This is a genomic window from Kluyvera sp., assembly GCF_047971185.1.
Taxonomy (GTDB): Bacteria; Pseudomonadota; Gammaproteobacteria; order Enterobacterales; family Enterobacteriaceae; genus Kluyvera.
In genome coordinates this window covers 1-57,671 of sequence record NZ_JBKDZH010000030.1, presented here as the reverse complement: position 1 = coordinate 57,671, position 57,671 = coordinate 1, and the positions used below count along the sequence as shown (strand labels likewise).

The following is a 57,671-nucleotide window of genomic DNA, read 5'->3' as shown; positions in this document are numbered from 1 at the left end:
TGTTATCCGGGGCGAGAAACAGCACAGGGTTCTGCTCGGAGCGGCTATCGTCGCAGGACAGTTTTTGCGCTTCGCTCCACTGATGGCTTTGCGGCGGCAAACGCGATCCCCATACGGAGATATCGGCGATACCTTCCTGCGTACCGCCAAACCAGACGCACATCAGGGAACCGTCCGGCAGCGGAAGCAAATTAGCGGCATGATTTTGCGGGCAAGCTGAAGGCAGCATTGCCGTTTCAATTCGAATGTCCTGGCTATTCGGGCGAATAATGCCGTCACGAAGTAGGGTTACAGACATAATCAGACTCCATTTTTAAACGGGTTTTATTTGTTAATTTCCAGTGGTGCTAACGGATTGTGTTGATTTGAGGCGGTGATGGTTTTTTTATTGCGAATAATGTTGATAATCTCCACGGTTAACGAGAAGAAGATCGCAAAATAGAGATAGCCTTTGGCAATGTGAATTTCCATGCTGTCGGCCACCAGCAGTACGCCAACAAACAGCAGGAAAGTTAATGCCAGTATTTTTATTGATGGTGTAGCGTTAACAAAATCACCAATGGCTTTGGCCGCGAACATCATTACCCCAACGGCAATAATAACGGCGGTAATCATAATGAAAATATGCTGCGATAATCCGACCGCGGTAATAACCGAGTCGAGACTAAAGACAATATCTAACAGCATGATCTGGACAATTGCGCCCGCCAGCGATAGCTGCTTCCGTCCTTCGCTATGCGCTTCTTCCTCTTGTCGGATTTCGCAGAGGATTTCCTGGCACGATTTATAGATTAAAAACAGCCCCCCGCATAACAAAATCAGCGTTCTGAAAGAGACCGGGAAGTGCATAAACGTAAACAGCGGCACCGTCAGGTGTGCCAGCCACGCAATGGACACCAGCAGCAGAATGCGCATAATCATCGCGCCGCCAAGCCCCATTCGCCGGGCGAGGTTTTGCTGCGCCGCGGGTAGTTTGGCCACCACCAGTGAAAGAAAAATAATATTATCAACCCCGAGAATAATTTCTAAAAAGGTAAGCGTGACTAACGTCAACCAGATATCGGGGTCCAACAACCATATCAACATTGCTAAAATCCTTTAATAAAGACAAGGCTTGCAGATTTGAATTCGCTAATTCTCAGATGTACTGTTGTTTAATGCTGTATTAAATTTGTCGATCGAATTCACTGCGCCACAACACAGTGCGAAATTAAAATTATCGTGATTGTTAACCGCTGCCGGGAAAAATCCCGGCAGCGGTTAATGGCAATAATTAATGGTATTGCTGGCAGATCTGTTTAATTTGCTGTAATTGCTCCGCGCTGAACTGAACCGCATAACGGCTAGCGCCAACGTCATAGCCCATCACCTGTAGCGCTTTTTTCACTACCGCCGGGGAGAAGGCGATTTTATACAGCTCGGTACGCAGCTCGGTGACGCTCTCCTGCGCCTCGCGCGACCCGGCAATATCGCCAGCGTGAAAACGCGACCATATTTGGTTGATTTCCGCAGCGGCGACGTTGGCCAGCCCGGAAATACAGGCGGAGCAGCCGTCGACAAAACCCTGATGAATCAGCGAGTCGGGGCCATTGAGGACATTAAAATCAGCCACATCGCGCACGGCGTCGAGGAAACCTTTCCGGCTGTCATAGCTTCCGGCGCTGTCTTTAATACCAATGATATTGGGGTGAACGGCTAGCTGACGCGCGGTTTGCGGCTCAATGGTGTTGCCGGTACGCGCCGGAATGTTGTACAGGAACATCGGCACGCTCAGCGCGTCGGCAATGGCGGTATAGTGAACGATCAGCTCATCCTGCTTCAGCGGCACGAACCACGGCGTAATCACCGACACGGCATCAACGCCCAGCGCCGCGATACGCTGACCCAGGCGGATGGTTTCGCGGGTCGAAACCTCGCCGATATGCGCCACGACCGGCACGCGTCCCGCCGCTTCCTCGACGCAGGCGGCAGCCACGGCCACTTTTTCATCTTCATTAAGCACGAAGAACTCACCGTTGGTACCACCGCAGAAAATACCGTTGCCCGCCGCAATCTGGCGGTTCACCTGGCGCTTGAGTTCGGCGATATTCAGCGCGCCGTCCTCGGTAAAGGGCGTCACGATAGCCGTTAATACGCCGGAAATGGGATGACTCATAATGAACTCCTAATGGATTAGCGCACCGGAAACAGCGTGCGGTAGATAGCCTGAACATCGTCCTTGCTGACGCAACAGGGCGCGTTATTCAATAAACGTTTCACGTTCAGCGCGGCGTCGCATAGTGTATCGATACTGTCAGCCGGGACGCCGAGAGCGACAAGGTTGTCGGGCAGCTGCAGGCGTTTCACCAGCGCCGCCAGCCAGTCGACCAGCGCGTGCGATTTGGCTTCTTCGCTCAGCGAAGCGTCCGCGTCGGGGATTAAATCCCAGACCTGGGCAAATTTCTCCACCGCATAAGGACGGACAACGGCCATGCAGGGCGCAAGCAAAATGGCGTTCGCCACGCCGTGCGGCAGGTGATAGCGCCCGCCGAGCGGGTAGGAAAGGGCGTGCACCAGGTGGGTGCCCGCATGGTTAATGGCGACGCCGCCGTAATACGACGCCCACAGCATCTCGAGTTTCGCGGTCAGATTTCGAGGTTGTGTGACGGCGGCATCTATATTGGCCAGCAGTTTGCGCAGGCCAATCAGCGCAGCGTTATCGCTGACCGGGTTGGCGATCGTGGCGGTGAAGCATTCCAGCAGATGGCAGAGCGCATCAATCCCCGTTGACGAAGCAATGTGCGCCGGCATGCTGGTGGTGAGTTCGGGCAGCAGGGCGACATAATCCGGCAGCATAACAGGCGAAATAATGCCCACCTTGGTGTTCTGTTCCGGGATGGCAAGAATGGCGTTCGGGGTGGCTTCCGAACCGGTACCCGCGGTAGCTGGAATCAGTAAAGAAGGGATTCTGTGCGCCGGTTTGACGCCTTCAAGCAGTGCGACCAGGCCCGGTGACTGGGGATGCAGCAGCACCGAGAGAAGCTTGGCCGCATCCAGTACGCTGCCGCCGCCAACGCCGACGATCATCTCTGGCTGCCAGCCGTCGATGGCCTGCACTATGTGCATCATATCGTGCTGGCTGGGTTCGGCGGGCACAGTATCAATCACCCGCACTTCGCGCCCCTCGTCTCCGAGGATCGTGCGGATCGTCAGCGCGGCGTCTAGCCCGCCAACGTTAGCGTCGGTGACCAGCAGAATGCGTTGTTTTTCGGCCATCATCGGTGCCAGCGCGTCGAATGCTCCTGCACCGCTGATGACGGTGCTGTTTATCGTTGCCACTCTTTTCTCCTCGCAATGATTGAAAATAATCAATCAGGTCGTAGTACTCATCACATCATGGCGAGAATTTATAATTTATCCGCCCATTTAATAACTTGAGCTTGCTCACATTTAATCAAATGCGATTGAATATAATCATTAACGACATTTAATACAGCCAAAAGGAAAAACGATGCGCCACTGCGATAACAGTGTGCTGGTGCTGGCCGATGACTTTACCGGCGCCAACGATGCTGGCGTGTGTCTGGCCGAAGTGGGGATGCGGGTGGAGGTGGCTTTCGACGCCCGCCAGCAGAGCAGCGCTCAGGCGCTGATCCTCAACAGCGATAGCCGGGCCTTATCTGCCGCGAACGCTACCCTGCGCATTACGTCTTTGCTTCAGGACGTAATGACCGACCGCCATCCCTGCTGGATAGTTAAGAAGCTGGATTCAACGCTGCGTGGCAATGTCGGGAGCGAGCTGGAAGCCGCCATGCGTACGCTGGGCTGCCCGGTGGCGGTGCTGGCCCCGGCGTATCCGGCGGCCGGGCGGGTGACGGATGGAGGCAAGTGCTATGTCAACGGGTTGCTGTTGACCGATACCGAGTTTTCCAGCGATCCGAAAACCCCCGTGCAGCAGGCGGATATCGCCGCCCTTATCGGTCTACAAAGCACCATGAAATGCGAGAGCGTCACGGCTGAAACGTTGCCGCAGGCGCTCGCCGTGAAGGATGAAACCTTCCGCGTGCTGATTGTGGATGCGCAAGCGGATGACGATCTTGACGCCATTATTGCCGCCGTCGCGCAGAGCAAAACCCGGCTCCTGCTGGCGGGGTCGGCTGGAATTTGCGAAGCGCTTGCAAGACATGTGCAGCGTTGCCCGTCCGGGCCGCTGCTGGCGGTCGTGGGATCAATGAGTGAAATTGCTCAACGGCAGATTGCCGCGCTCAGCGCGCGCCCACGCATCCAGCACGTTGAAATTGACGTTAGTCATGCCTTTACCGGCGAAATCGCTATTGATGCCCAGGCCATTGCGACGGCGATACGTCAGGGCAATCACTGCGTGGTTTCTACCCCGTCGGACGCGCAAGCCCGCGTCGGTATAGACGCACAGTGTCAGCGCCATGGGGTACCACGCGCCCAATTGGGCGAGCAGATTTGCCGCCACCTCGCGCAGCTTGTTGAGCTGGCGCTTGAGCACTGCCATCCCGGCGCGCTGTACCTGTCCGGCGGTGACGTGGCCATCGCTGTTGCCACGCGCTTGCAGGCGACCGGTTTTCATATTACGGGCCGGGTGGCGCAGTGCGTGCCCTACGGCTTTTTTCTGGGCAGCCGCTGGCAACGCCCGGTAATGACCAAAGCAGGCGGTTTCGGCAGTGCGACAACGCTGCGCGAAGTTGTTGATTTTATCGAGGAGAAAATGAGTGACTAACATCATTGCAGTGACAATGGGCGACCCGGCGGGCATTGGCCCGGAAATTATTATTAAGTCGTTGATAGAGGGGGAGCTGAATGGCGCTCCGGTGGTGGTGATTGGCTGTGTACAAACGTTACGTCGTATTCTGGCGCTGAATATCACTCCGCATGCCGAGCTGCGGGTGATTGACCATCCTTCCCAGGCGCAGTTTAGCGCCGGGACAATCAATATTATTGACGAACCGCTGGCGGACCCCGAGGCGCTCCAGCCCGGGGTGGTCCAGGCGCAGGCCGGGGATTTAGCCTACCGCTGTATTCAACGGGCAACCGCACTGGCGCTGGCTGGAGAAGTTAAGGCAATTGCTACCGCGCCGCTGAATAAGGAAGCCCTGCATCTTGGCGGGCACAACTTCCCGGGGCATACGGAAATGCTGGCGCGTCTGACACAGACCAAAGACTACGCCATGGTGCTGTATACCGATCGTCTGAAGGTGATTCATATTACGACCCATATCTCCATGCGCCAGTTCCTTGATACCCTGAGCCAGCCGCGGGTGGAGACGGTGATCCGCGTGGCGGATCGCTTCCTGAAACGCGTCGGTATTCACCAGCCGCGCATTGCCGTCGCCGGCGTGAACCCGCATGCCGGGGAAAACGGTCTGTTTGGCGATGAGGAAATTCGCATCGTGGCCCCGGCGGTCGCGGCGATGAAAGCGGAGGACATTGACGTTACCGGGCCCTGTCCACCGGATACCGTGTTTATGCAGTGCCACGAGGGGCAGTACGATATGGTGGTCGCGATGTACCACGATCAGGGGCATATTCCGTTGAAGTTGTTAGGCTTTTATGACGGCGTTAATATTACCGCCGGGCTGCCATTTATCCGGACGTCTGCCGACCACGGCACGGCATTTGATATTGCCTGGACAGGTAAAGCGAAGTCTGAGAGCATGGCAACCTCCATTGCGCTCGCCATGCAAATATCACAGGAATAACATGAAGGGATATAACCGGTTAGAGCAGATTATGGACTTTTTAAAAAGCCATAATCTGGTGACTGTCGAACAGCTGGTGGCGGCAACCAATGCGTCGCCCGCCACGATCCGTCGAGACCTGATCAAACTCGATCAGGAAGGCGTCATCAGCCGCACCCACGGCGGCGTGACCCTCAACCGGTTTATTCCTTCTCAGCCGACAACGGTTGAAAAGTCGCAGCGTAGCCCGCAGGAAAAACAGGCTATTGCCAGCGCTGCGGCGGCGCTGGTGAAGGCCGGTGACGCCATCGTGCTGGATGCCGGTACCACCATGATTGAACTGGCGCGGCAAATTACCCATCTGCCGCTGCGGGTGATCACCAGCGATCTGCATATCGCGCTGTTTCTGGCCGAATTTAAGCAAATCGAGGTGACGATTATTGGCGGCCGTATTGATGACAGCAGCCAGTCATGCATTGGCGATCACGGGCGGCGGCTGTTGCAAAATGTGTGGCCGGATCTGGCTTTTGTCAGCTGTAACGGCTGGGATCTGGAAAAAGGCATCACCGCGCCGACGGAAGAAAAGGCGGCGCTGAAGCGAGATTTAATCGCTAATGCCCAGCGCCGCGTCTTGCTGGCGGACAGCTCAAAATACGGCGCATGGTCGTTGTTTAATATCGCGCATCTCGACTCGCTGACGCACATCATCACCGACGCGCATTTAAGCGACGATACGCGGCGGCTGCTGGAAAACGGCACGCCCCGGTTAATCATTGCCGATTAAGCGGGGCGGATTGTTACGGAAGCAGGGCAATATTCTCTTTAATCACCTCAACCGAGCGGGCGAACTTCTCGTGTTCGTCTGCTTCCAGCTGTAGTTCAATAACCTGCTGAACCCCGCTTTGCGCCAGCACGGCCGGCACGCCGATCGCTACGCCGTTTACGCCATATTCACCGTCGAGAATGCAGGAAATCGCCAGCGCGCGGTGGCTGCCGGTGAATACATTGCGGCAGATCTCGGCAATGGTGCCGGCAATGCCGTACTCGGTACAGCCTTTACCGGCATAGATCTCGAATCCCAGCGTGCGCACGCTATCGGCCATCGCCTGGCGATCCAGCGCGCGGCCGGTACGGCGCAGGTAAACCTGCTCGATCGGCGAGCCGTACACCGAAGAGTGCGACCAGACGGGGAACTGGCTGTCGCCGTGTTCACCGAGAATAAACGCGTCAATACTCTGCGCGCCGATATCCAGATCTTGCGCCAGCTTGCGGCGCAGGCGGGTGGTATCAAGCCACACGCCGGTGCCGATCACCTGACTGCGCGGCAGGCCGGACAGCTGCCACACCTGCCAGGTAATGATATCGCAGGGGTTGGTGGCAATCAGAAAGATACCGTTGAAGCCACCGGCCATCATCTGCGGCACGATGCTGTGGACGATTTTCGCGGTGCTTTTCAGCTCATCCAGCCGCGTCTGGGCTGGCTTCAGCGCGCCGCCGGAGACGGTAATCACGGCAATGTCGACGTCGGCGCAGTCGCTGGCGTCGCGACAGGAGATGGTCATCATGCCGGGCATATAGGCGGCGGCATCGCTCAGGTCCTGGGCGTGGGCCTCGGCGCGGGTTCTGTTGAGGTCGACGAGGATCAGTTCTTCGCAAATATTTTGATTCAGCAGCGCATAAGCGGCCGATGCGCCGACGTTACCGGCGCCAATGATCATGACTTTACGGGCTTTGGTGTTCATGGTTATTCCATTGCATGGACAAACAACAGTGGATAAAGCTACTCGTTAACAACGGGATAGCGCAAGACTGAGCCCACAATATAAGTTAAAGATCTGACGTGTTTATGACGAAGCCTGTGGTGGCGCAGGTTCATCAAGCAGCGCAATAAACGCCTCCAGCTGGCGGCTCATCGCGCCACGTCGCCACACCAGCCAGGTGGTGAGCCAGCGCCATTTCTCTGCCAGCGGCCACGCCGAAACCTGATGATGCCCCGGCATGCTTTCCAGCATACTGCGCGGTATTAACGCCAGCCCGGCACCGGCGATGACGCAGGCCAGCATGCCGTGGTAAGACTCCATCTCATGAATGCGCCCGGGCGTAGCCTGATCGGCGTGAAACCAGCTCTCAAAATGGCGTCGATAGGAGCAGTTGGCGCGAAACGCGTAGATGCTGCTGCCGTTGACCTCGCTGGCGCGGGTAATCGGCGGATGGCCGTGCGCGGCGACAATCATCATCTCTTCCGGATAGACCGGCATACCGTCAAGACCAGGGTGCATCACCGGGCCGTCAACGAAGGCCGCGCTCAGGGTGCCTTCCAGCACGCCGTCGGTCATGGTGCCGGACGGGCCGGTGGCCAGGTCGAATTGAATGCGCGGGTAGCGACGGTTGTAGCGCGCGAGCGTCTCCGGAATGCGCACAGCCGCGGTGCTCTCCAACGCGCCGAGGGCGAACAGCCCCTGCGGTTCATCGCCAGCGACCACCATTCTGGCTTCATCCACCAGCGCCAGAATTTGCTGACTGTAGCGTAGAAATCTGTGCCCGGCCGGCGACAGGCGCAGACGCTGATTCTCACGAATAAACAGCTCAACGCCGAGATCCGCTTCCAGCTGGCGAATGCGGGTGGTCAGGTTCGACGGCACGCGGTGGACCTTCTGCGCGGCCTGGGTAATGCTGCCGGTTTGGGCGACGGCGTTAAACATCTCCAGCTGGGTTAAATCCATTGCGTTCTCGTTTTGTGAATGGTCAGGTTAATATTATTCAGTTTTCATAAACGGAAGAGTAGGCGAGGATATCACCATGATGCAATCAATCAGAGAGAAAAAGATGACTTCACCTGCTACCCATGCCGTCTCCGTTAACCCGGCGAACGGCGAAACCATCGCCGCGCTGCCGTGGGCGTCCTCTACCGATGTCGACCTGGCGATTACGCTGGCCGACACAGGTTTTCGTCAGTGGCGCAAGGCATCCGTTGCCCAGCGCACCGACGCGCTGCGCGCGATTGGCCGCGTATTGCGTGAACGCGGTGAAGAGATGGCGCAGTGTATTACCCGCGAAATGGGCAAACCGATTAAACAAGCGCGCGGTGAAGTGGCGAAATCGGCCCACCTGTGCGACTGGTATGCCGAACACGGCCCGGCGATGCTGGCAACCGAGGCCACCCAGGTGGAAAACCAGCAGGCGGTAATTGAGTATCGCCCGCTAGGGCCGGTGCTGGCGGTCATGCCGTGGAACTTCCCGCTGTGGCAGGTTTTGCGCGGCGCTGTGCCAATTATGCTGGCGGGCAACAGCTACCTGCTTAAGCACGCCCCGAACGTGATGGGCTGCGCGGCGCTGATTGGCGACATCGTTGCCCAGGCGGGCGTACCGGCCGGCGTCTTTAACTGGGTGAATGCGACCAATGACGGCGTATCGCAGATTATCAACGACCCGCGTATCGCCGCGGTCACCGTGACCGGCAGCGTACGAGCGGGCAAGGCGATTGGCGCACAGGCCGGCGCGGCGCTGAAAAAATGCGTGCTGGAGCTGGGCGGTTCCGATCCGTTTATCGTGCTGAACGACGCGGATATCGACACCGCGGTGCAGGCGGCAGTGATTGGCCGTTATCAGAATACCGGGCAGGTCTGTGCGGCGGCGAAGCGCTTTATCGTTGAAGCGGGCATCGCCGGGCAGTTTACCGAAAAGTTCGTGGCGGCCGTATCGGCGCTGAAAATGGGCGATCCGCGCGATGAAGAGAATTATCTCGGCCCGATGGCGCGTTTCGACCTGCGCGATGAGCTGCATGGTCAGGTCATGGCCACGGTAAACGAAGGGGCGACGCTGCTGCTGGGCGGCGAGCTGCTGAGCGGCGAAGGCAACTATTACCCGGCAACCGTGCTGGCTGACGTTGCGCCAACGATGACCGCATTCCGCCAGGAAATGTTCGGACCGGTGGCGGCGATTACCGTCGCGCGCGATGCCGACCACGCGCTGGCGCTGGCAAATGACAGCGAGTTTGGCCTTTCGGCAACGGTGTTCACCGCCGATCCGGCACAGGCGCAGCGCTTTGCCGACGAGCTGGAGTGTGGCGGCGTGTTTATCAACGGCTACAGCGCCAGCGATGCGCGCGTGGCGTTCGGCGGCGTGAAAAAAAGCGGCTTTGGCCGCGAGCTGTCGCATTTCGGCCTGCGCGAGTTCTGTAACGTGCAAACGGTATGGAAAGATCGCCGATAAGCGAAACGACGTAGCCCTTACGCTCTGTTATACTCCCAGGCCGAAAATAGCCTGTGGGCAAGGAGTGGTAAGTGGCTACGGTTATCAATAATGCCATGCTGGCGTCGATCCTCGACGACGTCAGGCCGCTGGTTGGGCAGGGGAAAGTGGCGGACTATATTCCGGCGCTGGCCTGCGTCAGCGGCCAAAAACTGGGAATCGCCATCAGCACCATCGACGGCCAGCATTTTAGCGCCGGCGACGCCAGCGAGCGTTTCTCTATTCAATCGATTTCTAAAGTCCTGAGTCTGGTAGTGGCGATGAATCACTATCAGGCTGAGGAGATCTGGTCGCGCGTCGGCAAAGATCCGTCCGGTCAGCCGTTTAACTCGCTGTTACAGCTGGAGATTGAGCAGGGTATTCCGCGCAACCCGTTTATTAACGCCGGTGCGCTGGTGGTCTGTGACATGCTGCAAGGGCGACTGAGCGCGCCGCGTCAACGTATGCTGGAGATCGTGCGCAAGCTGAGCGGCGTGTCGAACATTGGCTATGACGCACAGGTCGCGCGCTCGGAGTTTGAACATTCGGCGCGTAATGCGGCCATCGCCTGGCTGATGAAATCGTTCGGTAACTTCCACCACGACGTGGCGACGGTACTGCAAAACTATTTCCATTACTGCGCGCTGGAGATGAACTGCGTGGAGCTGGCGCAGACCTTTCTGTTCCTCGCCAACCAGGGGCGGGCGCCGCACCTTGATGCGCCGGTGATCACCCCAATGCAGACGCGGCAGGTGAATGCGCTGATGGCGACCAGCGGCATGTACCAGAACGCCGGTGAATTTGCCTGGCGGGTGGGGTTACCGGCGAAATCCGGCGTCGGCGGCGGCGTGGTGGCGATTGTGCCCCATGAAATGGCGATTGCCGTCTGGAGCCCGGCGCTGGACGAGGCGGGTAACTCGCTGGCGGGCGTGGCGGCGCTGGAAAAACTCACGCAGCAGATAGGACGTTCGGTTTACTGATGGATACCCTCGACAGTTTGTTTGCGCGGCTGCAACGTTCAACGTTCCGCAGCCGTTTTCGCCTTGGCGTCAAAGAGCGGCAGTATTGTATCGATAAAGGCCCGGAGGTGATTGATAGTCACGCGGCCGATTTTATCGCCGGGCGTCTGGCCCCCGCACAGCCGAAAAATGACGGTAAACAGACGCCTATGCGCGGTCACCCGGTGTTTATTGCCCAGCACGCCACCGCCACCTGCTGCCGCGGCTGTCTGGAAAAGTGGCACCATATTCCTCAGGGGCAGGCGCTGAGCGCCGAGCAACAGCGTTATATTGTGGGCGTTATTCACCACTGGCTGGTCATCCAGATGAATCATCGCGCTCGCTAGCACGCCTAAGTTTATTCTGAAAAGCTATCTATTTTGATAGCTTGATTCGACATACCGCGCTCAATATGATAGCGCTGGCATCGTGTCGGAATAATTTACGCTATGAACAGTTTTGACAAACTTATTACGAATAATGGGGTGGCGGGAACCCGGTTTGTCAGACGGATGTATCTGATGCGGATGCTCGGCACCTTCCTCTGTTTTCTGCCTATCCTGTCGGTCCTCATTGAGCATCACCAGCCAAAATTTTTGCAGGTTCTGCTGGCGATGAATGCGTTCATCTGGCCAACGGTGGCCTATGTCCGCGCGATGCGCTCGCCGATCCCGCGCCAGGTGGAACAGCAAAATCTGCTGTGGGATGCGGGAGCGGGCGGCTTCTGGATAGCGATGATGGCCGTGAACCCGCTGCCGTCGGTGACGATCGCGACGATCCTGCTCACCGACCGACTTTCCGCTGGCGGAAAAGCGCTGATGCGCCGCGCCGCGGTAATGCTGCTGGCCTGCTTTGCCGTGAGCTGGGCGCTGAGCGGTATGCCATTTAACGGCTACGTCAGCCAGCGCACCATGCTGGCCACGCTGCCGCTGATCTCCCTCTACGTACTGGCGCTCAGCCTGCTGACCGACGGCATTGCCGTCAAGCTGCGCCTGAAAAGCCTGGAGCTGGAACGTATTGCGATGCTCGATCCGCTGCTGGACATCGCCAACCGTAGGCTGCTGGAGCAGCGCATCGCCTGGGAGCTGATTCGGCTGAAGCAAAACTGCGGCCATTCGCTGCTGATGTTTATCGATCTCGATAATTTCAAAGAGATTAACGATCGCTTCGGCCATAAGGTTGGCGACGTGATGCTCAAAACGGTGTCACAAATTTTGCAGATGGCGACGCGCGCAACCGATACCCCCGCGCGTTTAGGGGGCGATGAATTTGTGATCCTGCTTCCCGATACCAGCCTGGAGGAGGGGCGCTCGATTGCCCAGCGTATTATGGATGCCACCGCGGTGGTGACAGAGCGTCCGGACCATCGCCAGACGCTGACGCTAAGCATCGGTATTGCCGACGCGCTGCCGGAAATGCTGGAGGTGTCCGACTGGCTGCAGGCGGCGGATAGCGCGCTGTATGAGGCAAAACGTCGCGGTAAGAACCAGATCTTTGCGCATTAGCGCATGATAAGAAAATACGATGATCCTCTGTATTGTGTTATCAATAAGTTAACGCAATAGTGATAGTTTCATTTTCAGGAGACCATCATGACCGCATCGTTCACCCTGCATACCTTTTCTGACGCCGATATTCTCGCCCATCTTGCGCCGTTGTCTGACGTACTGGCCAACTGCGTTAACGGCGGTGCGTCTGTCAGTTTCATGCTGCCTTTTCATCACGAGACTGCGCTGGCGTTCTGGCAGCGTACGGCTGCCAGCGTGGCGCGGGGTGAACGCATTGTGCTGGTGGCCAAAGATGTCGACCAGACGATCGTCGGCACCGTGCAGCTGATTATCGATCAGCCGGAAAACCAGCCGCATCGCGCCGATGTCGCAAAATTGCTGGTGCACGAGCGCGCCCGTCGCAGCGGTATTGCGCGAGCGCTGATGCAGCGCCTGGAAGCGGTCGCGGCCGATGCGGGGAAAAACGTGCTGGTGCTGGATACCGCCACCGGCAGCGGGGCGGAGAACTTCTATCAGCGCTGTGGATGGCAGAAAGTGGGCGAAGTGCCGCGCTATGCCCTTATGCCAGACGGCGCGCTCACGGCGACCTCGATTTTTTACAAATTTTTATAGACTCACTATTTATTCTCGCAGTTTTGATCAAAACAGGGTTTCATAAGCGGAAAATCTGATAAGTTATTAGACCAATTGAGCAGGCTGTATGACTAATCCAGAAAGGAACCCATTGTGAAAACACTGAACCGCCATGATTTCCCCGGTGCCCAATACCCTGAACGTATTATCCAGTTTGGCGAAGGAAACTTCCTGCGCGCGTTTGTTGACTGGCAGATTGACCTGCTGAACGAAAAAACCGACCTGAATTCAGGCGTCGTGATCGTTCGTCCGATTGCCAGCGACTTCCCGCCTTCACTCAGTACTCAGGACGGCCTGTACACCACTATTATTCGTGGTCTGAATGAGAAGGGTGAAGCGGTGAGCGATGCGCGTCTGATCCGTTCCGTCAACCGTGAAATCAGCGCCTATAACGATTATGCCGAGTTCCTCAAGCTGGCTCATAACCCGGACATGCGTTTTGTGTTTTCCAACACCACCGAAGCGGGCATTAGCTACCACGCGGGCGACAAGTTCGACGACGCGCCGGCCGTTAGCTACCCGGCGAAACTGACGCGTCTGCTGTTCGAACGCTTCAGCCACTTCAACGGTGCGGCGGATAAAGGCTGGGTAATCATTCCTTGTGAACTGATTGATTATAACGGTGAAGCGCTGCATGAGCTGGTGGTTCGCTACGCGCAGGAGTGGGCGCTGCCGGCAGAATTCATGACCTGGCTGAACGAGTCTAACGCCTTCTGCTCAACCCTCGTTGACCGTATCGTGACCGGCTATCCGCGTGATGAAGCCGCTCAGCTGGAAGCGGAACTGGGTTATAAAGATGGCTTCCTCGATACCGCGGAACACTTCTACCTGTTCGTTATTCAGGGGCCAAAATCACTGGCTAGCGAGCTGCGTCTGGACAAGCTGGCGCTGAACGTGCTGATTGTCGACGACATCAAACCGTATAAAGAGCGTAAAGTCGCAATCCTTAACGGTGCGCACACCGCGCTGGTGCCGGTGGCCTTCCAGGCCGGTATTGATACCGTGGGCGAAGCGATGAACGATGCGGAAATCTGCGCATTCGTTGAAAAAGCGATTCACCAGGAGATTATCCCGGTGCTGGATCTGCCGAAAGACGAGCTGGAATCCTTTGCCAGCGCGGTAACCGGCCGTTTCCGTAACCCGTACATTAAACACCAGTTGCTGTCTATCGCGCTGAACGGTATGACCAAATTCCGTACCCGCATCCTGCCGCAGCTGCTGGCGGGGCAGAAGGCGAGCGGCAAGCTGCCGGCACGTTTAACCTTCGCATTGGCGGCGCTGATAGCTTTCTACCGCGCAGAACGCAACGGTGAAGCGTATCCGGTGCAGGATGATGCGCACTGGATCGACCGCTATCAGCAGCTGTGGGCGCAGCATCGCGACCAGCAGATTAGCACTACCGATCTGGTGAAAGCGGTACTGTCCGTCAGCGAACACTGGGAGCAAGATCTTACACAGGTTTCCGGATTGGTCGAACAGATCTCCGCCGACCTCGACGCGATTCTGACTCAGGGTATGCGTAAAGCGGTACAGCCGCTGTGCTAATCACACGCTAAGCACATTATCAAACCCGGCACTCGCCGGGTTTTTTATTGGCTAGTGCAGCAGAGCACATCAGCCATGAGAGTCTGCATCTTAATTAGTTACAACATACATATTTTACTAGCGCTTTATCCCCCTGAAACATCGAGCAAAAGGGGCCTGCCAGTAAAAATTTCGCGAGCAGATCATACCATTCCTGCCTGGCTATCGCTTGAATACATGATGAAGATCACGTTTAATACACAACTTATTAACCTGATTGATATAAATATGATCGTTCGTCCTCACCAGCACTGGCTGGCGCGCATTTTTGTGTGGCATGGGTCGGTACTACCGAAAATCTTCTCACGCTTACTGCTCAATTTTCTGCTGTCGATAGTGGTGATCCTCATTCTGCCGTGGTATTCATCGCTTGGCGTGAAGCTGACCGTCGCGCCGTTCAGTATTCTCGGCGTCGCCATTGCTATCTTTCTTGGCTTTCGCAATAACGCCTGCTATTCGCGCTACGTTGAAGCGCGACAGCTGTGGGGGCAGCTGATGATTGCATCGCGCTCTCTGCTGCGCGAGGTCAAAAATACCCTGCATAACGATCCCCATGTGAGTGAATTTGTCGGCCTGCAAATCGCCTTTGCCCACTGTCTTCGCCTGACCTTACGCCGCCAGCCCGCGCGCGCCGTGCTGGCAAAATATCTCAGCGAGCAGCACCTTAATCAGGTGATGGCCGCGCAGTCTCCGGCAAACCGCATTTTGCTGATTATGGGCGACTGGCTGGCGGAGCGGCGCCGGGCAGGCGAGCTGTCGGATATTCTGTTCCACAGCCTGAATATTCGTCTCAACGACATGTCTATCGTGCTGGCGGGCTGTGAACGTATTGCCAACACGCCGGTGCCGTTCGCCTATTCGCTGATTTTGCATCGTACCGTCTATCTGTTTTGCATCATGCTGCCGTTCGCGCTGGTCGTCGATTTGCACTACATGACGCCATTTGTTTCGGTGCTGATCTCATACACCTTTATTTCGCTGGATACGCTGGCGGAAGAGCTTGAAGAACCTTTCGGTCTGGAAAATAATGACTTACCGCTGGATGCTATCTGTAATGCCATCGAGATCGATCTGCTGCAAATGAACGATGCCACCCAGATACCCGCGCGCCTCACCGTCGATAAGTACTATCAACTCAGCTAAGGGGTAGCCCGTGACCGTTGTTAACCGTCCGATTCAGGCCGAAGATAAAGCCCAGTGGCTCATGCTATGGAAAGGTTATAACGATTTTTACGGCAGCACGCTGGCGGATGAGGTCACGGAACGGACCTGGCAGCGGGTGCTGGATCCCGAATCGTCAATTTTTGGCCGGGTCGCCGTCGTGGATGGGCAGGTGGTCGGCTTTGCGCTGTGCGTCTTGCACGAAGGCACCTGGGTGACGTCCCCCATTTGTTATCTGGAAGATTTATTCGTCGACCCGGCGTACCGCGGCCGGGGAATTGCCCGCCAGCTCATGCAATTCGTGCTAAATGAGGCCAAAGAGCAGGGGTGGTCACGTTTCTACTGGCATACGCGTATTCATAATCCTGCTCGTAAGCTTTATGATGAATTCATCGCTGCGGATGATTACGTACGATATTGTGTTAGACTTTAAACCGAACATGCAGAATAAATCATTAAGGTTTTCCATGTTTAATGGTTGCACCGACATAAGGAGAATCAAAATGGAAAAGCGAATCGAAACTGCCGTTAACCTCATTCTGTTCATTTCGCTGTTTGCGACCGCCTGGGACCTGTCGCTGGTTCGTTCCTTCAGCTGGTAAGCTGAAGCGGGCATAGCCTAAACCACCGATACGGGCGTGGGACCTGCTGCGCCCTTGTTCAATGCCTCAACATCCCAATAATCAACGGCTTTTAGGCTAATTACCCACAAGGTTGTGCACCGTTTCTGTGGATAACATTGGCCGCTTCACCCCTGGAACGTATTACGCCACTCGCCGGGGCTGACCCCCATTTTTTCACGAAAGGCCTGTCGAAACGTGATGGATGACTGAAATCCCGAACGTTCCGCGACCTGTTCAATAGAAAGCTGGGTGCTCTCCAGCAGCGATTGGCTACGCCGCAGGCGTTCGGTCATGATCCATTCGCCAATCGACATGCCGGTAGCCTTCTGGAAGTGGCGGGTCAGGGTGCGACGACTCATCGCCGCCCGCTCGGCAAGTGCATCAATACTGAGCGGTTGCTCCAGATTCTGCTGTAAAAATTCCAGTAACTCGTTGATGCGTCTGTCACTGGTATTTTGCGGCACCGCTTGCTCAATGTACTGCGCCTGGCCGCCTTCCCGGTGCGGCGGCGTCACCATACGCCGGGCGATCTGGTTGGCTACGCGGGTGCCAAAACGCTGGCGAATCACATACAGGCAGCAGTCCAGCGCCGCAGCGGTACCGGCGGAGGTGATCAGCCCGTCGTCGTCAGTATACAGAACATTAACGTCGAGACTGACGTGCGGAAAAAGCCGCACAAACGCTTTTTCATACTCCCAGTGGGTGGCCGCACGGTGGCGATCGAGCAACCCTGCATACGCCAATACAAAGGTGCCAAGGCACAGGCCGACCAGCGTGGCGCCGTTATTACGTGCGGTTGTTAATGCTTTCAGTAATGCAGGTGAAGGTATTTCATCCACATCATGCCAGAAGGGCACGATAACAATTTCACATTGGGCAAGGGTTGAGAAGTCTGCGTCGGCCATCACCGCCGTTCCTTCTTTTGACCAGACCATCCCCGGCGTTTCAGCACAGATATAGCGCGTGAAGCGTTTTTCACTGCTGGCGCTGTCGCCGAACAAAATTAGCGGCACAGAGAAATGGAAAGTACTGAAGCCTTCGCTGGCGACGATGGCAACCGAGGTGGTGGTCATAACATTATCTCATTTTAGTACGTGACAGTGTCACCATTAGCGGGGGCGCTTACAAAATCCGATATCTGATTATCACGCGCATATTCCAGCAATGCGCGACGCGTAACCAGGCAGTGATTGACCGCTTCCATATGCGTACCCACGATTTGCGCCTGAGGTAACAGGGCATGAACCCGCAGGAGATCTTCTTTACCAAAGATGATTGGCCCAAATCCCAGTATATGCGCCCAGCCGGTGTTCATGATAACGACCTCTGGCTGATAATGGCGCAGATTCTCCTCGATACCGGCTGTCCAGATTGAATCGCCGATCAGATAGAGCGTTTTTTCATCAGGATGCTGAAAAACCACACCGCTGGCTTCGCCCAGCCGTTCGGCCAGCTCAGGCACGGCATATGCAGCATCAGAGCCATGCTGCCCACTCGTTTTGATTAGCATAATATCGCCGAAATGGCTGCTCTGGGAAAGCAGACGCAGCTCGGTAAAGCCCTGAGCACGCAGCAGCGCTTCGTCACCGGAATTCTGGACGTAAATCAGCATCGATTTCGGAATTGCGGCAGCGGCGGCGTCATCCCAATGATCGAGATGGGTATGCGTTACGATGATGGCATCCACGTCCAGCAGGCTATCAATAGCGACCGGAAGCTCGACCATTGGGTTACGAATCTGCGCGCGCGCGGTGCCTTCAAAGCCAGGATAGGTGTCTTTTGCGGCGAGCATAGGGTCGATGAGAAAGCGTTTACCAGCGTAAGTTATCAACTGCGTGGCGTTACGTATTTGCGTAATGTTCATCGTCAAAATCTTCCATATTATGGGGGAGTGAAGACAGTATGCGGGATCGATAAAAAACTGCCGTTGGCTGAAAGCCAGTTTTCGATGGTATTGGGCCAATATGGCGGCCCGAGGGATGAACAATGCCTTTCAGGCATGGCAAGTATGAAAAATCAGTATAGAAATAGCGCGGGTGAGGCATAGACAGTGAGGCATTTTTGTATTTATCATACAAATGAAGTGAGCCACAGCGTATACGCGTACTATTCATTCATTCGTGGGTCTTTGATTATGTCCGCAGAAGTTAATGCACTTATCGTGCTTGCCCAACTTAACGAAACGAAGGGTTTTTACCGTCGTGCGCTGCGCATCTGGCGGGAAGTTTCTACGCATTTTGACGCAGATAAAACACAGTGCCGCCTGGCATCCGAAAAAATAGATGCCTGTCATTTACATTTGCAAATAAAATCACCGTCTGTGGCGCTGGCGGGGAGTGAGAAAAAACAGCTCGTTGAGCGTGACAAAATACACATTCAGCAATTGCTCAAGCAGGGATACAGTATTAAAGAGGTCCAGCTGATGACCGGAAGATCGAGCGCTTTTATCTATAAATATAACCCGCGAAGTAAACCGATTCATTAGTAACTGGAAGGCGGTACGCCGAATGCCTGCCGAAAAGCATAGCTAAATGCCGCCGTGCTGGAATAACCGACTTCCAGCGCAACGGCGGTCACATTTTTATTTTTCTTTAGCAGCATCACCGACTCCAGAATACGCATTTTCTGCTTCCATGCGCTAAACGGAAGCCCGGTCTCTTTTTTGAAATGACGGGAAAAAGTACGGGCTGACATGCCCAGATGGTCGGCCCAATATTCCATCGAATGCTCCAGCGCCGGTGATTCCTGAATCGTCCGGCATACTTCTATCAGCGCGGCATTATGCGGCCACGGTAGCATCAGTTCTACCTCCGGCAGTTGCAAAATCACATCAAGCAGCACGCTCACCAACTGACCTTCCTTACCGGCCATATCATAACGTTCCGGCGTATTAGTGGTGGCATAATGAATAAACTCGCGGACAAAATCGCTGATTGCCACCATTTTGCAGTCGTTAATCGGCTCGGGTAAAAACGCAGGTTCGATATCCACACTTTCCAGATGCACATCATCCAGCGCCCACACCGCGTGCGTGATATTGTGCGGGATCCAGATCCCGTAGTGGGCCGGGATGACCCAGCATTTTCCCGCGACATCAATACGCATGCTGCCGGTACGGGCAAAGTGGAACTGAGCGAAGGCGTGGCTGTGATCGGCAACATGATTGTTGGCTTCCAGCACGTAGGAGCGAAAGTAAACCGATTGCGGCAGCTCTTTCATCGAATCGTCCTGCGATGAAAACCATTTTTTAGGCTGCACGGTAGAAAAAGGAGGGCGTTCGTCGAACATTATGACGTCTACTCGATAAATTATGTCCTCACATCATAATACATACCATCATGTTATCAATGATAATCTCACGCAGAATATACTGACTTGAAGATGGATTAAGATTATGGCGACGGTTTGCTCAGACGTAATAAATGTTGAAGAATTGAATGATAATTGGTCACGGATGGCGAACGAGCTGCTCCAGCAGGCGGATATTAAGATTAACGGTTCCCGGTCCTGGGATATTCAGGTTCATCACGCCGACTTTTTTAAGCGCGTATTCCAGCAAGGTTCTTTAGGCTTTGGTGAAAGTTATATGGATGGGTGGTGGGACTGTGAGCGGCTGGATATTCTGTTCTGTAAAATTCTGAAAGCTAAACTGGATAAACAGATGCCGGGCAACCTGAAAGATATTCTGCGTGTTGCGAGCGCACGGTTGTTTAATCTCCAGTCTCGCCGCCGTTCCTGGATTGTCGGTAAAGAACACTACGATATTGGCAACGATCTGTTCTCCCGTATGCTCGATCCGCATATGCAGTATTCCTGCGCCTACTGGCGTGAAGCGGATTCGCTGGAAGACGCGCAAAACGCCAAGCTGAAGATGATTTGTGAAAAGCTGCGGCTGAAGCCCGGTATGCGGCTGCTGGATATCGGCTGCGGCTGGGGCGGCCTGGCAGCCTATGCGGCGCGAAACTACGGCGTTAGCGTGGAGGGCGTGACCATTTCACAGGAACAGCAAAAAATGGCCCAGCAGCGCGGCGAAGGGCTGGACGTCACGATACTGCTACAGGACTATCGCGACCTGGATAAAACCTACGATCGCATCGTCTCCGTGGGAATGTTCGAACACGTTGGCCCCAAAAACTACGACACCTATTTTCGTGTGGTCGATCGCTGCCTGAAACCGAACGGATTGTTTTTATTGCATACCATCGGCAGCAATGAAACCGGGGTAAACGTCGACCCGTGGATCAACAAGTATATTTTCCCGAACGGTTGCCTGCCGTCAATTCGCCAGATTGCCAGCGTCAGTGAATCACGGCTTATTATGGAAGACTGGCATAATTTCGGCAGCGATTACGACAAAACGCTGATGGCCTGGCACCAGCGTTTTAACCAGGCGTGGCCCGATCTGGCAGTGCGCTATACGCCGCGTTTCCGCCGTAGGTTCAACTACTATCTGTGTGCCTGCGCCGGTGCTTTCCGCGCCCGTGATATTGAGCTTTGGCAGGTGTTGTTCAGCCGTGGAACCGAAGGTGGGATGTACGTCTATCGTTAATCGGTGAGGATGGCATAGCGCGCTATGCCATCTTTAAGCTGATGTATATTCAGAACATGCCGTAAAGCAGGGCTGATACCGTCAGAATACCGCTTGCCATCACCATCACGGAAATAGCGCCGCGCAGAGGTTTGAGCGCCTCGCGGGTAAAGATTAACCAGGTTGGAATGATAAACAGGAATATGGCGATTAACGGCCCGCAAAGCGTTTCGATCATATTAATCACATCCGGGTTAATATAAACCACCACTGAGGTGACAATAAACATTAAGGCCGAAATCATTAATTTAATCTGTTTAATATGGCTGGTGCGCTTAATACGGAACAGATCGGTGGCCAGAACGTTGAACGTTTCGGCCACCGGCATCGAAATCCCCAGGAATGATTTTGTCATCCCCAGAATTGCAATCAGTGGCGCCAGATAGATCATCACATTCATCCCGTCATTACCGCCAATCACCGACAGCACGTTCAGGTTTTGCGCCTTCGCCATTTCAAAGGTTTCACGCGGGGTGCTTAAAATGCAGCTCAGCACGAAGAAGATAATACTGAAGAAGATCAGACCGTAGGCGCGACGAATCACGCGAATGGACTGATTTTCGCCGCCGTTACCCGGCTCGCGATACCATGACGCCAGCGCTGGAATCAACGGTGCGGAGCACAGAGAGAAGGCGATCAGCGGCAGCGTTAACCACATATCTTTCAGCGAACTTCCCACGGAGGTAGTGTGCGTCAGCTGCCAGGCGTGGGTGATATTGTGAATGTTCCACGCCGGAATTTGCGACGCGGCCACTACGATAATTGCCATGGCGAATGGCAGCGCCAGCGCGCTCAGGGTACTGACCACTTTATCGCGGCCTTTACTGAGGACGAGGTGCAGAATGGCCAGCACGACCAGCGTCAGGGCGGCGCGGTTGATGCCAGTGATGTGTAAACGTTCATTCATAAAATGACCGAGGGCGTTAATCAGCGAGACGGCATAGACCAGCGTCACCGGATAGTGCGCCACGCAGAAGAACAGCTTCATCGCCTGACGGCCTTTGGCGCCGAAAAACGAGCCGAACAGCGGCAGCGTGCGGTCATTATGCTCGTGCCCGGCGTTGTCGCGCATAAAAACGCGGCAAATCAGCACGTGCGGCACTAACGACAGCGGGAAAGCGAGCAGCAGCAGGAGAATAAAGACTAGCGGACCGCGCGTGCCGATTTCTACCGGCAGGAAAAGCGTGCCTGCTCCGACGGTAGCGCCATACACACCCATCATCCAGATGGTGTCCTTTTTCGTCCATTGAGGACGAGATATGTTGGTGTCTTTAGTCATAGTACTCATATATATCGAGAATAACGCGAACGTTAATGGCGAATTATTGATTATCCAAATGGGAATGGAATGTTGTGAGGTAGGGTTATTTTTATATTATGTATTCATCATGTTCGTTTTCGATACTACGGGGAGTACGACGGCGGCTGCAAGCTTTTTTTCTTATTAACCGCTGAATGAGAAGATATTAATGACGGTGCTTCACACGTATGTAACTTATAACGACTTTTATTAAAGGAACCAGCCAGTAGTGGCTGATTCCTTGTGGATATTAATTGCCCCAGCGGCTTTTTAAATAATCGACGGCCTGCTGCGTTTGCGGTTTTTCAAGATAACCCTCGCGGAACAGAATGGTGCCGTTGATGTTGGCGGCTGATTCATTGAGGTCAATCTGCTTTTTCAGCTCCGGCACGCCGCCTTCGATGGTCCAGTCCGGCTCATTTTTCGACGGTTCGCCCACTTTATACAGCGCAATACCGATGTAAAGGCGCGTATTGGTCGGTTTCACCACGTCGGCCCACCATTTTGCCAGCACGTCGTATCGAACCGCATCGCGGGCGAACGGCCAGTAAATTTGCGGAGCGATGTAGTCCAGCAGCCCTTGCTGCACCCACTGACGGGTATCAGCATAGGATTCATCATAGGCCGCCGCGCCGCGCGTCTCGGAGCCTGCCGGATCGTGCGAACGGTTACGCCAGACGCCCGCCGGGCTCACGCCAAACTCGACGTTCGGGTTCAACTGCTTAATCGTGCGGGAGACCTGGGCGATCAGCTCCTGCGTATTGTGCCGACGCCAGTCCGCTTTGGAGGCAAAGCCCTGGCCGTAGCGGCGGAAGGTGATGCTGTCGTTCAGCGAGGAACCGGCGGTTTCGGTATAGAAATAGTCGTCAAACTGTACGCCGTCGACGGGGTAACGGGACACCACTTCCGCCACGATGCTGGTGATCCAATCGCGCGCTTCCGGAATGCCCGGGTCGAGCACAAAACGGTCGCTGGCGGTGCGGATCCAGTCGCGATGCAGCACAAACACGCTGGGCGGCGTCATCGACAGGGTGTTATTCAGTGCGGTGACCGTCGACGGCTTAGTATTGGTGGAAACCCGGTACGGGTTGAACCAGGCGTGGACCTTCATGCCGCGTTTGTGCGCTTCGTCGAGCATAAACTGCAGCGGATCGTAGCCCGGGTATTCGCCAATATTACCGGTCATGACATCCGACCACGGCAGAATGTCAGACTTCCACAGCGCGGTACCGTCCGGCTTCACCTGGAAAAAAACGGTATTGATGCCGAGGGTTTTCAGCTTATCGAGTTTTGCCCGCAGCGCGGCCTGCTGTTGTTCAACGCGCAGGGTGGCGTTAGGCGCATTGATGGAGCTTATCGGCGGCCAGTCCAGGCGAGAGACCGTCGTCAGCCAGACGCCGCGCATCGGTTGATTGCTCTGCTGCGTGGTGCCCGGTTTCACGGTCGAGGAGGGCGTGGTTGACTGCTTAGAATCACAGCTCGCTAATAAAAGCGCGGCGACGATCAGCGCGCTGGCCTTTTTCAGGGTGGAGAGGCGGGAAAAACGAGAGGAGCTGGAAGTCATAGGTGCCGTTATTCGGGTTGTCACGAGTGGAGAACATTTTCGTACTATTTGCGGCGAAGTCAATCGCTTAGCCGGCCGTTTACGCTCTCTGTACAATCCCTGTCCGGTCTGCGCGCGTTAAGCCATTATTATTTTGATAAAAAGCGATTATTACTTTGATAAAAGCCATGCTGCACGGGAATCATTCTCACCCATCATCGCTTTTGCTGGACATATTTCACGCAACGGTGCTGCTTTTACGCGTGCACAATCACAAAAACGAACCCTGACGGCCACGTCGTTGATCTCTGGCACAAATCTTGGATTTGTACGTAGCGATGGGCTTTTCCCGTGGGCTACTTACAGGATTGATAATAAGGGGAACGTTATGTGTGCTTTGCGTTCAGCGTCGCCAGGACGCGTGGATGGAATGGCGAAAGTCAAAGGAACCGCCATATACGGCGATGATATTACGCTGCCGGATATGCTCTACGGCGTCTGCCGCTATGCGGATATTCCAGCGGGTAAAATTGAAGAGCTGGATCTCAGCGACGCGCTGGCGGTCGACGGCGTGGTCAGGATTGCGACCTGGCAGGATATTCCCGGCACGCCGGTGGTGGGCGTTATCGTTAAAGATTACTTGCCGATAGTGAAAGATGAGGTGGTCTTTCACGGCGACGTCATCGCCGTTGTCGCCGCAACCACCTATGAGGCGGCGTGCGAAGCGGCCGACAAAATCCGCGTACGCTACACGCCGTATACGCCGCTGACCGACGTGGAAGCGGCGCTGGCACCGGATGCGCGGCGAATTCACCCGGAGCGCGAGGACAATATTGCCGCGCATCACCACACCCTCAAAGGCGATATCGAAAAAGGATTTGCCGACTCGCGGCATATCCTTGAACGAGAATATGAAGTGGGCTTCCAGGAACACGCCTACATTGAGCCGGAAGTGGTGCTGACCTGGCTGGACCCGACCGACGGCAGCCTGATTATTTCCGGCTCCATTCAGAACCCGCACCGGGTGCGCGGCTTTGTGGCCAAATTTATGGGCTGCCCGCAGAGCCAGATTAACGTCAAACGCGCGGTCATGGGCGGCTCGTTTGGCGGTAAAGATGATGTGATTGACCATCTGGCCTGCCGTTCGGCGCTGCTGACGCGCTTGACCGGGAAGCCGATAAAATTCGCCTATACCCGCGAACAGTCGATCGTTGAAAGCTGCAAGCGCCACCCGTACAAAATGAAATACAAAGTTGGGTTGAACGACGCCGGGCGTATCCAGGCGATGAAAATCGATATTCTGGCCGACAGCGGCGGCTATGCGGCCTCATCGCCGTTTGTCACCTGGCGTTCTTCGGTACAGGCGGCGGGGCCGTACGCGATCCCCAACGTTCATATCGATGTGAAGGCGGTGTACACCAATAACAGCTATACCTCGGCGATGCGCGGTTTTGGCTCGCCGCAGGTGGTCTATGCCAACGAATCGTTGATGGATGAAATTGCGGAGTATCTGAACATATCACCGGTTGAAATACGCGAAATCAATGCGTTACGTCAGGGTGATACGTCGGTAACCGGCCAGGTTTTCGATCAGCACACGGTGTCGGCGCACGAGGTGCTGAAAAAGGCCGCCGCCTCGGCGGAGTTTATGGCCAAGCGCAAGCATTACCACGTGCTGAACGAGCAAGGCGGCGTCTACCGCTACGGCATTGGGTTAGCGCTCAGCTACCGCGGCTGCTCCATCGGTGCGGAAGGGGTGGATACCTCAACGGCGCTGATTCAGGTCAACGAGGACGGTAGCGTGAACCTCTCCACGTCGGTGTCGGAAAACGGCCAGGGGCTACAGACCACCATGTCGCTGATCGCCGCTGAAGCCTTCGGGATTGCGATAAGCGATATTCATTTCAGCGAACCGCCCACCTCGGTGATTGGCGACGGTGGCTCAACGGCCGCCACGCGCGGGACAATGGTCGGCGGCGGGGCGATTCTGGACGCTGCGGAGAAAATTAAGCGGCGCATTCTCAGCGTCGTCGGCGAGACCATCGGCGCTACGCGCCTTGAAGATACCTGCTGGCAGGACGGGTTTATCATCAATAAACAGGATGATAGCCAGCGCATAGCGTTTAAAGATGCGGTCAATAAAACCAAATGGGCCAGCGTCAGCCTCACCGAGTACGGCTGGTTTGTGCCGCCGCCGATCCACTGGGATGAAGAAAAAGGCTGCGGCAGCCCGTATTTCACCTGGGTGTATGGCTGCCAGGTGGCGGAAGTGCGGGTCAATATCAGCACCGGTAAAACCGACCTGCTGCACGTGACCGCCGCGCATGACGTCGGGCAGGTGCTCAACCCGGTTGGATTTGAAGGCCAGGTGTGCGGCGGCGTCGCGCAGGGCTTCGGCTACGCGCTGCTGGAGGATTTCAATATTGAGCACGGGCAGGTGAAGTCGGAGAACTTTGACAGCTACCTGCTGCCGACCATTAAGGACATTCCCACCATTACGGTGATCGGGGTGGAAAACCCGGATAAAGCGGGGCCGCTGGGGGCAAAAGGGATCGGCGAACCGGCTACCGAACTGGCGGCCGCCGCCATCAATAACGCCGTCAGTTTCGCGTTAGGCACGCGGTTTAACAAACTGCCGCTGACGCTGGAGCAGGTGATCCTCGGCTATAACCTGAAAAAACCGGCGCGCCAGAGCGAACTGATGATTGAGCAGGAGAACAAAAAGCAGGTGCTGCGGCTCACCGACGTCACGGTGACGCGGCCGAAGAGTCTCGATGAGGCGCTGGCGCTGCTTAAAAGTGACGGTGTCACGGCCATTGCGGGCGGGACCGACGTGATCGTACAGGGGCGTCTGCAAACCAAATCGGTGAAGCTGGTTGATATCTCCCGCCTTAGCGAGCTGACCGGCGTGACGGAAGATCCGCAAAGCCATGAAGTGTCTATCGGCGCGGCGGTCACGTTTAACCGCATTACCCGCCATCCGCTGCTGCGCGAACGCTATCCGCTGCTGGTGCAGGCCTGCCACACGGTTGGCTCTCACCAGATTCGTAACCGCGCCACCATCGGCGGCAATATCGTCAATGCCGCGCCGTGCGGTGACTCGATTCCGCCATCGATTCTTTACGAGGCCAGTATTGAACTGCGTTCCCATACCGCGACGCGGCGCATGTCGCTGGCCGAGTTCCTGCTCTCGGGCTACAAAACCCAACGTCAGCCGGATGAGCTGCTCACCCGCGTGATCCTCCCGCCGCCAGCGCATCCAAAAGCGCAGGGTTTCTACCATCAGTTGGGGCGACGCAACGCGCTGAACATTACTCGTCAGAGCTTAACCGCGCTGCTGGAGTTCGCCGCTGACGGTACCGTCAGCTACTGTCGCCTGGTTGACGGTGCGCTGTTCAGCAAACCGCAGCGTCTGCTCGACGTTGAGCGTTGTCTGCTGGGGCAGCGCATCACGCCGCAAACCATTGATAGCGCCTGCGAGGTGCTGGATAAGCTGATATACGCCGCCATTGGCAAACGCTGGTCCGCCGCCTATAAGCAGCCGGTATTTGTCAGCATGTTCCGCGACATGATGGCGCAGGCATCCGCTCAATAATCAATGAAAGCAGGGCGCCTGGCGCCCTGTCGAGGATAAAACGATGAGTACCATTAAAGTGAAGGTCAACGGCAAACTGGTGGAAGCCAAAGTAGAAGGCAATATGCGTTTGCTGGATTTAGTTCGCAACACGCTGAAGCTCACCGCAACCAAAGAAGGTTGCTCTATAGGTGAATGCGGCGCCTGTACGGTGATGATGGACGGCAAAGCGGTCTGTTCCTGCCTGGTGCTGGCGGAGCAGTGCGACGAGGCGGAAATCACCACCCTTGAAGGGTTAAACGATAACCCGATCACCCAAAAATTGCAGAAAGCCTTTGTGGAGAAAGGCGGCGTGCAGTGCGGGTTCTGTACGCCGGGCGTACTGGTCAGTACCACCGCGCTGCTGGAAGAAGTGCCGCAGCCGAGCGATGAACAGCTGAAGGATGTACTGGAAGGGAATATTTGTCGCTGCACCGGCTACCAGCCGATTCTTGATTCTATCCACCACGCCTTAAAGTCATAACGCGGGTATGGCGCGCCGGGGAGGTTGAAACCTCCCCAACGCCGGTTACGCGTGACTCTCGCTGCATTCCCGCAGCTGTGCTTTGAGCTTCGCATACTCTTCAACAACATAGCGTTCAGCTGCCGCCTGATCGGCAATCGCCTCTACTCGTACCGCACAGTATTTGTATTCCGGGGTTTTGGTGATGGGGCTAAGGTTCTCCGTGACCAGTTCGTTACAGGCGCCGATCCACCACTGGTAGGTCATATAAATCGCCCCTTTATTCGTCCTGTCGCTCACTTTCGCCCGGGTAATAATCCGCCCCTTACGCGAAGTTACCCACACCAGTGCCTCATCGACAATACCTAAACGCGCGGCGTCGGCGGTGTTGATCTGCGCGTAGCCCGGTTCATCCGCCAGCGTAGAGAGCGCCGAACAGTTGCCGGTCATCGAACGGCAGGAGTAGTGGCCGACTTCGCGCACCGTGGAGAGCTCCATCGGAAACTCCTCGGTTAATTTGTCGATCGGCGCTACCCAGTCGCAGGTGAAGAACTGCGCCAGCCCGTTTGGCGTGGAGAAGCGATCGGCAAACAGCCATGAGGTTCCCATATCTGCCGGTGATTCATCCCGGCACGGCCACTGCACATACCCCAGCTCACCCATTTTCTCATAGGTGGCGCCGAAGAAATCCGGACACAGATGCCGCAGCTCATCCCAGATTTCCTGAGTATTGCGGTAGTGCATCGGATAACCCATCCGGGTGGCGATTTCGCTGATGATCTGCCAGTCGGTTTTCAGATCCCACTGCGGCTCCACCGCTTTAAAGAAGCGCTGGAATCCCCGGTCGGCGGCGGTATAAACGCCCTCATGTTCGCCCCACGATGTCGAAGGGAGAATGACGTCGGCCGCGGCGGCGGTTTTGGTCATGAAAATGTCCTGCACAATCACCAGCTCCAGCGTCGCAAACGCCTTGCGCACCGCCGACAGCTCGGCATCGGTTTGCAGCGGATCTTCCCCCATGATGTACGCCGCACGGACTTCTCCATGTGCCGCACGATGCGGTAGCTCGCTGATGCGATAGCCGGTATGCGCAGGCAGGCTCTCGACGCCCCAGGCCCTGGCGAACTTCTCGCGGTTTTCGGCCACTTTCACGAACTGATAGCCCGGATAGGTATCCGGTAGGGCTCCCATATCGCAGGCCCCCTGAACGTTATTTTGCCCGCGAACCGGGTTGACGCCGACGCTTGCTTTCCCCAGATTGCCGGTCAGAATCGCCAGGCTGGTCAGCGAGCGCACGGTTTCGACGCCCTGGTAGAACTGGGTGACGCCCATGCCCCACAGAATCGTCGCCGTTCCCGCGTTGGCGTACATCCGCGCCGCTTGACGAATTTCCTGCGCGCTGACGCCGGTAATCTCTTCAACCGACTCCGGCGGATAGCCTTCGACGATTTTACGGTATTCTTCAAAGCCCTCAGAACGCTGGGCCACAAATGATTTGTCGTAGAGATCCTCCGCAATAATGACATGGCCGATGGCGTTTAACAGCGCGATATTAGAGCCGTTTTTCAGCGCCAGATGCATATCGGCAACCCGGGCGGTTTCGATCCGCCGTGGGTCACAAACGATAATTTTCGCGCCATTTCGTTTGGCATTAAGCACATGATTGGCGACGATAGGGTGAGAATCTGCCGGGTTGTAGCCGAAGATAAACACCAGCTCACTGTTATCAATTTCGGTGATGGCATTGCTCATAGCGCCGTTACCGACCGATTGGTGCAGACCTGCAACCGAAGGGCCGTGTCAGACGCGCGCGCAGCAGTCAACGTTATTGGTGCCGATGACCGCGCGGGCGAATTTTTGCATCACATAGTTGGTTTCGTTGCCCGTACCCCGCGAAGAACCGGTGGTTTGAATGGCATCAGGGCCATATTTCGCTTTGATCTCGCTAAGCCGCGTGGCGACGTAATCCAGCGCCTCATCCCACGACACCGCTTCCAGCCTGCCGCCGCGCTGGCGACGAATCATCGGCGTTTGCAGGCGCGGCGTCAGAATGCGGGTATCGTGGACAAAATCCCAGCCGTAGTAGCCTTTCAGACATAGCGTACCCTGGTTATTTTTGCCCATCGCCGCCTCGGCGCGTACGATCTGCCCGTCCTCAACCACCAGCTGCAGCTTGCAGCCAGCGGCACAGTACGGACAGACGGTAGTCACTTTCTTCATCATGACTCTCCAGATAATGGTGACATCCTAAAACAGCAGCCCAAAATCAAAGCGGCTGCTGACCCCAAAGGCAATGGCCTGCTGGACGGCGGGAATGGTCATTAACGCCAGCGCCAGCAGCGCCAGAAGAAGCCGGTTTTGCATCATTCCCCCGCGCTGTGCTGCGGCTGTTGACCCTTCTGCACCTTGCGCAGCAGCAGCCACATACGCACGGTGCGTACCGCCATATTTCGCGCCGCGGCGCTTGGCGGCAGCGGGTCGGGTTCCGGAATATCGTGTGAAATACGCAACGGCACGCTGCCGTTGAGCGTCAGGTTGGCAACGATGGCCGTGAGCGTCCCGATGGTGATACCGCTGTGCAGGAACAGCTGCATCATCGGCGGGAACTGGGTAAACAGGTTGGGCACCAGCACCGGCATCATGCCCAGGCCGAGGGTTAGCGCTACCACCATGCCGTTGTTATTGTTACGGTAGTTGACCTGTCCCAGGGTACGAATACCGGAGACGGCGACCATGCCAAACATCACGATCCCGGCACCGCCGAGGATCGGTTTGGGGATCAGCACCACCAGCGCGGCCATTTTTGAGAACACGCCCATCAAAATGAGAATTGCCCCGGAGACCGACACCACAAAGCGGCTGCGTACGCCGGTGAGGCCGATTAATCCGACGTTCTGCGCAAAGGCGGCGTAGGGGAAGAGGTTGAAGAAACCGCAAATGGTGGTGGCCAGCCCGCAGGTGTTCAGACCGTTGCGCAGCATGGTGGCATCGACTTTCTTACCGACAATATCGCCGGTAGCCATAATGGAGGACATGGTTTCCACCATCACCACCACCATCACCATCGACAGCAGGGCGACGGGTACGATATGAAACTCCGGCCGGGCAAACTGCATCACCGACGGCAGGTGCAGCCACGGGGTAGCGTTCACCAGATGAAAGTCGAGCGGTTTGAAGAAGCTCCAGAGAATGGTGCCAATAATCAGCCCGATCAGCACCGCGGTGTTTTTGACCACCCCGGTAGCGAAGGTGTACAGGTTGAGAATGATGACCAGCGTGATCGCAGCCATCAGCAGGGAAAACAGGTCGCCGAAGCCTTCCATCTCACTGCTTCCGCCGCCGATCCACCCGCCGGCAACCGGCATGATCGACAGCCCAATCAGCGTGACGATACCGCCCATCACCACCTTGGGAAAGAAGCGAATCAGGCGGCTAATCCACGGCGCGCAGCAGAGGATAAAGATCCCCGAGACGATCACCGAACCGGAAATGGCGCCGATGCCGTACTCTTTGCCAATCAGCACCATCGGGATCAGCGCGGCGAAGGTACAGCCCTGAATCAGCGGCAAACGGCAGCCGAGCCAGGGGCGAATCCCCATCGACTGCACGATGGTGGCCGCGCCGCAGATAAACAGGTCGGCACTGATCAGCAGAATAATGTGCTCGGCGGGCAGGCCAACGGCGTTGCCCACCACCAGAGGAACGGCCACCGCGCCGGCGTACATTACCAGCACGTGCTGTAGCCCGTAGAGAATCATTTGCGTAATTGGCAAAACCTCATCGACCGGCGCGGTTGATGCCGTCGAGCGTGAGGCAGGAATGGCAGAATCTTTCATGAAGTGGTTATCTCCTGTACGACTTTCGCCTTAGTCAGCGCGAAAGTTACGATTCGAAGGCGGTTGCCTCCCTGAACTGATGTCGTCATCAGCGTGTTGCGCGCACGGCGATAACTATGCGTAAGCTGTGCCAGAATTAACCGTTAAGAGAAGCAAAGAATATTTTTGTGAATGCAGTCACGACTTGCCGGATATAAATTCGAGGAAGCGACGCGGGAAAGAAAGACGGTAAATGGCGGGCTATCACTATGAGAGTATTTATCTCTCATAGTGATAGCGAATTAGATAAAAAAGCGCTGAAGAAGTTAAATGAGAGTAATTATTAATTAACTGATTTTATGGAGGTTATCGTATTTCAGGCAGGTTTTTTTGACCTGTATCGCAAAAAATAACCCCAGCAGACGTGAAACTAAAAACGTGCCTGAATATTGCATCGCGACCCTTGATGAATATCTGAATAATAAAAGGGAAGCCAATGAACCGATTTATTGTGGCTGATGCCACCCGCTGTATTGGTTGTCATGCCTGCGAGGTTGCCTGCGTTACCGCCCATCATCAGGATAACTGGCCGCTACAGCGACGCGATTTCATGCCGCGTATTCAGGTTGTTTTCCACCGCAAAGAGAGCCGTACCTCCACCTGCCATCACTGCAATGACGCCCCCTGCGTCGCATCCTGCCCAACCGAGGCGCTCTATTTCGCGAATAACAGCATTCAGCTGAAGCAGGAAAAATGCATTGGCTGTAAAAACTGCGTCATCAGCTGTCCGTTCGGGGCTATCGAAATGGTCGCTGCCAATGAGGACGCGCCGCAGCTGGCGCAAAAATGCGACCTGTGCAGTGAACATCCCAGCGGGCAGCCGGCCTGCGTGGCTACCTGCCCAACGCAGGCGCTGCGCCTGATGGATGAGCAACAGCTCGAAAAAATCCGCCGTGAGCGCCAGACGCGTACCGTGCTCGGGCAGCCGGTGCAGCCGCGCCAGCGGAGCCATCGCGAAATGTTCCTCGCCAAACCTCCGCGCGTGGGGGCGAAAAAGGTCGACGCCGCGCTGCGCAAAACGCATTTCGAGGAGATTTACTACGGCCTGGGCTGCGCAGAAGCGGAATATGAGAGCGAGCGCTGCCTGAGCTGCGCGCAGAAGGCCTGGTGCAACTGGACCTGCCCGCTGCATAACCACATTCCGGATTTTATTCACCTGGTGAATGAAGGAAAAATCATTGAAGCGGCCGAGCTGTGCCACCAGAGCAGCACATTGCCGGAAATTTGCGGCCGCGTCTGCCCGCAGGATCGTTTATGTGAAGGGGCCTGTACGCTGAAAAATGAGGGCGGCTCGGTGGCAATTGGTAATCTCGAGCGCTACATCACCGACACCGCGCTGGCGATGGGCTGGCGCCCGCAGGTGGTTGACGTGACGCCGCGCAAGGAGCGGGTCGCCATTATTGGCGCGGGGCCGGCAGGGCTGGGCTGCGCCGATATTCTGGCGCGCGCCGGCGTGCAGGTTGATGTCTTTGATAAGCATCCGGAAATCGGCGGGCTGCTGACGTTCGGCATCCCGCCCTTCAAACTGGATAAAGCGATTCTCGGCGTGCGTCGGACGATCTTCAGCGAAATGGGCATTCAGTTCCATCTGAACCACGAGGTCGGGCGCGACGTCGACTTTAACGATTTGGTCGCCAACTACGATGCGGTGTTCCTGGGCGTCGGCACCTATGGCCTGATGGCGGCGGGGCTGGAAGGTGAAGACTCGCCGGGCGTGATCCAGGCGCTGCCGTTCCTGATCGCCAGCACCCGCGAGGTGATGGGGCTGGAAGAGAGCGCGGAGTATCCGCTTATTGATATTCAGGACAAGCACGTAGTGGTGCTCGGCGGCGGCGATACGGCGATGGACTGCCTGCGCACGGCTGTACGCCGCGGGGCCGCGAGCGTGACCTGCGCCTATCGTCGCGATGAGTTGAGTATGCCGGGGTCTAAAAAAGAGGTGGTTAACGCGCGGGAGGAAGGCGTGGAATTCCAGTTCAACGTCCAGCCGCAGTATATCCAGCGCAACCGCAAGGGTCAGGTTAGCGCGGTTGGTATGATCCGCACCGACATGGGCGAGCCGGGGCCGGATGGCCGTCGCCGCCCAAGACCGATTGTGGGCTCCGGCTTTGAGCTCCAGGCGGATGTGCTGATCATGGCATTTGGGTTCCAGGCACACGATATGCCGTGGCTGCGCGGCCACGGCGTACAGCTGGATCGCTGGGGGCAAATTCGCACCGGCGGCAGCGGTCGCGGCACGACGCAAACCAGTAACGACAAGATTTTTGCCGGCGGCGATGCGGTACACGGCGCTGACCTGGTGGTCACGGCGATGGTGGCGGGGCGTCAGGCGGCCAGTGAAATGCTAACGCTGTTTAACAGCAAGGAGGTGGCATGACGAGCTTTATCATGGCAAATCCAGCGGCTTGTATCGGCTGTCGCACCTGTGAGATAGCCTGCGCACTGGAGCATGCCACAGAACACGCGGCGTTCGCGCCGCGCTTAACGGTGCTGCGGCTGGATACGCTTAGCGTGCCGGTCATGTGCCATCAATGCGAAAATGCTCCCTGCGTGGGGGCATGCCCGGTAGGCGCATTAAGCATGGGGGATGAACGGGTGGAAGCCGATGACTCCTGCTGTATCGGCTGCCAGAGCTGCGTGGTAGCCTGTCCGTTTGGCGTGATTAGCGTAGCGGTGAGCAAAAGTCAGTCGGCCACCATTGTGAAGTGCGATCTCTGCCACGGGCGCGAGCGCGGCCCGGCCTGTATTGACGTCTGTCCAACCTCAGCGTTAAGCAAAATCACCGGCGAGGCGCTGGCGGCAATGCAAAAGCAGCGCAAGGTCACCACCGCATTCTGACGTGATTGCCGGGGATAACGGGTTTCCCCGGCGGCCACGCGTCACGATCTGTATAGCAATTTGCTACCCATCACGTATACTATCGCTGTATAGCAATTTGTTACCTAAGGAGGGTACGATGCACAATACCATCCGTAAATCGACGCGCGATAAACAGATTAACGTGCGCGTGACTGAAGAAGAACGTGCGGTCATTGATTACGCCGCGAGCCTGGTCAGCAAGAACAGAACCGATTTTATTGTCGAACATGCAGTACATGAGGCGCAGAATATTATTCTGGATCAGCGCGTCTTCGTGCTGGACGATGCCCGTTATCAGGCGTTCATTGAACAACTGGAAGCCCCGGTACAAAATCGTGAAGGGCGCCAGCGTTTGCAGGATGTCAAACCTGAATGGAAATAGGCGTTACGGCACCTGAACTGCTGACAGAAGCGCATATACTGCAGCCTTTCGATTGTGGAAATGATGTGCTGAGCGACTGGCTCCGCCGCCGCGCCATGAAAAACCAGGCTCTGAATGCGTCACGCACGTTTGTTATCTGTCTGGAAGGAACGAAGCGTGTGGTGGGCTATTATTCGATTGCCACAGGATCCGTCAGCCATGTCGATTTGGGTCGCAGCCTACGGCAAAATATGCCGGATCCGGTGCCTGTCATTTTACTGGGACGTCTGGCCGTCGATGTTTGTACTCAAGGGCACCGCTTCGGTAAATGGTTACTCAGCGATGCTGTAATGCGGGTGAGCAGCCTGGCCGATCAGGTCGGTATTAAAGCGGTGATGGTGCACGCCATCGATGATAAGGCCCGCGAGTTTTACCAATATTTTGGCTTTGTGCCGTCGCCCATTGCGACCAACACGCTGTTTTATAAGATTTAGTCTGTTGGCCCGGTCAGCGTGCGCGACCGGGCCTGACGTTGTGGATCAGTCTAGTCCATCCATCCGTTTCCACATCTTCGCCGCCACCCTACGCGCCTCGGCAAAAATCGGCTCGCAGTCGAAGGTAAACTCACGGTTTTCAAAGACCATCACGCCGTTGACCATCACGCTGTGCACGCTGCTGGCTCCCATACCAAAGGCGATATGCCCGGCGATGTTTTCCGCCATTAACGGGGTAGGCGGCAGATAATCACAGATGGTCAGATCCGCTTTATATCCCGCAGCAACACGGCCGAACTGCGCATTGAAGTTGCGGCTGAGCAGGGTGTTGCCGTTACTGAGCGCCCGGGCAAAGCTGTCTGGCCAGAGCGGGCCACCGGCGTCGCGGTGTTTGAAGAAGGCGAACTTCAGCTCTTCAAACATATCGGAACCGATGCCGTCGGTGCCCAGCGCCAGGTTGCGGAAGGCGGTGAGCTTGTGGTTATAGCCCACGTGGTTATTCATGTTTGAACGCGCGTTATGCACCAGGAAACCGTCGTGTTCATTGAGTAAGGCAATATCGGCGTCGGAGAGATACAGACCGTGTGCGATCAGCGTTTTAGGGCCGAGCAGCTCAAACTCCGCGAGGCGAACCAGCAGATCCTTCGCGTAGTGATGATGGCTATGGGACACGTCGTAGCTGTCCTCCGCCGCGTGGATATGCAGCCCGCGTCGGTAACGGTAAACGGCGCGTGCGCGCCGATATGCGCCTCAACCAGGTAGGGCTCTTTTCCCGCTTCCCGGGCGCGGTCAATTTCGCGAGCAAAGCGGATATTTTCTTCCACGCTGGCCTGCAGCTCCTGCTGGCCGCCGTTGCGATCGGTGGTTTCAAAGCAGGTCATGCCGCGCAGGCCCACCTTCAGGAAGGCGTTACGCAGCTGGCTCAGCGAGCCGGCAATGTAGTTTGGTGAGGCATGATGGTCGATGACCGCCGTACAGCCGCTGCGAATCGCCTCCATGGCGCAGATAAGCCCGCTGTAGTACAGCGATTCTTCATCCAGCGCGCGGTCCAGCCGCCACCATAGGTTTTTCAGCGTGGAGATAAAGTCCGGGCTCGGGGCGATATTGGCCTGGATACCGCGCGATAATCCCGAATAGAAGTGGTTATGTGAGCAGACCATCCCCGGCATCACCAACTTGCCGTGCATCTCTTTGACTGTTGCCTGTGGGTAGTGATGGCAAAGATCGTGCCCAACCGCGATGATGTCCGTATTTTCAATCACGATATCGACATTTTCCTGCACCATTGCCGGATAGAGTTGGGCGATGGTGGCATTTTTCAGCAGTAACTGGCTCATACTTCAACGGCCCCCAGAAGATAGTGATGATGACGATGGACATGGCTGATGATGCGGCACATGGCGTTCAACTGCGGTGGTATCTGATTGAACTCCCCATGGTCGTCGAGGGTCAGCAGCCAGGTTTGTTCATTCTGACGAATATGGACGCGATTCCCCTCGACCAGAAAGCCTGGATTGCTGCTGTTGCTGAAATCCTGCGGCAGGCTGAAGACGGTGATTTTGTCTTTGTACGGTTTGCCCTGCCACGGGCAGAACTGGGCGCAGTTGCCGCATTCGTTGCAGTAAGCGTCGAGGTGCAGGGTCTGATAGCGGTTTTCGAATCCCGGGACGGCAATCGACACGTTGGCGCGGTTCGGGCAAACGTCTACGCATTTGCTGCACACGTAGTTGCATTCCAGGCAGCGTGCGGCTTCCTGAGCGACAAAGGCGTCGCGATCGTCTTTGCCTACATTGGCGACCACAATCGCGCCTTTACGCCGGTACACCTCGGCAGGATCGACATTATTCCAGCGTTTGTCGCCGTGGTGGCTGCGGATATTCTGCCGCGCCAGAATGGTGTCCGTCGCCCGACGGGCATTGCCAATGGCGGAAACAATCGAAGAAGGTCCGCGCTGTACGTCGCCAATCAGGAATACACCGGGTTTGCGGGTTTCCCCGTCGGCGTTGACTTCCGGCCAGCCGTTCGCGTCCAGCGGAATCCCCATCGCGGCCAGCGCCTCGCCGTCCTGCTGTTCGCCGATGGCGGTAATCAGCGTGTCGACCTGTAGCGTATAGGTTTCTGCTGTCTCAACCGGGCGGCGACGGCCTTTTTCATCTACATCGCCCAGCGCCATGACCCGCACGGTTAGCGTCCCGTCGGCATCGAAGCGCTCCGGATTATTCAGGAAGCGGAAAGTGACGCCATCGTGGACCGCTTCTTCATACTCTTCGCGCCAGGCGGGCATCTCCTGCTGCGAGCGGCGGTAGATGATGGTGGCTTGCTCTACGCCCGGCACGCGCAGGGCCGCACGGGCACAGTCCATTGCGGTATTACCCGCGCCGATGATGGCCACGTGCTTACCTAACTGCAGGTTATCACCGCGGTTATAATCCCGCAGGAAGGACAACGATTTACGCACGTTCGGGTTATCGCCATGAAGCGTCACGCCGCTGTTTTTATCGGTGCCGGTGCCGACCAGCACGTAGCGGAACCCTTGTTGCTGGAGCTTTTCTACCGTCAGCTGTGGGTCGCAGCCGTAGACAATGTTAACGCCGTGGCTTACCACAAAGTCGATATCCTGCTGGATAAGCTCGCCGGGAATGCGGAACTGCGGAATGATGTTGCGCACCACGCCGCCCGCGTTGGCTTCGCGTTCAAATAACGTGACACTGTAACCTGCTCGGGCAAGGAAATATCCCGCCGCCAGGCCAGCCGGCCCCGCGCCAATCACCGCTACCGGGTGCTGGGTGCCGGAACCGGCGGGTTTATGCCAGCGGCGCTGATAGTCATCCCAGCCTTTTTCGAGGGCAATTTTCTTCAGTTCACGAATATTGAGCGCGCTGTCGTAGTCGAGGCGCGTACAATTGTACTGGCACTGGTGGTCGCAGATATGGCCAGTGATAGCCGGCAGCGCGTTGCGCTGATAGATAAGCTCCAGCGCATCGACGTAGCGCTGTTCGCCCATCAGCCGAATGTATTCGGGAATATCCTGCTTGATCGCACAGGCGCTGACACAGGGGGCGACGTAGCAGTCGGTCAACGGCAGCTTTTCACCGACATCAATGCGGTCGTCCGGCTTCCAGTGCTTCTGGGTATATTCCATACTGACCGCTTTTTCCGCCAGCGCATTCAGGCGCTTCACGTCGACCTGCGTCATCTGCCAGCCGTCGGCCTGTTCCAGCTCGCGCATGCACTCGCTCAGGCGCAGGTAGCCGCCGGGCTTCAGCAGATCGGTGGCCATGGTGATCGGACGAATACCGGTTTCAAAAATATCGCGAATGTTAAGCTGGCTGGCACCGCCGGAGTAGGAAATGGGCAGCCTGCCATCAAATTCGCGCGACAGCAGGGCGGCGACGTTGATTGATAGCGGGAACAGCGCGCGCCCGGACATATACATTTCGTCGCCCGGCAGCGCGCCTTTGTTATTCACCGTACCGAGGGTATTGGTCAGCTTCACGCCGAAGCCAAGATTCTTGCTTTTCGCGAGCGCCATCAGGCGTTTGAGCATCTCCAGCGCCTGGCCAATTTTCAGATCGTGTTCAAAGGACGCTTCGTTCAGGCCGATATAGCCAAAGCCGCAGGTATCGAGTATTTCGCGTACTCGCGCGAAGCCCAGCAGCGTCGGGTTGAGTTTTACGAAGGTATTCAGCTGCTTCTCTTCCAGCATATAGCGGCAGATAGCTTCAATTTCGTCCGGCGGGCAGCCGTGCATGGTAGAGAGCGTGACACCCTGCACCAGTTTTGCCGGAATGCGGCTCACCAGCGCGGCTTTGTCTGGCCGATGCTGTCGCAGCCAGCGGCTCAGCGTGTCGCTGTACTGGGCAAATTTCGGTTGTGACCCAGCGTTCATCATATTGTCGATAAACTGCTGCATCGGCGGCTGTTTGATACCCTCGAGGTTATAGCCGACGCTCATATTGAAGATAAACGACTTGCCGTCTTTGACCGGCGTCAGCGGCAGGATCTCCTCCAGCAGGTGCAGAATAAACCACGCCTTCAGGTACTCATCCCAGGCTTTCAGCAGGGTAAACTCGGTGGACCATTCGGTATTGAAACATTCATCTTCGGCGTCGATACAGGGCTTTTCCAGCTCCAGACGGTCGAGGATTTGCACCGTTTTCAGTTCGATAAACCGTCCGCCGGTCAGCCAGGACGTAATAATGTTTTGCGCCAGCTGGGTATGCGGCCCGGCAGCCGGGCCAATCGGCGTGGCGCAGGTTTCCCCAAACACGCTCACCGAATGCGGGGCGTTGGCGGAATAAAACTGCTGCTCCGGAATACCAAAGATCGACCGATGATTCTGGTATTCATCAATAATACGCGTTAAGAGTTCCTCAAACGGAACGGGACGCATGATATCGCCCATAATCCTCTCCTTAGACTTACCTGTTAAATCAACGTGGTCGGTATTGCGATAATTCCGACGGATAAGGGGAGGTCAGCAACAATCACACCAGATATCAGGAAGCCGGACGGAATTGGTGTAAAAATGTGAGGGAGGTCTAAAGTTAAAACGGCGTAATGAAGGGCGCTACGGTTGGTAAATGCGAATTAAAATCACTCAATTGAAGGCTCTGTGTTTATTTCTCAAAAAAGACGGTCACCTATCAAAGTGATAATATCATTTACGCCATATTTTATTCTCACCGTTATTAAGCCGGGTGAAGTCTTCCGGGGTATCAATATCGAGAACGATCGCGGGATTATTGAGCGCAAGCTGGTGATAGGGGCCGGTCAGCAAACACTGGCGTACCGAACTGTGGCGCGTGCCGCGTAAACAGCGCCGCAAATTGTCGCTGGACGTAAGAATGGGGTGCCCGGGAACCCCCGCGTAATACGGCATCAGCGTCCCGTCGAAGCGCTGTTGCCACAGATCATTAAACACGTCATCGTCGAGGCATGGCAGGTCGCCGTGGGTGATAAAACAGTACTCATGGCGTAATGCCTGAATACCGGCCCTCACCGAGGAATAGAGCCCCTGGCGGAAATCAGGATTATAAATCAGCGCCAGATCAGGGACCGAAGAATAACGTGCCGCGAGTTCCGGATGGCGAAAGCCGGTCACTAAAATAATATGCGAGCAGCTACGGCGCGCATTTTTAATACTTGCATCAAGTATTGTGCCATCCTGCCAGGGTAACATCATTTTCCATTGCCCCATCCGAGAAGAAAGCCCCGCGGCGGTAATAATACAATCGACCTGCATTTTTGCTCCTGAATATAGGGATTACGCGCAATATGGAAAATATACCGCACGTTGACGAGCTGTTATGTGATTTAAACGCCAGTGCCAGCCCTTTACTGATTGCCGCCGTGGGAGCGGGCGGCAAAACCAGCACCTTATTCTGGCTGGCCGAGCTGTTACAGCAGGCGGGGCGACGCGTGCTGCTGACCACCACCACCCACATGTTTGTCCCCCACGCGCTGCCGGTGACGCTCTGTCGCGACCCGCTGGCGCTGCCCGCCGCCGTGTGGCAGCGGCCGCTACAGGCGTGTTTTTCAGCCTGGCTACCGGGGGAAGGAAAGGTCAGAGGCTTCACGCCAGCCCAGCTGGACGCGCTGATGGCGAGCGGTCGGGTGGACGTGGTGCTGGTAGAAGCTGACGGCGCTCACGGTTTTGCACTTAAAGCGCCGGATGTGCACGAACCTTGCATCCCTCAATCCTGTTGTTGCGTAGTTGCCATTACAGGGGCAGGGATGCTCGGAAAACCGATTGGGCCAGCCGCTGTCCACCGCTGGCCACTTTTTTCCCGCATCACCGGTGCCGTAGCGCATGAGGCGCTGACGTGGCCGATGCTGCATCGCCTGGTACAGCATCCGCAAGGGGCGTTCAAAGGCGCGCCGACGGGCTGCCGGCGTATCTGGCTGCTGAACCAACTTTCTCAAAATGAGAATTTGCCGCCTGGCGATATGATAATGAGAAAGGACGTCGACGCCATCTGGGCCGGTTCGGTTCAGTCGCACCCGGCGATTACGCGCAGACGAGTGAGAAAGTGACTCCATTCCGGGGTAATGAAGGGATATCCATTTGAGGTTGTTATGAATATTTTCTCAGAAGCGGCAAGACTCGAAGCACAAAATCGTCCGTTCGCGCTGGCGCAGATCGTCGACAGCCGTGGCTCCACTCCCCGACATTCCGCGCAGATGCTGATACGCGATGATGGCAGCATTGTGGGTACCATCGGCGGCGGCATGGTCGAGCGCCGGGTGATTGATGAAGCGCTCAATGCCCTGCGTGAAAAGGCCTCGCGCATGTTTCATGGCCGAATGGCGCGCACCGGGGCCGATGCGGTGGGCTCGGACTGCGGCGGCGCGATGTCGGTGTATATCAGCGTTCACGGTCTGCGCCCCAGGCTGGTGTTGATTGGCGCCGGGCATGTCAATCGTGCGGTAGCCCATAGCGCCGCGCTGCTCGGCTTTGAACTCGCGGTGGCGGATATTTACCCGGAAAGCCTCAATCCCGAGCGTTTCCCGCCGTTAACCCAACTGGTCCACGCTGAGAGCTTTGGCGCTGCCGTTGAGAAGCTGGCCGTGCAGCCGGATAACTATGTGCTGATCGCCACCAATAACCAGGATCGCGAAGCGCTCGATAAGCTGGTCACTCAGCCGGTTGCCTGGCTGGGTCTGTTGGCCAGCCGTCGCAAGGTACAGGTTTTTTTACGCCAGCTGCGCGAAAACGGCGTTGCCGAGACGGATATTGCCCGGCTACACGCGCCGGTGGGCTACAACATTGGCGCAGAGACGCCGAATGAAATCGCCATCAGCGTGCTGGCGGAGATCTTACAGGTCAAAAATCACGCTCCCGGCGGGCTGATGATGGCCAGCGACTCGCCCACGCAGCCGCTGCGGGTAGCCATTCGCGGGGCGGGCGATATCGCGACGGGCGTGGCGCTGCGGCTGTGGCACGCCGGGTTTAAGGTGGTGATGCTGGAGGTGGAAAAACCGACGGTCATCCGCCGCACCGTGGCCTTCGTCCAGGCGGTGTTTGACGGAGAAATGACGGTAGAGGGCGTGACCGCGCGCCGCGTGGATTCCGTTCAGGAGGCGATACGGGTGGCGGATAACGGCGCGATTCCGGTACTGGTTGATCCGCTGTGTGAATCGCTGCGCGAGCTGAATCCTGGCTGCGTGGTGGATGCGATCCTCGCCAAAGAAAATCTGGGCACCCACTGCGGGCTGGCGCCGTCGGTGATTGCGCTGGGACCGGGTTTCTGCGCCGGTACCGACTGTCACGCGGTGATTGAAACCAACCGTGGCCACTGGCTGGGGCAGGTTATCTACCAGGGCCGCGCGCAGGACAACACCGGCGTACCGGGAAACATTATGGGTCATACCGCCAAACGGGTGATCCGCGCACCGGGCGCGGGCATCATGCGTGCTTGCGTGAAGCTGGGCGACATCGTCAACGAGGGCGATGTCATTGCCACCGTCGGCGAGGCTGAGATTCGGGCACCCCTCAGCGGCATGGTGCGCGGGCTGTTGAACGATGGTCTGGTGGTGGATATTGGTTTTAAAATCAGCGATATCGACCCCCGCGGCGATAAGGCGGACTACACCAGCGTATCGGATAAGGCGAGGGCGATTGGCGGTGGCGTACTGGAGGCGTTGATGACGCTGACAAATCAGCGCATTAAACAGCAGAATCGCAGCACGATTGCTGCATAAGCCAACGCCGGGGCGGTGCTAAGCCTGGCCCCGGCGTTATTTGGTGGTTTTATCCTTCAATAATGGTGCCGGTTTTACCTTCAATACCTTCCTTCGCTTTGCTCAACACAGTAATCAACGCTTTACGCCCAGGACGGGAACGGGCGAAGGAGGCTGCGGCCTCCACTTTCGGCAGCATAGAGCCTTTGGCAAAGTGGCCCTCGGCAATAAAGCGGTCGGCATCGCCTAAAGTGAGTTTATCCAGCCACTGCTCGTTGGGCTTACCAAAGTTAATGGCCACTTTCTCTACCGCGGTCAAAATGATAAGCATATCGGCATCAATCATCGCCGCCAGCTTCGCGCTAGCCCAGTCTTTATCAATGACCGCGCTGGCTCCGCGTAGATGATTCCCCTCGCGGATCACCTGGATCCCGCCGCCGCCGGCGGTGATCACTACGTGGCAGGCATCCATCAGCGCCTTCACCGTCTCTTTTTCAACAATATCAATCGGCTGTGGTGAGGCGACCACACGGCGATATCCGCGCCCGGCGTCCTCTTTCAGGATGTAGCCCTTTTGGGCCAGCTGTTCCGCCTCTTCTTTGCTGAAGAAGGAACCGATAGGCTTGGTAGGGTTACTGAACGCCGGATCGTTGGCGTCAACCTCTACCTGGGTAATCAGCGTGGCGACCGGAATATCCATATTGCGCGACAGCAGTTCTTCGCGCAGCGCGTTTTGCAGGTCATAACCGATATAGCCCTGACTCAGCGCCACGCATACCGACATTGGCAGCATCGGGGTATGGGCATCGGTTTTGGCGGCGGCTTCAAACGCCAGGTTGATCATGCCCACCTGCGGGCCGTTACCGTGGGTTACCACCACCTGATGACCCTGTGCAATCAGGTCGACGATGGCCTGTGAGGTTTGTTTAACGGCCTGCATTTGCCCGGCCAGATCGTCGCCCAGTGCGTTTCCGCCCAGCGCGAGTACGATTTTTTTACTCATGAAATCCTCTCTTTAAGATGGCATGCCGCTTATGGGAAGGGCAGCGGAAGAAAAGGGCGCGCGGCGCAGAAAACGGCCCTGACCGGCGACGCCGCTGAAGGTCCCGTTACTGAAGATCACCCGGCCATGCGATAGCGTCTGGCGAATCGAGCCCTGGCAGATAAAGCCTTCCCACGGCGAATAGTCGGCGTTGTCGTGCAGCATTTCGTGACGAATGGTGGTGGTGCGGCGCGGATCTATAATCACCACGTCGCCATCTGCCCCCGGTGTCAGCACGCCTTTTTGCGGCCACAGGCCGAACAGCTTCGCCGGGTTGGCGCTGGTGAGCGCAACGAAATGCTCGGGGGTAATGCGTCCGGTCATTACGCCGTGAGAGAACAGCAGCAGCAGACGGTTTTCCACCCCCGGCAGGCCGTTCGGACAGCGGCTAAAATCACCGTTGGATAAATGCTGGCGCTGAGCCATCGAAAAGGCACAGTGGTCGGTGGCCATTACATCGATGTCGCCGTCGCTCACCCCGCACCACAGCGCGTCGTTATTGCTGGCGTTGCGCAGCGGCGGGCTGAGCAGATACTTCAGCGCATCCTCGCGTTCATAGCAGCGATCGTCGAGCAGCAGATACTGCGGGCAGGTTTCCACCCATACCGGCTGATGACGCGAACGGGCCAGCTTCAGGTATTCCAGCCCCAGCCCGTTCGACAGGTGCACAATGTACAGCGGCGCGTTACCGGCGAGCTGCGCGAGGTTAATCATGCGGGCGATAGCCTCCGCTTCGCACTCCAGCGGCCGGCTCAGGGCGTGATAGCGCGGCGCGGTTTTTCCCTGCGCCAGAAACTCCGAGCGTTTACGGGCAATGGCCGCGTCGTTTTCCGGGTGCACGGTGGTCAGTGCGCCGGCGGCGTGCAGATGGCGCATCACCTGAAGTACGTCGTCATCGCTCAGCTTGTACTGGTAGGTTAAATAGAGTTTGAAGCTGCTGATCCCCGCGTCGACCATCATGGGAATTTCATCGAGGATCGCGTGGTTAATATGCTGAATCACGCCGTGAAAGCTGTAGTCGATCACCGCTTTGTAGGCGGCGTAGCCGTGGTAGGTTTCCAGCTGATGGCGCAGACGACAGCCCGCCGGGCCAAATCCCATATGATCGACAATGGTAGTGGTGCCGCCGCAGGCCGCCGCGCGGGTGCCGGTAAAGAAATCGTCGCAGCTGCGGGCCAGGCCGGTATCAATATTGAAATGGGTATGCACATCCACGCCGCCGGGCATCACGTAGCAGCCGCTGGCGTCAATCACTTCGCAGGGTTGTTCAACGGTTATCTCTTCGGCCAGCTGGCTAATCAGGCCGTTTTCAATCAGCAGGTCCTGTCTGGCTTGTCCGTCGGCGTTAACGACGGTGCCGTTTTTAATCAGTACGCGCATATAAACTCCAGACTCCCGCCGCGAACGGCGGGAGGAATAGCGGACTACAGTGACTCGGTGGCCAGCCAGCTCAGCGGAATAGCGGCGTACATCGCGGCGCAGGTGACCAGGTGAGGCTTCCAGGTTTTTTCGTTAGGCGCATGGGCTTCAGGTTCTTTGCCCGGGCCAAAACCAATCACCGGAATGCCGTGACGGCCCATGATCGAGACGCCGTTGGTAGAGAAGGTCCACTTATCGACTACCGGCGCTTTGCCGAAGAGACCTTCATAGGCGTTGCTCAGCGCGCGTACGGTGAAGTGATCCTCTTCCACTTTCCAGGTCGGGAAGTAGCACTCGGTCGGGTACACCAGCCCGGTCCAGGATGGACGGTCATAGTTGTACATTGAGACCACCGCGCCGGCTTTTTGTACCGCAGGCAGGGCGCGGATCTCGTCCAGCGCGCCTTCCCAGGTTTCGCCCCAGGTCAGACGGCGGTCGATGGACACGGCGCAGCTGTCGGCGACCGCGCAGCGGCTTGGCGAGGTGAAGAAGATTTCCGAGACGGTGAGGGTGCCCTTGCCGAGAAATTCGTCGTTGCCCAGCTTGTGGGAGAGGTCCTGTAACTCGTTGAGAATCGGCCCCATTTTAAAGATAGCGTTGTCGCCGCGTTCCGGCGCGGAGCCGTGGCAGCTGACGCCAGAGACATCAACGCGGATCTCCATGCGCCCACGCTGGCCGCGATAGATCTGGCAGTCGGTCGGCTCGGTGCTGACCACAAACTCCGGACGAATACCGGACTGTTCGATAATATACTGCCAGCACAGCCCATCACAGTCTTCTTCCTGCACCGTACCGGTCACCAGCAGGGTGTATTCGTCTTCCAGCCCCAGATCTTTGATAATTTTGCCGGCGTAGACCATGGATGCCATTCCACCTTCCTGGTCAGACGCGCCGCGCCCGCCGATGAGTTCATCGGTTTCCATGCCCTGGTACGGGTCGAAGCTCCAGTTTTTGATATTACCGATGCCCACGGTATCGATATGCGCGTCCATCGCCACCAGACGCGGGCCGTGGCCGATATAACCCAGCACGTTACCCATAGGGTCGATTTCCACTTTATCGAAACCGACCTTTTCCATCTCTTCTTTGATGCGGTGCACCACGCGCTTCTCGTCGCAGCTTTCGCTCGGGATGGCAATCATGTCGCGCAGGAAGCGGGTCATGTCCTGCTGGTAGTGGTTGGCTTTTTCAACGATCAGTTTAAAAGGAATATGCTTAGCCATGAGGATGTTCTCCAGTTCTGAATGGGTTGGATTTATTGCGCTGCCGGATGCTTGCCTTCCCAGACAATTTCCCGATAGTGCTTCACGTCGGTGTCGCCTTCGGTGCTGATGATCAGCACCACGGAGTGGCTATCCAGCTGCAGTTTGTTCATCAGCGCGTCGCGCTGTGGGTGATAGTGAACGGCGGCGAGCACGCCAAGGCCGACCGCGCCGGACTCCCCGGAAATGACGCGCGGGTCGTGGCCGATCGGGTTGCCCAGCACCCGCATACCGAGCGCGGAAACCGCATCCTGGCAGGAGATAAACTGGCTGGCGCAGTTGCGCAGAACGTCCCATCCCAGCGGGTTAGGTTCTCCGCAGGCCAGGCCCGCCATGATGGTGGCCATATCGCCGCCGACGTTGACGATTTGCCCCTTAACCCCGGAGCGGTAGAGGCAGTCGGCCAGCTCGGGCTCAACGATGACGGAGTGCAGATTCTCCGCGCCGTAGACGTCTACCAGGTAGCCGAGAACGCCGCCTGCTAGCGCGCCAACGCCACCCTGCAGGAAAACGTGCGTCGGGCGGGCGATGCCCATCGCTGACATCTGTTCAACGGCTTCATCGGCCAGCGTGGCGTAGCCCTGCATAATCCAGGTCGGGATTTTGGTGTAGCCGTCCCACGCGGTATCCTGAACCACTTCCCAGCCGTTTTTCTGCGCCGTCTGCATGGTGAAGCGCACGGTATCGTCATAGTTCATGTCGGTGACGATACATTCCGCGCCCAGACGCAGAATGGCGTCGACGCGTTCCTGAGCCGACCCTTTCGGCATGTAAATCACCGCGTTTTGCCCCAGCTGCTGCGCGGCCCATGCGACGCCGCGCCCGTGGTTACCATCGGTGGTGGTGGCGAAGGTCATCTTCTCTTTGATGCGTGATTTCAGGCCGTCGAGCGAAAGTTCATTGATATCCAGTTGATACTTTTCACACAGTAATTGCGCTATCGCGTAAGAGCCGCCGAGCATCTTGAAAGCGTTAAGGCCAAAACGCTGTGACTCATCCTTCACCAGGATTTTGTGGACGCCAAACAGGGCGGCCAGCTCATTCAGCGCGTGCAGCGGCGTTGGCTGATAGCCGCGAATTTTTTGATGGAAACGGCGCGCCTGTTGCGCAGGCTGGCGCGAAAACAGCGGCGAACGTTCGCCGGTGTAAAAACGGTTATCGGCAATATCCATTTTCAGTGAGAAAGCAGACATACACTGTCCTTATTCGTCATACGGGGAGTGATGCTGGCCCGCAGGCCAGCGGAGGTGGCTATTTGATGCGTTTTTGCGCTTCACCCAGCAGTTGCTCCAGCAACATGCCCGGCTTCGCGTATTTGCGGCAGAGGATCATGGCGGCGATGATGTACGGCTTCCAGCTAGCTTCTTTGTAGGTGGCGATACGGTATTTTTCGAACACCGCTTCGGTGACTTCGCCCTCGTTACAGGACACGCCGGTAATATCCGCCGGCAGGCAGTGCATATACAGCGCTTCACCGTCGCGGGTTTTCGCCATCATCTCTTCGGTACAGTGCCAGTCTTTGTGCTGGGCGTTCTGTGCCAGGCAGGCTTTCTCCAGCGCTTTCAGGCCGTCATGATCGTTCGCGCGCAGCAGCTCCGTGCGTTGCTCCATGACCTGATACGGCGCCCAGGATTTCGGATAAACGATATCGGCATCTTTAAAGGCTTCCGCCATATCCGTCACCTGCCGGAAGCTGCCGCCGGAGGCTTTGGCGTTGTTTTTCGCGACTTCAATCACGTCCGGGATCAGGTCGTAGCCTTCGGGGTGGGCGAGGGTAACGTCCATACCGAATCGGGTCATCAGGCCGACAATGCCCTGCGGCACGGACAGCGGCTTGCCGTAGCTTGGGGAATAGGCCCAGGTCATGGCGATTTTCTTGCCTTTGAGATTCTCCAGCGAACCAAAGTGTTCACGTAACCACGCCAGATCGGCCATCGCTTGCGTAGGGTGGTCAATATCGCATTGCAGGTTAATCAGCGCCGGGCGCTGCGGCAGCACGCCCTGTTTGTAGCCGTCGTCCAGCGCTTCGCCCACTTCACGCATATAGGCGTTGCCCGCGCCAAGGTACATATCGTCGCGAATACCAATCGCATCAGCGCAGAAGGAGATCATATTGGCAGTTTCACGCACCGTTTCACCGTGGGCAATCTGCGATTTCCCTTCGTCGAGATCCTGCTGCGCAAGCCCGAGCAGGTTCAGCGCCGAGGCATAGGAGAAGCGGGTACGGGTAGAGTTGTCGCGGAATACCGAAATTCCCAGCCCGCTGTTAAACACTTTGGTGGCAATATTTTCCGCACGCAGGGTTTTTAACGCTTCCGCGACGTCCAGCACCTGCGTTCCCACGTCAGCAGAAAATCCTTCTCATGCAGATTAGAATTCAGGGTGTTGATATCCTTAATCAGTTCGTTAACAGTTTTCATATTTCAATCCTGGTCGTGAATGACGGCTTATTGATTGCTGGTTACCGCTGCGGCAAATGCCAGCGCTGGTATTTCACTAACAATAAGCGTGCCAATATCAAAAGGAGCCGATTGACCGCGGATAAAACGGCAGAATTATGCGATGGATATCACGAAAAAGGACCAGCAGGATAGGTGCGTATCAAAAATAGCGGCCAACCATTTCGCTATATGTTTATTTATACATCGTGTTTTGCTGGCGATATTAATAGGCCGCAATCAGAGAAGTGCACCAATTTGATAAAATTCAGCGTGAAAATTATCACATTGATATAAAAATGTGATACCACTTCCATATTTGATTTAATAATCCAAAAAGAGAAAGCACCTGCATCAATTGTTGCTAAGGGCTGCGGTAGTATCATCGTAGAGAAATAAGCGTTGTCGTTCACCCAGTTAGCTTTCAGTGAGTGATATTATGATACCTTCCAGTTCGTCATCGATCTTGATGCAGATTCAGCCGACAATTCAACGATTTGCCCGCATGCTCTCCAGCGTTCTCCAGCTTGAGGTTGAAATTGTCGACAATAGCCTGTGCCGCGTGGCCGGTACGGGAAGCTACGGTAAATTCCTTGGCCGGAAATTAAATACAGACTCGCGACTTCTTCGTTACATTATTGAAACAAAGAAGGAAAAAGTGGTAACCCATTCGCGCTTTGACCCTCTTTGTAAGGGCTGCGAGAGTAAGGAGACCTGTAAAGAAAAAGCCTTCCTTGGCACGCCGGTGATTTATCAGGAACAGTGCGTGGGCGTTATTAGTCTGATTGCCCTGACGCGCGATCAGCAGGAAAGAATTAATGATAACATCACCGAGTTTTCCGATTATGTCCGTCACGTCTCTTCCATATTTGTCTCCCGTTTACTTGAAGATCAGAGCGGCAGCGACAATATCCAGAAAATGTTTTTAACGATGCTTGACAATATGGACCAGGGAGTGCTGGTTGTCAGTCAGGAGCAAAAAGTCAAATTTGTTAATCAGGCAGCGTTAAAAATCCTTGGGGCCACCCAGGGGAATATGGTGGGTAAAGAGATTCATTTTCGGCCGCTGACGTTCGCACAAAACTTTATTCGCGGCCACGTTCAGCACGTCATTTCTATTGATGATAAGAAAGAACTGATTATCGGCCAGCTGCATGCCATCCAGGACCAGTGGCTGTTCCTGATGGCGTTTCATCAGTCGCACTCGTCGGCGGAGATCGCCGCGCCGCAGGAAGGGCCGCAGATAGAACAGATGGTCGGCGAATGTCGCCCGATGCGGCAGTTAAAGAAGCTGATTACCCGCGTTGCGCCCAGCCCCTCAAGCGTGATGATTGCCGGGGAAAGCGGGACGGGTAAAGAGGTGGTTGCCCGTGCGGTGCATAAGCTGAGCGATCGCAAAGATAAGACGTTTATTGCCATTAACTGTGCCGCGATTCCGGAACAGCTGCTGGAAAGCGAACTGTTCGGCTACGTGAAAGGGGCATTTACCGGCGCGTCGGCCAACGGGAAAACGGGGCTGATTCAGGCCGCTAATCACGGAACGCTGTTTCTGGATGAAATTGGCGATATGCCGCTCACGCTGCAGGCCAAGCTGCTGCGCGCCATTGAGTCACGCGAGATCCAGCCGGTCGGGGCCAGTCATCCGGTTCCGGTGGATATTCGTATCATTTCCGCCACCAATCAGAATCTCGACCAGTTTATCGCCGACGGTAAGTTCCGCGAAGATCTCTACTATCGGCTTAACGTGATTCCGCTACGGCTGCCGCCGCTGCGTGAACGCCAGGATGATATCGAGCTGCTGATTCACTATTTCCTGCACCTGCATACCCGTCGGCTGGAGCTGGTCTATCCGGGCGTCGCGCCGGAGGTGATTGCGCTGCTGAAGAGCTATCGCTGGCCGGGCAATATTCGTGAGCTGAGCAACCTGATGGAGTATCTGGTTAACGTAGTGCCTTCCGGTGAGGTGATTGACGTCTCGCTGCTGCCGCCAAACCTTGTCAGCAGCGGTAAAACCGGCGAACGCGTGGAGGCTCCTGGCACCACGGCAGTCAGGGCCGCGAAAGAAGAGGAGGGCGTGACCGGGCTTGAAGAGATGGAACGGCAGATGATACGCGATGCCTTAAGCCGCTATAGCAATAAAAAGCAGGCGGCAGACGAATTGGGCATCGGGATTGCCACGCTGTATCGCAAGATCAAAAAATACGATCTGATCGTTATCTAGATCCGCCTACGGAGACCAACGTCGCTGTCGTATCACTCTGAGAGCGACGTTTATCAAAATCGACATTATCATCTCGTTTGTATGCCCGGTCATAATTTCACCGACCGTAGCCGGTTTTTTGTGCTGTTATTCCGCTGCTGCTTGCTCGCTTCAGTCGTCATTTCTGTTCGTATTTTGAGCGAGTGGCACCTTTCTTGCCTTTTACCTCCTGTCTCCGACGGCGCGTTCGTCGGCCATTACACATGAAAAGGACAGGAATATGGCGCAAATGAATGAAAACATCGCCACCGCACCGGTTTCACCGCTGCGCGAGTTTTTTGCCAAACCACGGATTATCGCCAGGCCGGGCTTTAACCGCTGGCTGGTGCCGCCCGCCGCGTTGGCCGTCCATCTTTGTATCGGTATGGCCTATGGGTTTTCCGTTTACTGGCTGCCGATGTCGCAGCTCATTGGTGTTAGTGAGCACTTACAATGTCCAGTTAACCTCTCCTTCTGGCAGCAGCTGGTGACCCGCGACTGCGACTGGAAGATCTCCATGCTGGGGTGGACCTATACGCTGTTTTTTGTGTTTCTCGGCTGTTCGGCAGCACTGTGGGGAAGCTGGCTGGAGAAGGTGGGGCCACGGCTGGTGGGCTTTGTAGCGACGCTGTGCTGGTGCGGAGGGCTGCTGCTATCCAGCGTGGCGATCTATTTCCATCAGCTCTGGCTGCTGTGGCTAGGGGCCGGTGTGATCGGCGGGATCGGCCTGGGGCTTGGCTATATTTCCCCGGTTTCCACGCTGCTGCGCTGGTTTCCTGATAAACGCGGCATGGCGGCCGGGATGGCGATTATGGGCTTTGGCGGCGGGGCGCTGGTGGGTGCACCGTTAGCCAACGCGCTGATGAATTTCTTTGCCGGCCCGGAAGGTAACGGCGTGTGGCAAAGTATCCTGGCGCTGGCGGCGATCTACGCGTTATTTATGCTCTGCGGTACCTTTGGCTACCGCTTGCCGCCGATGGGCTGGCACCCGTCGGGAGAAAAAGCGCAGAACACGATCCGCCATCATTCAACGATTCAGGTTCACGTGAGCGTGGCCTGCCGTACGCCGCAGTTCTGGCTGCTATGGCTGGTACTGTGGCTGAACGTTACCGCAGGTATTGGCATCCTCGGCATGGCGTCGCCGATGTTGCAGGAGATCTTTGCCGGTAAACTGCTGTCGCTCGACCTGAACTGGTATGCGCTGAATAGCGAACAGCTAAAGCGCATTGCCACCATGGCGGCGGGATTCACCGGCTTACTGAGCCTGTTTAATATTCTGGGGCGTTTCTTTTGGGCATCGGTCTCTGATTTATGCGGGCGCAAAATGACTTTTGCGATCATTTTCTGCCTGGGTGCGGTGCTGTACGGCACGCTGCCGCTGGTCAACCATGGCGGCTACGTGGCGATCTACGTCTGCGCGCTGTGCGTTATTATCTCGATGTACGGCGGGGGCTTTGCCAGCATTCCGGCCTATCTTGCCGACGTTTTTGGTTCACAGATGGTAGGGGCCATTCATGGGCGGCTGCTGACCGCCTGGTCGGCGGCGGGGATCAGCGGCCCGGTGCTGGTGAACTATCTGCGTGAATATCAGCTGGCGCACGGCGTGACGCCCGAGCGGGTGTATGACATTACGCTGATGGTGCTGACCGGCCTGCTGGTCGTCGGTTTTATCTGCAACCAGTTGGTGCGGCCGCTGCCGGAGAAATACGCGATGACCGCCGAACAGCAGCAGCAGGCGAAGGGATTGTATACCATCAATAAAAACGCTCAACTGACCTGGGAGGCTCAGCCGTCGACGCTGTTAATGACGGCAAGCTGGCTGGCCGTCAGCGTGCCGCTGCTGTGGGGCATCGCAACCACGCTGCAGCAGGCGGTGAAATTCTTTATGTAAAGACAATGACCGACGCCAGCGCGCGTCGGTCGCGGTCTGATATCACAACGGTTTTTAGGGCAAACCGCGAGTACGCATCAGCGCTTAGCGCGGCTATTCGCCCACGGATCGAACGCCGGTTCTGCCGGCGTCACCTCAACCTCGTCGTGTAACGCGTCGAGATATAAGGCTTCAACTTCCGCACGCGCCCAGGGCGTACGGCGCAAAAATTTGAGGCTGGACTTCACGCTGGGGTCATTCTTAAAACAGTTGATTTTGATCAGTTGGCTCAACCGATCCCAGCCGTAGCGGGCGACCAGCGCGTTAACCTGCATTTCCAGGGTCACGCCGTGTAAAGGGTCTTTAGAGGTATGCGCAGTCATGAGCGTCCGTCGTTGATGAAATTTAGCGGGGGGAAGAGTACAAGAAAGGCGCGGACCCGGCAACGCGGATTGCTGTGCTGATGGCGGAATTGAGGGATACGATTTTATTATCAGAAAATCCCGAGCATAGTCTTGAGAGTTGTTTTACATCATATTTATGCAGCATGACCCTGTCGTAATAATGGCTATCTAGTTGAAATATTGATAAGTTTACCCTCCGTAGAAATAATTAGAAATAGGGTTATAGTGCTAAAGCTAAGCGCTAGAAGGTCGATGTTATAGGAAATTTGTCATAAAGCTGTGCTGCCTGATTGACTGCTGGAGGCACTCAAGGAAAACCGATGAGTAATATTGATATTAGAAATGACAAGCCACTAGTTGAATTGCTTTTGAGCGCCGATAAAAGCGATCTCGATCTGCTGATTGACTACATTACAGATAACGGTAAAGGTCGTCTTTCCCTTTCCAGCAGTGTGAAAACGCTCTTAGTTAGCGCTAAAGAGTTAAACGAGATTGATGAAGACACGGTGTGCGTATTGATCCGCGAGTTGCAACTGTATGGCGGCAACAGTTTCGCCAATCTATTTCGCAGAAACGGCGTGGACTATGCTGAAATTGTCGATGACGTGAGCGCTCGCCTGAAGATCCCCGTAAAAAAATCGACTTCGCTTGCAGGTAAAGAAGTCTCAATTATCATGAAAGTCTTTGAGGATGCATGGGAGAAAATGAGCGTAGCAGAGAGAAAAGCTATTCTCGATAGTCTTGGCATGAAATCCCCAGGTAGCCTGGAGGCACTTTTGCCGCGGATTGGTATCAGCGGAATAGCGGCATACCAGATCACAGCGCTTGTTGCGAGTTCTGTGGCCTCAATGGCAGCTGGCCGCGTTATTCCGATGGTGGCTAATTTCGGTGCTGGCCGTATGCTTGGAGTCCTTGCGGGGCCCATAGGCATCGCGTTGACCGGGCTATACAGCGCGTACGATCTGGCAAGCCCTGCCTTTAGGGTAACATTGCCTTGTATTGTCCAAATTGCCTGGATTCGTATGAAAAATAGCCGAATTCTTTGCGATAACTGCAACCATCAAATTGATGAAAGTATCAAGTTTTGCCCACAATGCGGCACGCCTGTAGAGGAAAGATAATGAATAATTTACCAGAGAAATGGCTAATTGGTGATGATCCTCAACGTCCTGTCCTCGCTATTTCTGTGCTGTCTCCTGATGCGCTTGCCGAAGGTGAACCACTTAAAGAGGGGAGTATCTCAGATATTTCCACGCTTAGCCCTTTATTACAGGCGCTACCTTCCGCTTTAACCTCTCATCATGTCGCCCAACACAACTATATGGAGGTCATTATTGATGGTCCGCTGGCTAAAGCTAAAGATGGTGTGGGATTCCGTGCTTTCAGTTTAGGGGATAACGGCAAGATAAAAGAACATGCCGTTCTCATGGATGCGGACAAGCTGAGTAATCTGATCAATACTGGTTTATTGGTGCAAACGGCGTCAATATTACTGGCGCAAAAACATCTTGCAGATATCAATGAGAAACTTGTCGCCATTTCTGAAGACGTAAAAAAAATCGCAGATTATCAAAGCAATGATCGTGCATCAAAATTAGACGCTGCGATTAAATATTTGCGCCAGGTATCCTCCGTAGTAGCGACAGGTAGAAAATTGAGCGTTGTTCGTCAGAAGCTGGAGGATTTTGAAGTTGAATTCAGCGCTATTCAGGCACATTTACGTAAGGATGTCATCTCTACCGGTAACGAAATTGAGAACTGTGTTGATCCTGATTACTTTGGTACCGATGGGATTACCCGTGAAATCAAGAAACGTCAACAGAGCCTACAAAGACACATCACAGAATGGAAAATGGCGTTATCAGTACGTATCTGCGCGCTGAAGTTAGTTGCGCTTTTTGAGGAAGATGCTTCGCTGCAAACGGAGCGAGAGCAAAGCATTAAAGATGACATAGAAGAGTTTACACGGGACTTAGATAGGGTTGCACAGATTCAGCATCAGCGCATCGCCGGGATATCATCATTCACAGAATCCAGTAACGCCACGAACGCTAATAAAGTGCTATTGAAAAAATGGATAACCCTGCATTTAGCACCGCACCGAGAACAAACTGCGCAATCACATCAATTGATTGAGCAGTTCTCGCAGCAGTTAGTGATTGAAAAGTTGCAACCAACACGCCTGATAGTGGAAATGGAAAATGGGCAACCGGTAAAAATGTTTCACGGGCGGTAACTGGAGGTCTTTGTCGGTGAAGACGCGTTGACGCAGCGACTAAAGATGACAAGTGTGCAAAATTAGACCGGCTACGATGGCCGGTTTTTTTATGGGGGCGTTACGTGAATTCCGATGGCCGGTTGCCCACGTTAAAGCATAGATTTTACGTAGCGCACAGAGAGTGGGGAAGAGGCATCTATTGATTTTTATGAGAGCGGTGGTGAGTTATGAAGTTAATTACCATCATAGGCGATTTAACATAATATACATTATGCGCACCAGGGTTGTTAGAACCATTTTGTAATGTCACTTTTTATCCAAATAGAAATGTCACCTTAGAGTAAGCTAAACTGAATGCAATTCTAAGGGACTCAACGCATGTTGGTGACCATGTCAGATAAAGAGATCCACCGTTTACCGGTGATACAAGCAGTTTGTGAAAAGCGTCTACGTCGTCGCGATGCAGCTTCACAGCTTGGCATTTCAGAACGTCAGGCGCAACGGCTTATAAATCGTTACCGGGTTTCTGGTGCTGAAGGACTTGTCAGCCGCAAACGTGGCCAGCCCAGCAACCGCCGGTTGACCGAATCGCTAAAACTACGCGTGCTCACGCTGATACGTGAAAACTACAGTGACTTTGGCCCCACACTGGCCGCAGAAAAGCTCAGAGAGCGCCATAATATCCGGCTTTCAATCGAGACCGTCCGCAACTGGAGGACATCTGACGGACTCTGGGTCCCACATGCTCGCCGTAAGTCACGGGTTTATCAGCCCCGGCATCGGCGTGATTGTCTGGGTGAACTTATCCAGATCGACGGCTCCCACCATGACTGGTTTGAAGGCCGTGCGCCAAAATGCTGCCTGCTGGTCTTTATCGATGATGCAACCGGCCGTCTGATGCATTTGCGGTTCAGCGAGGCAGAAACAGCCTTTGACTACATGCTGGCAACCCGGGAATACATCGAGCAGCATGGGAAGCCGGTATCGCTGTACAGTGACAAACACGCAATATTTCGCGTCAGTGGTCCGCAGAAACGCAATACCACCGTTACCCAGTTCGGACGTGTGCTTTATGACCTGGCAATCGAGCTTATTTGTGCCAACAGCTCTGAAGCTAAAGGCCGCGTGGAACGTGCGAATCAGACACTTCAGGATCGGCTGATCAAAGAAATGCGTCTGGAAGGTATAAGCGGCATTGAGGCCGCAAATGCCTGGCTTGCCACTTTCATCGCTGACTTTAACAGCCGGTTTTCACGACCGGCTAAGTTCCCCAAAGATTTGCATCGTCCGGTGCAGGAAAGCCCCGATGAATTAAGAGACATCTTTGCCTGGCATGATGTTCGTACCGTGTCGAAATCACTGACCTTCCAGTACGATAAGATCCTTTATCTCATGGACCCAACAAAAGAAAATAGCCGTCTTGCCGGTGAAAAAATTAAAGTACTGGATTATCCCGATGGCACCCTCGCCTTCCACTATGGGCACCGGAGCCTTAAGTGCCAGGCATTTGATAAGCTGGCCTGTGTCGACCAGGGGCAGATTGTTGATAACAAACGTCTCGGGACTGTACTCAGGC

General features: G+C 55.8%; 46 protein-coding genes and 2 pseudogenes (1 of these 48 running past the window's edge). 26 read left to right on the top strand and 22 right to left on the bottom strand.

Features of this window, described 5'->3' with window-relative positions; all coding sequences use genetic code 11:
* From ACK5JN_RS07385 to ACK5JN_RS07370, 4 genes are all read right to left on the bottom strand, one after another.
* A protein-coding gene (locus ACK5JN_RS07385; RefSeq protein WP_416869558.1) for a sialidase family protein crosses the window boundary here: on the bottom strand, positions 1–298 show its start. It extends 875 nt beyond the left edge of the window; the window shows 298 of its 1,173 coding nt (coding positions 1–298); it begins with the start codon at positions 296–298; the stop codon falls past the left edge of the window.
* Positions 299–324: 26 nt separating this feature from the next.
* Positions 325–1,086, bottom strand: coding sequence for a TerC family protein (locus tag ACK5JN_RS07380; protein WP_416869557.1), 762 nt, complete (start codon positions 1,084–1,086; stop codon positions 325–327).
* A 187-nt stretch (positions 1,087–1,273) separates the two neighbouring features.
* Positions 1,274–2,155, bottom strand: a complete 882-nt coding sequence (locus ACK5JN_RS07375) for a dihydrodipicolinate synthase family protein (protein ID WP_416869556.1) — start codon at positions 2,153–2,155, stop codon at positions 1,274–1,276.
* Positions 2,156–2,172: 17 nt separating this feature from the next.
* Positions 2,173–3,318, bottom strand: a complete 1,146-nt coding sequence (locus tag ACK5JN_RS07370) for an iron-containing alcohol dehydrogenase (RefSeq protein WP_416869555.1) — start codon at positions 3,316–3,318, stop codon at positions 2,173–2,175.
* Positions 3,319–3,490: 172 nt separating this feature from the next.
* On the opposite strand from ACK5JN_RS07370, the gene dtnK reads away from it, so the two are divergent.
* Genes dtnK through ACK5JN_RS07355 form a run of 3 tightly spaced genes read left to right on the top strand, consistent with a single transcriptional unit; the run spans position 3,491 to position 6,471 of the window.
* On the top strand, positions 3,491–4,729 hold the full coding sequence (gene dtnK, locus ACK5JN_RS07365; RefSeq protein ID WP_416869554.1) for a D-threonate kinase: 1,239 nt from the start codon (positions 3,491–3,493) through the stop codon (positions 4,727–4,729).
* Positions 4,722–5,708: a D-threonate 4-phosphate dehydrogenase gene (locus ACK5JN_RS07360; RefSeq protein ID WP_416869553.1), complete on the top strand. Its 987-nt coding sequence runs from the start codon at positions 4,722–4,724 to the stop codon at positions 5,706–5,708. The genes dtnK and ACK5JN_RS07360 overlap by 8 nt, the downstream gene beginning before the upstream one ends.
* A 1-nt stretch (position 5,709) precedes the next feature.
* On the top strand, positions 5,710–6,471 hold the full coding sequence (locus ACK5JN_RS07355) for a DeoR/GlpR family DNA-binding transcription regulator (protein WP_416869552.1): 762 nt from the start codon (positions 5,710–5,712) through the stop codon (positions 6,469–6,471).
* Between the two features lie 13 nt (positions 6,472–6,484).
* Here the strand turns inward: ACK5JN_RS07355 and ACK5JN_RS07350 are convergent, their stop codons facing one another.
* Together ACK5JN_RS07350 and ptrR are read right to left on the bottom strand one after the other, a co-directional pair.
* Entirely contained in the window at positions 6,485–7,429 is a 945-nt protein-coding gene (locus ACK5JN_RS07350) for an L-lactate dehydrogenase (protein WP_416869551.1), read from the bottom strand.
* A gap of 102 nt (positions 7,430–7,531) precedes the next feature.
* The gene (ptrR, locus tag ACK5JN_RS07345) at positions 7,532–8,410 is read right to left on the bottom strand and encodes a putrescine utilization regulator PtrR (protein ID WP_416869550.1); all 879 of its coding nucleotides are present in this window, start codon (positions 8,408–8,410) and stop codon (positions 7,532–7,534) included.
* 103 nt (positions 8,411–8,513) lie between these two features.
* Here ptrR and sad point away from each other — a divergent pair, with 103 nt between their 5' ends.
* The 8 genes from sad to ACK5JN_RS07305 all read left to right on the top strand — a co-directional run bounded on the left by sad (position 8,514) and on the right by ACK5JN_RS07305 (position 16,234).
* Positions 8,514–9,899, top strand: a complete 1,386-nt coding sequence (gene sad, locus ACK5JN_RS07340) for a succinate-semialdehyde dehydrogenase (protein WP_416869566.1) — start codon at positions 8,514–8,516, stop codon at positions 9,897–9,899.
* 71 nt (positions 9,900–9,970) lie between these two features.
* A complete protein-coding gene (gene glsB, locus ACK5JN_RS07335; RefSeq protein WP_416869549.1) occupies positions 9,971–10,897 on the top strand; it encodes a glutaminase B in 927 nt (308 codons plus the stop codon).
* On the top strand, positions 10,897–11,262 hold the full coding sequence (locus tag ACK5JN_RS07330) for a DUF4186 domain-containing protein (protein ID WP_416869548.1): 366 nt from the start codon (positions 10,897–10,899) through the stop codon (positions 11,260–11,262). The genes glsB and ACK5JN_RS07330 overlap by 1 nt, the downstream gene beginning before the upstream one ends.
* A gap of 165 nt (positions 11,263–11,427) precedes the next feature.
* The gene (locus ACK5JN_RS07325) at positions 11,428–12,420 is read left to right on the top strand and encodes a diguanylate cyclase (RefSeq protein ID WP_416869565.1); all 993 of its coding nucleotides are present in this window, start codon (positions 11,428–11,430) and stop codon (positions 12,418–12,420) included.
* An 87-nt stretch (positions 12,421–12,507) separates the two neighbouring features.
* On the top strand, positions 12,508–13,035 hold the full coding sequence (locus ACK5JN_RS07320; protein WP_416869547.1) for a GNAT family N-acetyltransferase: 528 nt from the start codon (positions 12,508–12,510) through the stop codon (positions 13,033–13,035).
* Between the two features lie 114 nt (positions 13,036–13,149).
* Positions 13,150–14,601, top strand: coding sequence for a tagaturonate reductase (locus ACK5JN_RS07315; protein WP_416869546.1), 1,452 nt, complete (start codon positions 13,150–13,152; stop codon positions 14,599–14,601).
* A 267-nt stretch (positions 14,602–14,868) separates the two neighbouring features.
* The gene (locus ACK5JN_RS07310) at positions 14,869–15,783 is read left to right on the top strand and encodes a bestrophin family protein (RefSeq protein WP_416869545.1); all 915 of its coding nucleotides are present in this window, start codon (positions 14,869–14,871) and stop codon (positions 15,781–15,783) included.
* A 10-nt stretch (positions 15,784–15,793) separates the two neighbouring features.
* Positions 15,794–16,234: a GNAT family N-acetyltransferase gene (locus ACK5JN_RS07305; RefSeq protein ID WP_416869544.1), complete on the top strand. Its 441-nt coding sequence runs from the start codon at positions 15,794–15,796 to the stop codon at positions 16,232–16,234.
* Positions 16,235–16,549: 315 nt separating this feature from the next.
* Here ACK5JN_RS07305 and ACK5JN_RS07300 read toward each other — a convergent pair whose 3' ends face one another.
* Positions 16,550–17,497, bottom strand: coding sequence for a GlxA family transcriptional regulator (locus ACK5JN_RS07300; RefSeq protein WP_416869543.1), 948 nt, complete (start codon positions 17,495–17,497; stop codon positions 16,550–16,552).
* Between the two features lie 14 nt (positions 17,498–17,511).
* Positions 17,512–18,288, bottom strand: coding sequence for an MBL fold metallo-hydrolase (locus tag ACK5JN_RS07295; RefSeq protein WP_416869542.1), 777 nt, complete (start codon positions 18,286–18,288; stop codon positions 17,512–17,514).
* A 270-nt stretch (positions 18,289–18,558) separates the two neighbouring features.
* Between ACK5JN_RS07295 and ACK5JN_RS07290 the strand changes: the two genes are divergently transcribed.
* Complete coding sequence (locus ACK5JN_RS07290) at positions 18,559–18,909, top strand: PerC family transcriptional regulator (RefSeq protein ID WP_416869541.1); 351 nt, start codon at positions 18,559–18,561, stop codon at positions 18,907–18,909.
* Here the strand turns inward: ACK5JN_RS07290 and ACK5JN_RS07285 are convergent.
* The gene (locus tag ACK5JN_RS07285) at positions 18,906–19,643 is read right to left on the bottom strand and encodes a helix-turn-helix domain-containing protein (RefSeq protein ID WP_416869540.1); all 738 of its coding nucleotides are present in this window, start codon (positions 19,641–19,643) and stop codon (positions 18,906–18,908) included. The genes ACK5JN_RS07290 and ACK5JN_RS07285 overlap by 4 nt on opposite strands.
* Before the next feature lie 175 nt (positions 19,644–19,818).
* Here ACK5JN_RS07285 and cfa point away from each other — a divergent pair, with 175 nt between their 5' ends.
* On the top strand, positions 19,819–20,973 hold the full coding sequence (gene cfa, locus ACK5JN_RS07280) for a cyclopropane fatty acyl phospholipid synthase (protein WP_416869539.1): 1,155 nt from the start codon (positions 19,819–19,821) through the stop codon (positions 20,971–20,973).
* Between the two features lie 49 nt (positions 20,974–21,022).
* Here cfa and ACK5JN_RS07275 read toward each other — a convergent pair whose 3' ends face one another.
* Together ACK5JN_RS07275 and ACK5JN_RS07270 are read right to left on the bottom strand one after the other, a co-directional pair.
* On the bottom strand, positions 21,023–22,234 hold the full coding sequence (locus ACK5JN_RS07275) for an amino acid permease (RefSeq protein ID WP_416869538.1): 1,212 nt from the start codon (positions 22,232–22,234) through the stop codon (positions 21,023–21,025).
* Between the two features lie 328 nt (positions 22,235–22,562).
* On the bottom strand, positions 22,563–23,876 hold the full coding sequence (locus ACK5JN_RS07270; RefSeq protein WP_416869537.1) for a glycoside hydrolase family 10 protein: 1,314 nt from the start codon (positions 23,874–23,876) through the stop codon (positions 22,563–22,565).
* Between the two features lie 367 nt (positions 23,877–24,243).
* Here ACK5JN_RS07270 and ACK5JN_RS07265 point away from each other — a divergent pair, with 367 nt between their 5' ends.
* The gene (locus ACK5JN_RS07265; RefSeq protein WP_416869536.1) at positions 24,244–27,450 is read left to right on the top strand and encodes a molybdopterin cofactor-binding domain-containing protein; all 3,207 of its coding nucleotides are present in this window, start codon (positions 24,244–24,246) and stop codon (positions 27,448–27,450) included.
* A 43-nt stretch (positions 27,451–27,493) separates the two neighbouring features.
* Positions 27,494–27,952 (top strand): (2Fe-2S)-binding protein, encoded by a 459-nt coding sequence (locus ACK5JN_RS07260; protein ID WP_416869535.1) that lies wholly within the window; start codon positions 27,494–27,496, stop codon positions 27,950–27,952.
* Positions 27,953–27,997: 45 nt separating this feature from the next.
* On the opposite strand, the gene fdhF is transcribed toward ACK5JN_RS07260, so the two are convergent.
* Complete coding sequence (fdhF, locus tag ACK5JN_RS07255; RefSeq protein ID WP_416869564.1) at positions 27,998–30,151, bottom strand: formate dehydrogenase subunit alpha; 2,154 nt, start codon at positions 30,149–30,151, stop codon at positions 27,998–28,000.
* Positions 30,152–30,294: 143 nt separating this feature from the next.
* Positions 30,295–31,767 (bottom strand): nucleobase:cation symporter-2 family protein, encoded by a 1,473-nt coding sequence (locus ACK5JN_RS07250; protein ID WP_416869534.1) that lies wholly within the window; start codon positions 31,765–31,767, stop codon positions 30,295–30,297.
* Positions 31,768–32,242: 475 nt separating this feature from the next.
* Here ACK5JN_RS07250 and ygfT point away from each other — a divergent pair, with 475 nt between their 5' ends.
* The 4 genes from ygfT (at position 32,243) to ACK5JN_RS07230 (ending at position 35,520) form a co-directional block, all read left to right on the top strand.
* Positions 32,243–34,183, top strand: coding sequence for a formate-dependent uric acid utilization protein YgfT (ygfT, locus tag ACK5JN_RS07245; protein ID WP_416869533.1), 1,941 nt, complete (start codon positions 32,243–32,245; stop codon positions 34,181–34,183).
* Positions 34,180–34,644, top strand: coding sequence for a 4Fe-4S dicluster domain-containing protein (locus tag ACK5JN_RS07240; RefSeq protein WP_416869532.1), 465 nt, complete (start codon positions 34,180–34,182; stop codon positions 34,642–34,644). The genes ygfT and ACK5JN_RS07240 overlap by 4 nt, the downstream gene beginning before the upstream one ends.
* 118 nt (positions 34,645–34,762) lie before the next feature.
* Positions 34,763–35,047 carry a DUF1778 domain-containing protein gene (locus tag ACK5JN_RS07235; protein WP_416869531.1) on the top strand — a complete coding sequence of 95 codons (285 nt, stop codon included), beginning with the start codon at positions 34,763–34,765 and terminating at the stop codon, positions 35,045–35,047.
* Positions 35,038–35,520: a GNAT family N-acetyltransferase gene (locus ACK5JN_RS07230; RefSeq protein ID WP_416869530.1), complete on the top strand. Its 483-nt coding sequence runs from the start codon at positions 35,038–35,040 to the stop codon at positions 35,518–35,520. Before ACK5JN_RS07235 ends, ACK5JN_RS07230 begins: the two co-directional genes overlap by 10 nt.
* 45 nt (positions 35,521–35,565) lie before the next feature.
* Here the strand turns inward: ACK5JN_RS07230 and ssnA are convergent.
* The 3 genes and pseudogenes from ssnA to ACK5JN_RS07215 form a co-directional block, all read right to left on the bottom strand.
* A pseudogene (ssnA, locus tag ACK5JN_RS07225) lies at positions 35,566–36,857 on the bottom strand (putative aminohydrolase SsnA).
* The gene (ygfK, locus tag ACK5JN_RS07220; protein WP_416869529.1) at positions 36,854–39,925 is read right to left on the bottom strand and encodes a putative selenate reductase subunit YgfK; all 3,072 of its coding nucleotides are present in this window, start codon (positions 39,923–39,925) and stop codon (positions 36,854–36,856) included. Before ygfK ends, ssnA begins: the two are co-directional and overlap by 4 nt.
* A gap of 255 nt (positions 39,926–40,180) precedes the next feature.
* Entirely contained in the window at positions 40,181–40,765 is a 585-nt protein-coding gene (locus ACK5JN_RS07215) for an NTP transferase domain-containing protein (RefSeq protein WP_416869528.1), read from the bottom strand.
* Positions 40,766–40,797: 32 nt separating this feature from the next.
* On the opposite strand from ACK5JN_RS07215, the gene yqeC reads away from it, so the two are divergent.
* Positions 40,798–41,556, top strand: coding sequence for a selenium cofactor biosynthesis protein YqeC (gene yqeC / locus ACK5JN_RS07210; RefSeq protein WP_416869527.1), 759 nt, complete (start codon positions 40,798–40,800; stop codon positions 41,554–41,556).
* Positions 41,557–41,598: 42 nt separating this feature from the next.
* Complete coding sequence (gene yqeB, locus ACK5JN_RS07205; RefSeq protein ID WP_416869526.1) at positions 41,599–43,224, top strand: selenium-dependent molybdenum cofactor biosynthesis protein YqeB; 1,626 nt, start codon at positions 41,599–41,601, stop codon at positions 43,222–43,224.
* Between the two features lie 49 nt (positions 43,225–43,273).
* Here yqeB and arcC read toward each other — a convergent pair whose 3' ends face one another.
* From arcC to ygeW, 5 genes and pseudogenes are all read right to left on the bottom strand, one after another.
* Positions 43,274–44,206: a carbamate kinase gene (arcC, locus tag ACK5JN_RS07200; RefSeq protein ID WP_416869525.1), complete on the bottom strand. Its 933-nt coding sequence runs from the start codon at positions 44,204–44,206 to the stop codon at positions 43,274–43,276.
* A gap of 12 nt (positions 44,207–44,218) precedes the next feature.
* Positions 44,219–45,625 (bottom strand): dihydropyrimidinase, encoded by a 1,407-nt coding sequence (hydA, locus tag ACK5JN_RS07195; RefSeq protein WP_416869524.1) that lies wholly within the window; start codon positions 45,623–45,625, stop codon positions 44,219–44,221.
* A gap of 44 nt (positions 45,626–45,669) precedes the next feature.
* Entirely contained in the window at positions 45,670–46,887 is a 1,218-nt protein-coding gene (locus ACK5JN_RS07190; RefSeq protein ID WP_416869523.1) for a YgeY family selenium metabolism-linked hydrolase, read from the bottom strand.
* A gap of 32 nt (positions 46,888–46,919) precedes the next feature.
* Positions 46,920–48,119: a diaminopropionate ammonia-lyase gene (gene dpaL, locus ACK5JN_RS07185; protein ID WP_416869522.1), complete on the bottom strand. Its 1,200-nt coding sequence runs from the start codon at positions 48,117–48,119 to the stop codon at positions 46,920–46,922.
* Between the two features lie 58 nt (positions 48,120–48,177).
* Positions 48,178–49,346 (bottom strand): annotated as a pseudogene (gene ygeW, locus ACK5JN_RS07180) (knotted carbamoyltransferase YgeW).
* Between the two features lie 457 nt (positions 49,347–49,803).
* Here ygeW and ACK5JN_RS07175 point away from each other — a divergent pair.
* The gene (locus tag ACK5JN_RS07175) at positions 49,804–51,585 is read left to right on the top strand and encodes a sigma 54-interacting transcriptional regulator (RefSeq protein WP_416869521.1); all 1,782 of its coding nucleotides are present in this window, start codon (positions 49,804–49,806) and stop codon (positions 51,583–51,585) included.
* Positions 51,586–51,844: 259 nt separating this feature from the next.
* Positions 51,845–53,494, top strand: a complete 1,650-nt coding sequence (locus ACK5JN_RS07170) for an OFA family MFS transporter (protein WP_416869520.1) — start codon at positions 51,845–51,847, stop codon at positions 53,492–53,494.
* Positions 53,495–53,571: 77 nt separating this feature from the next.
* On the opposite strand, the gene ACK5JN_RS07165 is transcribed toward ACK5JN_RS07170, so the two are convergent.
* Positions 53,572–53,856, bottom strand: coding sequence for a VF530 family DNA-binding protein (locus ACK5JN_RS07165; RefSeq protein WP_416869519.1), 285 nt, complete (start codon positions 53,854–53,856; stop codon positions 53,572–53,574).
* A 341-nt stretch (positions 53,857–54,197) separates the two neighbouring features.
* Between ACK5JN_RS07165 and ACK5JN_RS07160 the strand changes: the two genes are divergently transcribed.
* From ACK5JN_RS07160 to ACK5JN_RS07150, 3 genes are all read left to right on the top strand, one after another.
* Complete coding sequence (locus tag ACK5JN_RS07160; protein ID WP_416869518.1) at positions 54,198–54,998, top strand: zinc-ribbon domain-containing protein; 801 nt, start codon at positions 54,198–54,200, stop codon at positions 54,996–54,998.
* Complete coding sequence (locus ACK5JN_RS07155) at positions 54,998–56,113, top strand: hypothetical protein (RefSeq protein WP_416869517.1); 1,116 nt, start codon at positions 54,998–55,000, stop codon at positions 56,111–56,113. Before ACK5JN_RS07160 ends, ACK5JN_RS07155 begins: the two co-directional genes overlap by 1 nt.
* Positions 56,114–56,485: 372 nt before the next feature.
* On the top strand, positions 56,486–57,671 hold a 1,186-nt coding region (locus tag ACK5JN_RS07150), incomplete at its 3' end, for an ISNCY-like element ISLad2 family transposase (protein WP_416869563.1).

Coding starts and splice junctions, on each gene's coding strand:
- ACK5JN_RS07155 (WP_416869517.1), top strand. CDS start 54,998: ATGAATAATTTACCAGAGAAATGGCTAATTGGTGATGATCCTCAACGT.
- ygfT (WP_416869533.1), top strand. CDS start 32,243: ATGAACCGATTTATTGTGGCTGATGCCACCCGCTGTATTGGTTGTCAT.
- yqeB (WP_416869526.1), top strand. CDS start 41,599: ATGAATATTTTCTCAGAAGCGGCAAGACTCGAAGCACAAAATCGTCCG.
- ACK5JN_RS07230 (WP_416869530.1), top strand. CDS start 35,038: ATGGAAATAGGCGTTACGGCACCTGAACTGCTGACAGAAGCGCATATA.
- sad (WP_416869566.1), top strand. CDS start 8,514: ATGACTTCACCTGCTACCCATGCCGTCTCCGTTAACCCGGCGAACGGC.
- ACK5JN_RS07240 (WP_416869532.1), top strand. CDS start 34,180: ATGACGAGCTTTATCATGGCAAATCCAGCGGCTTGTATCGGCTGTCGC.
- ACK5JN_RS07270 (WP_416869537.1), bottom strand. CDS start 23,876: ATGACTTCCAGCTCCTCTCGTTTTTCCCGCCTCTCCACCCTGAAAAAG.
- ACK5JN_RS07215 (WP_416869528.1), bottom strand. CDS start 40,765: ATGCAGGTCGATTGTATTATTACCGCCGCGGGGCTTTCTTCTCGGATG.
- ACK5JN_RS07325 (WP_416869565.1), top strand. CDS start 11,428: ATGTATCTGATGCGGATGCTCGGCACCTTCCTCTGTTTTCTGCCTATC.
- ACK5JN_RS07275 (WP_416869538.1), bottom strand. CDS start 22,234: ATGATGGGTGTGTATGGCGCTACCGTCGGAGCAGGCACGCTTTTCCTG.
- ACK5JN_RS07175 (WP_416869521.1), top strand. CDS start 49,804: ATGATACCTTCCAGTTCGTCATCGATCTTGATGCAGATTCAGCCGACA.
- ygfK (WP_416869529.1), bottom strand. CDS start 39,925: ATGGGCGATATCATGCGTCCCGTTCCGTTTGAGGAACTCTTAACGCGT.
- arcC (WP_416869525.1), bottom strand. CDS start 44,206: ATGAGTAAAAAAATCGTACTCGCGCTGGGCGGAAACGCACTGGGCGAC.
- hydA (WP_416869524.1), bottom strand. CDS start 45,625: ATGCGCGTACTGATTAAAAACGGCACCGTCGTTAACGCCGACGGACAA.
- ACK5JN_RS07265 (WP_416869536.1), top strand. CDS start 24,244: ATGTGTGCTTTGCGTTCAGCGTCGCCAGGACGCGTGGATGGAATGGCG.
- ACK5JN_RS07310 (WP_416869545.1), top strand. CDS start 14,869: ATGATCGTTCGTCCTCACCAGCACTGGCTGGCGCGCATTTTTGTGTGG.
- ACK5JN_RS07170 (WP_416869520.1), top strand. CDS start 51,845: ATGGCGCAAATGAATGAAAACATCGCCACCGCACCGGTTTCACCGCTG.
- ACK5JN_RS07290 (WP_416869541.1), top strand. CDS start 18,559: ATGTCCGCAGAAGTTAATGCACTTATCGTGCTTGCCCAACTTAACGAA.
- dpaL (WP_416869522.1), bottom strand. CDS start 48,119: ATGTCTGCTTTCTCACTGAAAATGGATATTGCCGATAACCGTTTTTAC.
- ACK5JN_RS07260 (WP_416869535.1), top strand. CDS start 27,494: ATGAGTACCATTAAAGTGAAGGTCAACGGCAAACTGGTGGAAGCCAAA.
- ptrR (WP_416869550.1), bottom strand. CDS start 8,410: ATGGATTTAACCCAGCTGGAGATGTTTAACGCCGTCGCCCAAACCGGC.
- ACK5JN_RS07285 (WP_416869540.1), bottom strand. CDS start 19,643: ATGAAAGAGCTGCCGCAATCGGTTTACTTTCGCTCCTACGTGCTGGAA.
- ACK5JN_RS07375 (WP_416869556.1), bottom strand. CDS start 2,155: ATGAGTCATCCCATTTCCGGCGTATTAACGGCTATCGTGACGCCCTTT.
- ACK5JN_RS07355 (WP_416869552.1), top strand. CDS start 5,710: ATGAAGGGATATAACCGGTTAGAGCAGATTATGGACTTTTTAAAAAGC.
- ACK5JN_RS07320 (WP_416869547.1), top strand. CDS start 12,508: ATGACCGCATCGTTCACCCTGCATACCTTTTCTGACGCCGATATTCTC.
- ACK5JN_RS07235 (WP_416869531.1), top strand. CDS start 34,763: ATGCACAATACCATCCGTAAATCGACGCGCGATAAACAGATTAACGTG.
- cfa (WP_416869539.1), top strand. CDS start 19,819: ATGGCGACGGTTTGCTCAGACGTAATAAATGTTGAAGAATTGAATGAT.
- ACK5JN_RS07380 (WP_416869557.1), bottom strand. CDS start 1,086: ATGTTGATATGGTTGTTGGACCCCGATATCTGGTTGACGTTAGTCACG.
- ACK5JN_RS07300 (WP_416869543.1), bottom strand. CDS start 17,497: ATGACCACCACCTCGGTTGCCATCGTCGCCAGCGAAGGCTTCAGTACT.
- ACK5JN_RS07295 (WP_416869542.1), bottom strand. CDS start 18,288: ATGAACATTACGCAAATACGTAACGCCACGCAGTTGATAACTTACGCT.
- yqeC (WP_416869527.1), top strand. CDS start 40,798: ATGGAAAATATACCGCACGTTGACGAGCTGTTATGTGATTTAAACGCC.
- ACK5JN_RS07250 (WP_416869534.1), bottom strand. CDS start 31,767: ATGAAAGATTCTGCCATTCCTGCCTCACGCTCGACGGCATCAACCGCG.
- ACK5JN_RS07165 (WP_416869519.1), bottom strand. CDS start 53,856: ATGACTGCGCATACCTCTAAAGACCCTTTACACGGCGTGACCCTGGAA.
- ACK5JN_RS07330 (WP_416869548.1), top strand. CDS start 10,897: ATGGATACCCTCGACAGTTTGTTTGCGCGGCTGCAACGTTCAACGTTC.
- dtnK (WP_416869554.1), top strand. CDS start 3,491: ATGCGCCACTGCGATAACAGTGTGCTGGTGCTGGCCGATGACTTTACC.
- ACK5JN_RS07190 (WP_416869523.1), bottom strand. CDS start 46,887: ATGGCTAAGCATATTCCTTTTAAACTGATCGTTGAAAAAGCCAACCAC.
- ACK5JN_RS07350 (WP_416869551.1), bottom strand. CDS start 7,429: ATGAACACCAAAGCCCGTAAAGTCATGATCATTGGCGCCGGTAACGTC.
- ACK5JN_RS07160 (WP_416869518.1), top strand. CDS start 54,198: ATGAGTAATATTGATATTAGAAATGACAAGCCACTAGTTGAATTGCTT.